This is a genomic window from Tepidimonas sp. (assembly GCF_036825565.1).
GTDB lineage: Bacteria > Pseudomonadota > Gammaproteobacteria > Burkholderiales > Burkholderiaceae_C > Tepidimonas.
In genome coordinates, this window is sequence record NZ_DAISXZ010000001.1 from 1 (window position 1) to 56,702 (window position 56,702).

Here is a 56,702-nt window from a genome sequence, read left to right on the forward strand (position 1 = left end):
CCACCCGGACGCCCCGCCCTTTTCGTTGTGTGTCTATTGCGGCTCCCGCCCCGGCGCCGACGGCCGCTTTCTGCCGTTGGCCGAAGCCGTGGGCACCTGGATCGGCCGCCACGGCGGGCGGCTGGTCTATGGGGGTGGCAACCAGGGACTGATGGGCCGCGTCGCGGATGCGACGCTGGCGGCCGGCGGCACCGTGGTCGGCATCATCCCCGCAAGCCTGGTGGAGCGCGAGTTTGCCAAACGCGACTGCACCGAACTGCATGTGGTGCAGACGATGCACCAGCGCAAGCAGATGATGGCCGAGCGGGCCGACGCCTTCTTGGCGCTGCCCGGCGGCATCGGCACGTTCGAGGAGCTGTTCGAGGTGTGGACGTGGCGCCAGCTTGGCTACCACGACAAACCGGTCGGCATCCTGAATGCGGACGGCTATTACGATGCGCTGCTGCGCTTTCTGGCCCAGACGGTGACCGACGGCTTCGTGAGCGACTGGCAGATGGACTTAGTGGCCGTGGGCGCCAACCCGGGGGTCTTGCTGCCCCGGCTCGTCGAAGCCGCGGGCTGCTCGGTGCAGGCCCAGTTTCAGCAGATCTGATTCCGCCCGCCGCGGGTGGGCCGGCCCACGAAATCAGACGGCGGCGTCGTCTTCTTCGCCGGTGCGGATGCGGATCACCTTTTCCACGGGCGTGACGAAAATCTTGCCGTCGCCGATCTTGCCGGTGCGCGCCGCGCGCACGATGGCATCGATGCAGCGGTCGACATCGTCGTCGCGCACCACCACGTCGATGCGCACTTTGGGCAAAAAGTCCACGACGTATTCGGCACCGCGGTACAGCTCGGTGTGCCCCTTTTGGCGGCCAAAGCCCTTGACCTCGGTCACCGTCAAGCCCGTTACGCCCTGCTCGGCCAGCGCCTCGCGCACTTCCTCCAGCTTGAACGGCTTGATGACGGCGGTGATCTGCTTCATGCGGGACGACTCCGAAACGGCAAAGGGTACTCGACGGGGAACGCTAGACGGGCCCTGGGCGGTCCGGCCGGGCACGGCCGACTGCCAATGGAATCTACCATACCGGGGCGGGGTTTCGGGTCGCCCCCGCCCGCTCAACCCCGCCAGCGGTTGGTGTTGGGGTAGCGCCAGTCCTTGCCAAAACTGCGGTGCGTGACGCGAATGCCCACTGGCGCCTGGCGACGCTTGTATTCGTTGACGCGAATCAGCCGCACCACCTGCTCCACCGCCGCGGCGGGGAAGCCCTCGGCCACGATCTCTGCCGGACTGCGGTCATTTTCCATGTAGCGCTCGACGATGGCGTCCAACACATCGTAGGGTGGCAGCGTGTCTTGGTCCTTTTGGTCCGGGCGCAGCTCCGCGCTGGGCGGTCGGGTGATGATGCGCTCGGGGATCGGATCCCGCCCGCGGCCGAAGGGATCGTTCGCATTGCGCCAGCGCGCCAGCCGCCAGACCCACGTCTTGGCGACGTCCTTGATGACGGCAAAGCCGCCCGCCATGTCGCCATACAAGGTGCAGTAACCGGTGGCCATCTCGCTCTTGTTGCCAGTGGCCAGCACGATGTGGCCAAACTTGTTGGACAGCCCCATAAGCAGCGTGCCGCGGATGCGCGCCTGCAGGTTTTCTTCGGCGGTGTCGGCTGGCCGCCCTTCGAACAATGGATCGAGCGCGGCCAGAAACCGCTCGAAGATGGGTCCGATCGCGATCTCGTCGTAGCGCACGCCCAGCCGGGCCGCCATCTCGCGCGCATCCAACCACGAGATTTCCGCCGTGTACGGCGACGGCATCATCACGGCTCGCACCGACTCGGGCCCGAGTGCGTCGACGGCGATCGCCAGCACCAGCGCCGAGTCGATGCCCCCCGACAGGCCGATGATGGCACCGGGAAAGCCGTTTTTGCGCACATAGTCGCGCGTGCCCAGGACCAGTGCGTGCCACAGATCCGACTCGGTCGATGGCTCCGGCGCGATGGGCCCGCTCACCGTCCGGCCGTCGGGGCCATCGTCCAACTCCACGACCAGCAGATCCTCGGCAAAGCTGGGCGAACGGGCCGAGACCGCGCCGTGCGCATCCAGCGCGAAGCTGCGGCCCTCGAAGACGATTTCGTCCTGGCCACCGACCAGATGGGCATACACCAGGGGCCGCCCCGTTTGCAGGACCCGCTCGCGCATGGCGCGCTCGCGTTCATCGCCCTTGCCGATATGAAACGGCGAGGCGTTGATGACACAGAGGACGTCGGCGCCCGCATCCGCCGTCTCTGCCGCCGGACGGGCGTGCCACGCATCCTCGCAGATCAACAACCCTATGCGGTGGGTATGCCCGGCATGGGCCACCTCGAAGACACAGGGCCGGTCGCCTGGCACGAAGTAGCGCCGCTCGTCGAACACCTGGTAGTTGGGCAGCTCGCGCTTGGCGTAGCGGTAGGTGACGCGGCCTTCGCACAGCACGCTCGCGGCATTGAGGCAGGGGGTGCGGGCAACGCTGCGGCCGGCCGACGGCCCGGGCACACCGGGCGCTGGCAGCGGTTGTCCCACCACGATGTGCAGGCCCTTCAAGCCCGCCGTCTGCGCGGCGACCGATTGCACGGCATCATCGCAGGCATCGACGAACGCGGGCCGCATAAACAGGTCTTCGGCGGCGTAGCCGCAAATGGCCAGTTCCGGCGTCAGCAGCACCTGCACGCCCTGGGCGTGGGCCGCGTGCGCGGCGTCGATGATGCGGCGGGCGTTGCCGGCCAGGTCACCCACCACGAAATTGCACTGCGCCACCCCGATCTTGATCGCCATGGATGCCCCGAGGTCCTCTGAAAGCGCGGATTATGTCACCCGGGTCGTGCACGATCCGCATGCGGTGCCGCCCGACGCCTGGAATGCGCTGTTGCATGCCCAGCCGGATGGCCAGGCCTGCGGGCCGTTCATGCGCCACGAGTATTTGGCGGCGTTGCACGACAGCGGCTGTGCAACGGCTACCACCGGATGGGCGCCGCATTGGGTGACGCTCTGGTCGCGCGCCGATGGCGCGCTGGTCGCTGCCGCACCGCTGTACGTCAAGACGAACTCCTACGGCGAATACGTGTTCGACTGGGCGTGGGCCGAAGCCCACCACCGGCATGGGGTGCGCTATTACCCCAAGGGGGTGGTGGCGGTACCCTTCACCCCAGTGGCGGGCCCGCGCCTGCTGGCCCGGGACGCCACCGCGCGCGCCGCGTTGGTGCGGGCGCTGCTGGCCCACGGCCGCGCGCAGGGTTTGTCCTCGCTGCATGTGCTTCTGGGGACGGCCGCCGATCAAGCCGCAGCGGATGCGTCCGACCTGTTGGCCCGCGAGACGGTGCAATTCCACTGGCACAACCGCCATCCGACACGCGGTGGGGCGTTTGTCGACTGGGAAGACTTTCTGGCCACCCTGAGCCACGACAAGCGCAAGAAAATCCGCCAGGAGCGGCGCAAGGTGGCCGACGCGGGGGTGACCTTCGAGGCGCGCCGGGGCGCGGACATCACAGCGGAGGACTGGGCCTTCTTTACCCGCTGCTATCGGCAGACTTACCAGGAGCACGGCAATCCACCGTACCTCAACGAAGCGTTTTTCCGTTCCGTTGGCGCGGCCATGCCGCGTGCGTGGCTGATGTTCACTGCTCGCGATGCCGCGGGCGCCCCCATCGCGGCCAGCCTGGTCGCCCTCAGTGACGACAGCGCGTCGCCCGCCGCGGCCTACGGCCGGTATTGGGGCGCGGTGGCACGCGTGGATTGCCTGCACTTCGAGGCGTGCTACTACCAACCGCTGGCTTGGTGTTTGGCGCATGGTGTCGGGCGCTTCGAGGGCGGTGCCCAGGGCGAGCACAAAATCGCCCGCGCCCTGCTCCCCGCGGTGGTGCACAGCCGCCACTGGCTGGCGCACCCAGCGTTTGCGGACGCCGTGGGGGACTACCTGGTCCGCGAGCGCGCCGCGACGCAGCACTACCGTGCGGCACTGCAGGCGCACTCGCCGTTTCGTCAGGCGCCCTGCGCGCCCGCCTGAGCCTGATAGGCCTGCACGCCGGAGAGCACCTCCTGGCGCGCTTCCTCGACCGAACCCCAGCCGATCACCTTGACCCACTTGCCGGGGTCCAGGTCCTTGTAGTGCTCGAAAAAGTGTTCGATCGTCTTCAGGCGCACGGGGTTGAGGTCCTCGTACGATTTCCAGCGCGAGTACAGCGGCAAAAGCTTTTCGGTCGGCACGGCCAGCACCTTCCAGTCTACACCGCCTTCGTCTTCCATTTTCAGCACGCCAAGCGGGCGACATTTCACCACCACGCCCGGGGGCAGCGGCACGGGGGTGATGACCAGCACGTCCACCGGATCACCGTCGCCCGACAGCGTTTTCGGCACGTACCCGTAGTTGGTCGGGTAGTGCATGGCGGTGTTCATGAAGCGGTCGACGAAGATGGCGCCGGAGGCCTTGTCAACCTCGTATTTGATCGGCTCGCCGTGCATCGAGATTTCGATGATGACGTTGAAGGAGTCGGGGATCTTTTCGCCAGCGGAGACTTGGTCGAGGGACATAGGTACGCAGCTCGGAAAAAAGTGATGGAGATGAGAGAGTTTGGGGGATTTTACTGGCACGAGCCTGACGGGCCGGCGCAACACGGGGGGTGCATCGCGGCGCGCCTTGCGCTACAGTGAATGCGTTGGCCAATCGCCGCCGACTGACGCGCCACGGTGCGCGCCGGCGGTGAGGAAGCAACGCAGCGGAAGCCGGCGGCTCGCTTGCGTTGGCTTCCTCCAAGTCGAACCTTTTGAGGAGACACTGGCATGGTTGGTCAATCCGCGCTGATATTTGCGGTGGTCTGCGCGCTGGTTGCCGTGGCGTACGGCATCTGGGCACGGACCTGGATCCTGGCGCAAGACCCCGGCAACCCCCGCATGCAGGCGATCGCCGCAGCGGTGCAAACGGGTGCCGCCGCCTACCTGGCACGGCAATACAAGGCGATCGCGGCGGTGGGCGTCGTGCTTGCGGCGCTGATCGCGGTGGCCATCGACGGGGTGACGGCGGTGGCCTTCGTCGTGGGGGCGGTGCTGTCAGGCGCCTGCGGCTTCATCGGCATGAACGTGTCGGTGCGCGCCAATGTGCGCACCGCTCAGGCGGCGGCGCGCGGCATCGGGCCGGCGCTGGAGGTGGCGTTTCGTGGCGGGGCCATCACGGGCATGTTGGTGGTGGGCCTGGGTCTGCTGGGCGTAACCGCGTTCTATGGCTTTCTGGTCGGCAACGGGCAACTGACGCCCGACCGTAAGCTGACCACACTGTTGCAGCCGCTCATCGGCCTGGCGTTTGGCGCCTCGCTGATTTCGATTTTTGCGCGCCTGGGCGGCGGCATCTTTACCAAGAGCGCCGACGTCGGGGCCGATTTGGTGGGCAAGGTGGAGGCAGGCATCCCCGAGGACGACCCGCGTAACCCCGCAGTCATCGCCGACAACGTCGGCGACAACGTAGGCGACTGCGCTGGCATGGCAGCCGACCTGTTCGAGACGTATGCGGTCACACTCATTGCCACTATCGTCCTGGGGGCTTTGCTGGTGACTGCGGCCCCGGTGCAAGCGAGCCTGTATCCGCTGGCGTTGGGCGGGGTGTCGATTCTGGCGTCCATCGTGGGCTGCTTCTTCGTCAAAGCGACGCCGGGCATGAAGAATGTGATGCCGGCGCTGTACAAGGGGCTGATCGTCGCGGGCGCCCTGTCGGCCGTGGCGTTTTATGGGGTAACGGTGTGGCTGATGCCCGATGACGCCATCACCGCCAGCGGCACGCAGTGGCGGCTTTGGGCAGCGGCGCTGGTCGGATTGGCGCTGACGGCGGCCATGGTCTGGATCACCGAGTACTACACTGGCACCGACTACGCCCCGGTGCGGCACGTCGCGCAGGCCTCCACCACCGGCCACGCCACCAACATCATCGCCGGCATCGGCGTGAGCATGAAGTCCACCGCTTGGCCGGTGCTGGCGGTGTGCGCGGCCATCGTCGCCTCGTACGCGCTGGCGGGCCTGTACGGGGTGGCCGTCGCGGCCACCTCGATGCTGAGCATGGCGGGCATCGTGGTCGCGCTGGACGCTTACGGCCCCATCACCGACAACGCCGGCGGGATCGCCGAGATGGCTGAACTGCCCTCTAGCGTGCGCGACGTCACCGATCCGCTGGATGCGGTGGGCAACACCACCAAGGCAGTCACCAAGGGCTATGCCATCGGCTCGGCCGGACTGGCTGCCCTGGTGCTGTTTGCCGACTACACGCACAAGCTGGAGGACGCCGGCCGAGCGCTGCGCTTCGATCTGTCCGACCCGATGGTCATCGTCGGCCTGTTCATCGGTGGCCTGATCCCCTACCTGTTCGGGGCGCTGGCCATGGAGGCGGTGGGCCGCGCCGCTGGCAGCGTGGTCGAGGAGGTGCGCCGCCAGTTCCGCGAGATCGCGGGCATCATGGACGGCACGGCCAAGCCGGATTACGGACGCGCGGTGGATATGCTGACGACGGCGGCTATCAAGGAAATGATGCTGCCCAGCCTGCTGCCGGTGGTCGTGCCGATCGTGGTCGGCTTGGCGCTGGGGCCGGTCGCTCTGGGGGGGCTGCTCATGGGCACCATCGTTACCGGGCTGTTCGTCGCCATCAGCATGTGCACGGGGGGCGGAGCCTGGGACAACGCCAAGAAGTACATCGAGGACGGCCACCACGGCGGCAAGGGGTCCGACGCGCACAAGGCCGCCGTCACCGGCGACACCGTGGGCGACCCCTACAAGGACACCGCCGGCCCAGCGGTCAACCCGCTGATCAAAATCATCAACATCGTGGCGCTGCTGATCGTGCCGCTGCTGGCGTGACCGCGCGCCTGCCCGGGCGAGGGGGGTGCCCGTCCCGCCCCCCGCGGCGCCCGACCTCAGGCAGCGGCGCAGCCTCACAGCCACTGCGCGATGACGTCGATGTCCTCGGCAAAGAGCTGGCCGCGCTCGGCCGTCAGGATGCGGCCGTCGCGCCCGCGCACCAGCGTGATCGGCAGGCCCTTGGGCTTGGGCATGGCGCGCTGGATGTCGGGTGTGACCCACGCGCACGGGAAGGCATAGCCGCGCTGTTGCAGATAGCGCAGCGCCGCCTCGCGCGTGCGGTCGATCGACAGGGTCAGCAATTGCCAGCCAGGACGCTGGCGGTGCCGCTGCCAGAAGGCGTTGAGATGCGGCGTCGTGGCCGCGCAGAACGGGCAAGTGCTGGCCCACCAGTACAACACCAGCACCTGGCCGTCGGCGCGCGCTGGCTCGAAGCGCGCGCCGTCCAGCAGCTCCATCGGCGGCACGGACCACAGGGTACCCAGCGCCGGCAGCGGGGGCGCCTTGGCTTCGGCCGCGGCGACATCGGCCGGCTGCGCGCTGCCGTGGCCGGCGACGGCGGCCAGCACCAGCGCGCCAGCGCCGGCCATCCAGTCACGTCGGTTCGAGCTCATCGTGTCTCCTCGTCGCCAGCCCTGTCGCCCATGGGAAACCCCATCCGCGTCTCAGGCGGCGGTTGGCGATAATCTAGCGCACCATGGCCGAGCGTGTCATTCCCCTTTATGACCAGCGCGTCGCGGCGCTGGCGGCGCCGCGTCCCTCCACACCCGTCAAGCCTCAGGGATGGCTGCTCGACCGCCTGCAGCGGCCGCTGCGCGACCTGCGCATCAGCGTCACCGACCGCTGTAACTTCCGCTGTAGCTACTGCATGCCCAAGGAGGTGTTCGGCAAGGACTACCCGTACTTGCCGCACGCGGACCTGCTGACGTTCGAGGAAATCACCCGGCTGGCACGCATCTTTCTCGCGCACGGCGTGCGCAAGATCCGCCTGACCGGCGGCGAGCCGCTGCTGCGCAAGCACATCGAACGCCTGGTCGAGATGCTGGCCGCGCTGCGCACGGTGGATGGCACGCCGCCGGAACTGACACTGACCACCAACGGCAGCCTGCTGGCCCGCAAGGCGCGTGCGCTGCGCGACGCCGGCCTGCAGCGCGTCACCGTCAGCCTGGACGGCTTGGACGACGCGGTGTTCCGGCGCATGAACGACGTCGGCTTTCCCGTGGCAGAGGTGCTGGACGGCATCGCCGCCGCGCAGGCGTCGGGGCTGGCGCCGATCAAGGTCAACATGGTGGTCAAGCGTGGCACCAACGACGACCAGATCGTGCCGATGGCGCGCCACTTCCGCGGCAGCGGCATCGTGCTGCGCTTCATCGAATACATGGACGTGGGCAGCTCCAACGGCTGGTGCATGGACGAGGTGCTGCCCAGCGCCGAGGTACTGGCGCGGCTGCGGCAGGCCTTCGCGCTGGTGCCATTGGAGCCCGGCAGCCCCGGCGAGACCGCCGAGCGCTGGGGCTACGCCGATGCCGACGGCCGCCACGACCCGGCGCTGGGTGAGGTCGGCTTCATCAGCAGCGTCACGCAGGCGTTCTGCCGCGACTGCAACCGCGCACGTCTATCGACTGAAGGGCGGCTGTACTTGTGCCTGTTCGCCGAGCGCGGCTACGATCTGCGCGCGCTGCTGCGCGGCGGTGCCAACGACGCCGAGATCGCCGCCTCGCTGGCGGCCATCTGGGGCCAGCGCGCCGACCACTATTCCGAGATCCGCGCCACGCTGCCGCCCGAGACGCGCCGCGCCGCACGACGCATCGAGATGAGCTACATCGGGGGCTGACCGCATGACGAGCACCCCGCCGACCTTGTTGCCCCCACCGCCCGCACCGCGAACGGTCACCGGTGTGGTTCTGGCCGGCGGGCAAGGCAGCCGCATGGGCGGGGTCGACAAAGGGCTGCAATCCTTTCACGGGGCGCCGCTGGCGCTGCACGCCTTGTGGCGGCTGCGCATGCAGCACGGAGACTGGATGGCCGACTGCATGATCAACGCCAACCGCAACCTGGCGGCGTACGAAGGTTTTGGCGTGCCGGTCTGGCCCGACGAGCTGGGCGGCTACGCCGGCCCCCTGGCGGGCATGCTGACGGCGCTGATGCACTGCGAGACGCCCTACTTGCTGACCGTGCCGTGCGACACCCCCCGGCTGCCGCTGGATCTGGCACAACGGCTGTGCCAGGCCCTGACCGAGCAGCAGGCCGACCTAGCGATGGCCGCCGCCCCCGAGGCCGACGGCCGCGTTCGCACCCAGCCCGTGTTCTGCCTGCTGGGGGCGCACCTGCTCGAGAGCCTGAGCGCGTTTTTGCAGGAGGGCGGTCGCAAAATCGACGCCTGGACCGCGCGCCACCGCTGTGCGGTCGTGTCCTTCGACCGCCCCGACGACGACCCCCTCGCCTTCACCAACATCAACACACGCGGGGAGCTGCACGCCTTGCAACAGGCCGCTGCCGCCCCCTGACCGCTGTGGCCGCCCAGTGCTCGCAGATCGGCCAGCCACCTCGCCCCCCAACCATGAAGACGCTCGATCAGATCGCCGCCGAACTCCAGGGCTATGACCCCGGGGCCCTTCCCGCCACGACCGTGGGTGATTTTCTGGCCCAACTGGTCGAGCCGCTGTCCGACACGGAGACGGTGGGGGTTTTCGAGGCGCTAGATCGGGTGCTGGCGCAAGACATCATCTCCCCCATCGACGTGCCGCCGCACGACAACGCCGCCATGGATGGTTTCGCCGTGCAGGGGGCCTGCCTGTCGGGGAACGGGGAGACGGTCTTGCGCGTGGTGGGCACCTGCTACGCGGGGGATACCCGCTGGTCCCACCCCATCCCGGCGGATGCCTGCGTGCGCATCATGACCGGGGCGGTGATGCCCGACGAGCTGGACACTGTGGTGCCGCTGGAGTTCGTGCGCACGGAGCGGGACGGCGCGCAGGAGCGCGTGCACATCCCCGCCCGGGTGGTCCAGCCCGGCGATCACCGACGCCGGCGTGGCGAAGACCTGACGGCCGGACGGGCGGCCGTGCGCGCGGGCCAACGCCTTGGACCGGCAGCGCTGGGCCTGATTGCCAGCCTGGGCATCGCGCGGGTTCCCGTGGTGCGGCGGCTGCGCGTGGCGTATTTTTCCACCGGCGACGAGATCGTCTCGCTGGGCGAGCCGCTGCGCGAGGGCACCATCTACGACAGCAACCGCTACACCGTCTACGGCCTGCTGCGACGGCTGGGCGTGGAGGTAATCGACCTGGGGGTAGTGCGCGACGATCCGGCTGCGCTGGAGGCGGCCTTCCGGCAGGCGGCCGCGCAAGCCGACGCCATCATCACCAGCGGGGGCGTGAGCATGGGCGAGGCCGACCACACCAAGGCCATGATGCGCCGCCTGGGGGATGTGGCGTTTTGGCGGATCGCCATGCGTCCGGGCCGTCCGATGGCGGTCGGCCGCCTGCTGGACCCCGCGGGCGGCGCGCCGACGGTGCTGTTCGGCCTGCCCGGCAACCCTGTCGCGGTGATGGTGACGTTTCTGGCCTTCGTGCGCCCGGCCCTGTTGCGCATGATGGGTGTGCGCAAGACGGCGCCCGTGCTGCTGCGTGCCCGCAGCGCCGAGGCGATGCGCAAAAAACCGGGGCGCACGGAGTATCAGCGAGGCATCGTGACGCGGGAGGCCGACGGCTCCCTGCGGGTGCGCACCACGGGCAACCAAGGCTCGGGCGTGCTGCGCTCGATGGTCGAGGCCAACGGGCTGATCGTGCTGGGGCACCAGCAGGGGCCCGTGGCCGTGGGCGACGAGGTGGATGTGATGATGTTCGACGGCGTGATCTGATCCGGCTGCGGCCGTGCCCCCGCCGCAACCGTACCGTAGCGTCAGCCCAGCAGCATCAAGCCCACCTGCAGCAACACCAGCAGCACCAGCACCGACAGATCCACGCCGCCCACGGTGGGGACGATGCGCCGCACCGGGGCCAGCACTGGATCCAGCAGCCGACCCAAGGTCCCGATCAAGGGCGAAAACGGCTGCACCCAGGTCAACACCGCATAGACCAGCAGCAACAGCATCAACCCCTGCAACACGGTGCGCAGCAACATCTGCAGCGCCAGCAAGGGCACGGTCACGGCAAAACCCAAAGCCTCCACGCCCGGCAGCGCGCCGCCCCACAGCAGGTGCACCAGCCCCGCGTAGGCCAGCGCCAGCAGTGCCGCGGCCAAAAAACTGCCCCAATCCTCATTGGCCTGGGCCCAGGCGCGGGGCAGCGAGCGGCGCAGCGGCTGCACGATCCAATCCGTCACCGCAATGACGAACGGCCCCGGCTGGGTGGCCATGCGCAGACGCCGCGTGTTCATCCAGCCTCGCAGCAAGGCCGCGCCGATCAAAAAGAAGGACAGCGTGTCGAGCAAAAACAGGACGATTCGCATGGACCGATGGGCGAAGGTGACGACGAGCGGCCGCGTCAACCGCGACCGGGGCGCGCACGACGTCCGCGCCCGGACAGCCGGGATTGTGCCGCAGACCCCGCCCCAGCCGCACGCGGGGCGGACCGTTGGCCCCTGCCTGCGCCCGACGACGCCCCCGGGCCACGGGACGACGCCGGTGCAGGCGCAGACGCCCCCCGGCCACCCTTGCCCGCGCGACGGCTGGGGGGCGTGTCCACCACCTCGCCGGCCTCCGCATTGGGCTCCCGTGGGGTGCGGCCGGTGGGGCGGCCGCTGCCCCGCTCGGACCGGCCTTGCGCGGCTGCATCCTCGCGCACCAGTCGGAAATCGATGCGCCGTCCGTCCAGATCGACACGGCTGACCTGAACTGCCACCTTGGAGCCCAGGGTGTAGCGCACGCCCGTACGCTCGCCGCGCAGTTCCTGCCGGCGCTCGTCGTAGCGGAAGTACTCGCCCCCCAGTTCGGTGATGTGCACCAAGCCCTCGACATACAGGCTGTCCAGGGTGACGAACAGGCCGAAGCTGGTGACGGCTGTGACGGTGCCGGCAAACTCCTCGCCCAGGCGCTCGCGCATGTATTTGCACTTGAGCCAGGCCTCGACATCGCGGCTGGCCTCGTCGGCGCGGCGTTCGTTGGCGCTACAGTGCAGCCCGGCTGCCTCCCAGCCCAGCACCTCGCTGGACGGGCGCCCGCGCGAGCGCTTCATGGCCTCCGACGCGCCGCGCTCCTCCAGCCGCTTGGCCAGCTTGGCCTGCGCCTCGCCGGGAATGGGCAAGACCGGCAGGTGATAGCGCTCGCCCTTGAGGATGGCCTTGATCACCCGGTGCACCAGCAGGTCCGGGTAGCGCCGGATGGGGCTGGTGAAGTGCGTGTAGGCGTCGAACGCCAGCCCGAAATGCCCCACGTTGTGCGGCGAGTACATGGCCTGCTGCATCGAGCGCAGCAGCATTTGGTGGATCTGCGGCGCATCGGGCCGGTCGGCCGTCGCCTTGGACAGGGCCTGAAAGTCGCGCGGCCCCGGCATGTCACCGATGGTCGCCGGCACCCCCAGCGCCTTGAGGTATTCGCGCAAAATCTCGACCTTGTCGGCCGACGGCCGCTCGTGCACGCGGTACAGCCCCGGGTGGTGGTGGGTGGCGATGAACTCGGCCGCGCAGACGTTGGCCGCCAGCATCGCCTCCTCGATCAGGCGGTGCGCATCGTTGCGCGTGCGCGGCTCGATGCGCTCGATGCGGCCGGCCTCGTCGCAGACGATGCGCGTCTCCACCGTTTCCAAGTCCACCGCGCCGCGGGCCTCGCGCGCGGCAAGCAAGGCGCGGTAGACGTCGTGCAGATTCAGCAGATGCGGCACCATGGCCGCGTAGCGCTGGGCCTCGGCCCCGCGCGTGTTCTGCAGGATCGCCGCCACCTCGGTATAGGTGAAGCGCTGGTGACTGTGCATCACCGCCGGATAGAACTGGTAGCCCTGCACCAGCCCCTTGGCGTCGATCAGCATGTCGCACACCATGCACAAGCGGTCCACACCGGGGTTGAGCGAGCACAGGCCGTTGGAGAGCTTCTCCGGCAGCATCGGGATGACGCGGCGCGGGAAGTAAACGCTGGTGGCGCGGTCGTAGGCGTCGATGTCCAGCGGCGAGCCGTTGCGCACGTAGTGGCTGACGTCGGCGATGGCCACCAGCAGCCGCCAGCCCTTGCCCCGGCCGACGCGCGCCGGCTCGCAATAGACGGCGTCGTCGAAGTCGCGCGCATCCTCGCCATCGATGGTCACCAGCGGCACGTCGGTCAGGTCTACCCGGCCGCGGCGGTCCACGGCCCGCACCTTATCCGGCAGCGCGCGCGCCTCGGCCAACGCCCCGTCCGAGAACTGGTGCGGCACACCGTACTTGCGCACCGCGATTTCGATTTCCATGCCGGGGTCGTCGATGTCGCCCAGCACCTCTTTGACGCGCCCGACCGGCTGGCCATAGAGCGCCGGCGGCTCAGTCAACTCCACCACCACCACCTGCCCGGGCTGGGCCGTCCCTGTGGCGCCTTTGGGAATCAGCACGTCCTGGCCGTAGCGCTTGTCTTCCGGCGCGACGAGCCACACACCGTTTTCGTGCAACAGACGGCCGATGATCGGCGAGCCGGATCGCGCCAGGATCTCGGTCACGCGGCCCTCGGGGCGCCCGCGCCGGTCGTAGCGCACGATGCACGCCTTGACACGGTCTTTGTGTAGCACGGCGCGCATCTCGTTGGGTGGCAGGTACAGATCGGGCTGGCCGTCGTCGCGCACGACGAAGCCGTGGCCATCGCGGTGGCCCAGGACCACCCCTTCGATTTCGGGGAGGGAGACGGTGGATTTTTCTTTCACGGACAAGGGATTTCCTGCGGGGGGATAGACCCGCTTGATGTGTATAATTCTGATGTCCTGAAGCGCCCAGGTGGCGGAATTGGTAGACGCACTAGTTTCAGGTACTAGCGCCGAGAGGCGTGGAGGTTCGAGTCCTCTCCTGGGCACCAGATGTGGGGTAGCCAGCTTGGCGGTCGCGCTCTCACTCGACGACGTAGTGCTCCGATCATACCGCGCCCCGTCCCGACCTGCAGAAAAACCCGCCCGGAAACCGTCCCGGCGGGTTTTTTTGTTGCGCAAACCCCTTCGACGACGGCCACCGCCCGCCTCGAAAACCCCTTCCGAATGCTGCTATAATTTTGCCATTCCTGAAGCGCCCAGGTGGCGGAATTGGTAGACGCACTAGTTTCAGGTACTAGCGCCGAGAGGCGTGGAGGTTCGAGTCCTCTCCTGGGCACCATGATCCGTTGATCTGCTCTCGGAGCAACGCTCGAACCGGCCTGCGCCGGCTTTTTTTTTGGGGCGCCGCTCAGACCGGCAGGCCGATCAGATCGTGGCCGTCTGCCGCCACGATGCGGGCCTTGATGAAGTCCCCCGTTCGGTAGGCCTTGCTCGCCTTCTCGGGCGGCAGCAGGCGCACGGTACCGTCGATCTCTGGCGCGTCGGCATAGGTCCGCCCCACCCCGCCCTTCTTGCCCAGGCCCAGTGACTGGTCCACCAGCACCTGCATGGTGGACCCGATGCGGCGCTGCAGGCGCTCCACGGCCACGGCCTCGGCCACCGCCATGAAGCGCGCGCGGCGCGCCTGGCGCACCGCGTCCGGCAGCGCACCGGACAGGGCATTGGCGGCCGCGCCCTCCACCGGCGAGTAGGCAAAGCAACCCGCGCGGTCGATCTGCGCCTCGCGCACGAAGTCGAGCAGGTGCGCGAATTCCTCTTCCGTTTCGCCGGGAAATCCGGCGATGAAGGTGCTGCGCACGACCAGTTCGGGGCAGACTTCGCGCCAGCGGCGTATGCGCTCCAGGTTGCGCTCGCCGCTGGCGGGGCGCTTCATGCGCCGCAGCACATCGGGATGGCTGTGCTGGAACGGCACGTCCAGATACGGCAACACCAAGCCTTCGGCCATGAGCGGCACGATGTCGTCCACGTGGGGATATGGGTAAACATAGTGCAGCCGCACCCAGGCGCCGTGCGCACGCGCCAGCGTACCCAACTCGCGCACCAGGTCGAGCATCCGCGTGCGCACGGGGCGCCCGTCCCAAAACCCGGTGCGGTACTGCACATCGACGCCGTAGGCGCTGGTGTCCTGGCTGATGACGAGCAACTCTTTGACCCCACCCTCGAACAGCCGGCGCGCCTCGGAAAGCACGTCGCCGATCGGGCGGCTGACGAGGTCGCCGCGCATCGACGGGATGATGCAGAAGGTGCAGCGGTGGTTGCAGCCCTCGCTGATCTTCAGGTACGCATAGTGGCGCGGGGTGAGCTTGACGCCGACGCCCTCGATGGCGTTGCTGGGTGGGGGCACCAGGTCCACGAAAGGGTCGTGCGGCTTCGGGGCGTGGGCGTGGACGGCATCGAGCACCTCGTCTGTGGCGTGCGGGCCCGTCACGGCCAACACTGCCGGATGCAGCGCCTTGACCAAATTGTCCCCGTGCGCATCCGCCCGTGCGCCCAGACAGCCGGTGACGATGACCTTGCCGTTGGCCGCCAACGCCTCGCCGATGGCGTCCAGGCTTTCCTTGACGGCATCGTCGATGAAGCCGCAGGTGTTGACAATGACCAAGTCCGCACCCTCGTACTGGCGAGTGGTACGGTAGCCCTCGGCGCTCAGGCGGGTGAGGATAAGCTCGGAATCGGTCAGGGCTTTGGGGCAGCCCAGGCTGACGAAGCCAACGGTCGGCGCCTGGGCGCCGGGGCGATCGGGGGTCGGGATGGACATCCCTATATTGTCTCTGGTCGCGCTGGCACGCGCCTGGCGGGGCCGGCCATCAGTGGGGGCGCTTGACCCCAAAGGCGCCGAGCATCTGCTCCTGCATCTGCGCCAACGCCTTTTGCGATTGGGCAAAGAAGTTGCCCATCATCAGCGGCGTCTGCGCGGCCATGAACTGCTGCCACACTTCGGGGGTCAGCTCCTTGGCTTGCTCGGCCACCTTCTGCTGCAGCTCCATGAAAATCTGCAGGTTGCGCTCCAGGTACGAGCCCATGAAGTCCTGCATGGCGTGACCATAGAATCGGATGATGTTCGCCAGCATCTTTTCCGAAAAGAGTGGCACGCCCGCAGTTTCCTCTTCCAGAATGATCTGCAACAGGATCGAGCGCGTGAGATCCTCCCCCGTCTTGGCGTCGCGCACGACGAACGGCTCGGCACGCATGACCAGCGCCTTGACATCACTGAGCGTGATGTAGGACGACGAATCGGTGTCGTACAGGCGACGGTTGGGGTATTTTTTGATGACACGGACCGCGGGGCCGGCCGATTCGGGCTGCTGCGTGGCTTCGGTTGCGTCGGCCTTGGCCTTCGTTGACTGCACGAAACGGACTCCTGAGACGATGAATGCAAAGATTGCCGCACGAGCGCACGACACCCCTCGGGGCATTGTAGAACGGTCGGGACGCCTTGCCGGACGGGGATTTCCCGGCGTCGAACGTAATGGTGGATCGACGCCATGAGCGCCCCGCCCGCCTCCGCCGCACCGGCCGCGCCGCGCTCCCCGACGGCGCTTTTTTGGGCCTGCACCTGGCTGGCGCTGCAGGGTTTTGGGGGCGTACTGGCCGTGGTGCAGCAGGAGCTGGTGGAGCGGCGCCGCTGGCTGACGCGCGAGCAGTTTTTGGAGGACTGGGCGGCCGCCCAATTGCTGCCCGGCCCCAACGTGGTCAATCTGTCGCTGATGATCGGCGGGCGCCACTTTGGCTGGCGGGGGGCCGTGGCCGCGCTGGCGGGGATGCTGCTGGCGCCGCTGGTACTGCTGCTGGTGATCGCGATTGCCTTCACCCACGTGGCGGCCCACCCCATGGCACAGGGGGCGCTGCGCGGCATGGGGGCGGTGGCGGCGGGGTTGATCCTGGGGACGGCGCTGCGGCTGCTCGCCCCGCTGCGGGAGAATGTGCTCGGGACGAAGGCCTGCGCCGCGCTGGCGGTATCGACCTTCGTTGCCGTGGCCTGGGTGCGGCTGCCACTGGCCCTGGTGCTGGCGGTGATCGGCGGCCTGGGCTGGGGCCTTGCCGCCCGGCGGTTGCATCGCCCGGACGAGGAGCGTTCATGATGGCGACGACGGACGCGGCCCTGGCCGCGAGCGGACTGGCGGCGGCGGACTGGCTGGCGATCTTCACGCACTTTCTGTCGCTGTCGTTGCTCGCGATCGGGGGCGCCATCACCACGGCGCCGGACATGCACCGCTATCTGGTTACACAGAACGGCTGGTTGAGCGAGTCGCAGTTTTCGGCGGCCATCGCGCTGGCGCAGGCCGCCCCGGGGCCCAACATTCTGTTCGTGGCGCTGATGGGCTGGACGGTCGGCCTCAACAGCGCCGGGGGGCCGGCGGCCGGCCCGAGCGCCTGGGGGCCGGGGCTGTTGGGGGTCGTCGTGTGCCTGGGGGCGATGCTGCTGCCCTCGTCGCTGCTCACCTACGGCGTCGCGCGCTGGCTGCACCCGCGGCGTGGCTGGTAGCCGGTGCAGGCGTTCAGGCACGGACTGCTCCCGGCGGTCGTGGCGCTGCTATTCGCCTCGGGCTGGTTGATGGCGCGCGGATCCGGCGATTGGCGCCAGGACGGAGCGCAGTGGCTGCTGGCCGCTGCCAGTGCGCTGATCGTCTGGCGCACGCGGCTGCACCTGTTGTGGTTGTTGGCCGCCGGCGCACTCCTGGGCGCTCTGGGCTGGGTTTGATGCCGCCCGCGCCGAGGGCGCGCAACTAACCCAGATGAGCGTCAAGCGGGCGCGGTGGACGACGCGGCCAGCCGCTGCCGGACCGCCTCGTACAGGCAGACCGCGCTGGCGACCGACACGTTCAAACTCTCGACCACCCCGCGCATGGGGATGGACACCAGTTCGTCGCACGTGCGGCGCACCAGCGGGCGTATCCCCTTGCCCTCCGACCCCAGAACCACGGCCACGGGACCGCGCCAGTCGTGCTGATGTAGGCTGCGCGGGGCGTCGTCGCTTGTGCCGATGATCCACAACCCGCGCTGTTTGAGTGCCTCCAGCGTGCGGGCCAGGTTGGTGACCATGAAGTACGGGACCGTCTCGGCCGCTCCGCTGGCCACCTTGGCCACCGTGGCGGTGAGTCCGCAAGACTGATCCTTGGGGGCGATAACGGCATGCGCCCCGGCCCCGTCGGCCACGCGCAGGCAGGCCCCCAGGTTGTGCGGGTCGGTAACGCCGTCGAGCACCAACAGCAGCGGCGGATCGGACCGGCGCTCGGGCTCACTGCGGGCGTCCAATTGGTCCAGCAAATCGTCCAAGGTGCGGGCCTGCGCCACGGGCTGCACCCGGGCCACCACGCCCTGGTGGTTGGCGCCTCCCGCCAACTTGGCCAGCCGGGGGCCGTCGGCCTCGATGACGCGCACCCCCGCCTCCCGCGCACGCTGCAAAAACTGGCGCATGCGGACATCGCGGCGGGTGGGGTCGGCGTAGACCTCTAGAATGGTGGACGGCGCGGTCTTCAGGCGCACGCCGACGGCGTGAAACCCGAACAGGATTTTGGTTTCGGACGACATGGGGCGCGATTATGCGTCTCGGGCGCGGCCAGCTTCGATGGCGATGCGGCGCTCGCAGCGCGCGGCAATCGCCGGATCGTGCGTGACCAGCACCAGGGTGGTGCCGTGTTCGCGGTTCAAATCGAACATCAGCTGCATGACGCGCTCGCCGGTGGCGTGGTCGAGGCTGCCGGTCGGCTCGTCGGCCAGGAGCACCGCCGGCTCGACCACAAAAGCGCGCGCCAGGGCGACGCGCTGCTGCTCGCCACCGGACAGCACCCGCGGGTAGTGCCCCAGCCGCTCCCCCAGACCCACGCGCTCCAGCATGCGCAGGGCGGCCGCGCGGGCGTCGCGCCGGCCGGCCAGCTCCAGCGGCAGCATGACGTTTTCCAGCGCGGTGAGGTTGCCCAGCAACTGAAAGCTCTGGAACACGAAGCCCACTTTGCGCGCCCGCAGCGCGGCGCGCGCGTCTTCGTCCAGCGCGAAAATGTCGACACCGTCCAGGTGAACCGTGCCGGCGGTCGGGGTATCCAACCCGGCGATCAGGGACAGCAGGGTGCTCTTGCCCGAGCCGGATGCGCCGACAATGGCCAGGGTCTCGCCCGGGGCGACGGCAAATTCGACGTCGTGCAGGATGCCGAGCGTGCCCGTCGCATCGGTGACCGATTTGGACAGGCGGTGCACGGTAATGATGGATGTGGACATGAAAGGCCTTTGACTTGAACCGCAGAGACTGTAACGCCACCGTGCTGGCCGCCGCCGCACTCGCGTACCTGCCCTTCAGAGCGGGGGCCGCCGAGCCGGGTTCCGCGCCGGTGATTCTGGTGGTGGGTGACTCGTTGAGCGCCGAATACGGACTGGCGCGCGGCACCGGGTGGGTGGCACTCTTGGAACGACGGCTGCAGGAAGCCCGGCGCACGGCGCGGGTGGTCAACGCCAGCGTCAGCGGCGACACGACGGCCGGGGGCCGCTCGCGGCTGGCCCCCCTGCTCGAGCGCCATCGTCCCGCCCTCGTCGTGCTGGAGCTGGGCGGCAACGACGCCTTGCGCGGCCTGCCGCTGAAGACGACGCGCGACAACCTGCGCGCCATGATCCGCGCCAGCCGCGACGCCGGCGCGCGCGTGCTGCTCCTGGGCATGGACATGCCGCCCAACTATGGCGAGCGCTACCGCGCCCAGTTCCGCGCCGTCTATGCGGACCTGGCCCGGGAAGAAAAAGTGGCCCTGGTGCCGTTTTTCCTGACCGGTGTCGCCGATGGGCCGCAAGCCGCCGCCCTGTTCCAGGACGACCGCATCCACCCCAACGAGCGGGCGCAGCCGATCCTGCTGGACAACGTGTGGCCGGTCATGCGACCGCTGCTGCCGAAAGGATAATTGGGCTACCTCAGCCCGATGCAGTTCGAGCCGCGCTGGTACGAGGCACAGCGCAAAAATGCCGCGTGCCCCCGGGGGTTAAGAACTCCACGAAACAGGGGCAAGGTCACCGGCGCGGGCCTGAGCCGCCGTCAGCCCAGCACCGCCCACGCCTGCGCGAGGTCGGCGCGCAGGTCCTCGGCGTCCTCCAGCCCCACCGCCAGCCGCACCACGCGCGGCGCGTACGGCCACGGGCGCGGGCGCATGGCAGGGATGTCGTACGGCATACACAGGCTGACCGGCCCGGCCCAGCTGTAGCCGAGCCGGAACAGCCGCAGCGCGTCGCAGAAAGCGTCGATGCGCCCCGGCGCCACGTCCGGCTCGAAGACCACCGTCAGCAGCGCCGCCGCACCGCGCGCCAGGCGCCGCCAGTGGTCATGGCCGGGCGAGCCGGGCAGTGCCGGATGCAGCACGCGCACCACGCGCGGCTGCCGCGCCAGCCAGTGGGCCAACTCGCGGCAGCGCTCGTCTTGCGCGCGGTAGCGCAGCCCCAAGGTCGGCAGCCCGCGCAGCACGGCCTCGACGTCGTTGGCCCCCACACCCAGGCCCAGCCGCATGTGCGTCATCAGCAGCGCGTGATGCAGCGCCTCGTCGCGCGTGCACACCGCCCCCATCAGCACGTCGGCACCACCGCTGGCATATTTGGTCAGCGCCTGCATCGCCACGTCCACGCTCCAGTCGAACGGCGCGTAGGCCACGCCGGCCCCCCAGGTGTCGTCCAGCGCCGTAACGATCGGCCGCGCGCGCCCCGCGTTGGCGCGGCGCACCACCTCCACCAGTGCCGGCACGTCCGGAAATTCCAGCGTCACCGAGCCAGCCGCTTCCAGCCACACCAGGCGCGTGCGTTCGCCAATCCCCGCGGCCAGGTCGGCCGGGTCCATCGGGTCGTAGACGCGGTGGGTGATGCCCCAGGCGGCCAGCTCGTTCTGCGCCAGCGCCAGATTCGGGCCGTAGGCATGGTCGGGGATCAGCACCTCATCCCCGGCGCGCAGCAGCGCCAGGTCCACCAGCGCGATCGCCGCCAGGCCGCTGGGCGTCAGCACGCAGTGGCGTGCACCCTCCAGCGTCGCCAGCCGCTCCTCCAGCGTGAAGGTGGTGGGCGTGCCGTGCAGGCCATAGGTGTAGCCGCTCTTGTCCTGCCAGCGGCGCGTACGCAGCGCCGCCACGTTCGGAAAGAAGACGGTGGAGGCCTTGTGCACCGCCACCGGCGCGGCGTCGAAGCCGTCCGGCGCGCGGTACGGGTGGTGGATCAGGCGGGTGCTCAGATCTTCCATTTGGCCAGCAGCTGCTCGGGCCGCAGGTTGTCGTAGCACTCGAACGGCTGGTGGATCCACGGGTTGGTGGGCAGAAACTCCACCGAATAGTCCGGCGTGAAAATGGACACGCCCTTGGTCCAGATGACGGCGCTGCGCAACTCGGTGATCGGCGCGTAGTTGGTGCGCAGCATGTCGATCACCGCCTTGAGCGTGTGGCCCGAGTCGGCCAGGTCATCGACCAGCAGTACACGGCCCGCGATCTCGCCCTTGGGTGTGGTGATGTAGCGCGCGATATCCAACTGCCCGCGCACCGTACCACCTTCGGCGCGGTAGGAACTGGTGGACATGATGGCCAACGGCTTGTCGAAGATGCGGCTGAGGATATCGCCGGGGCGCATGCCACCACGGGCCAGACACAGGATGGTGTCGAAGTCCCAGCCCGACTGGTGGATCTTGATCGCGAGCTTTTCGATCAGGTTGTGGTACTCGTCGTACGAGACGTACAGATGCTTGCCGTCCTCGGTGAGCATATCGGGGTCTTTCGCGTGGCTCTGCGGGAGCCTCAAGCGGCGAAGGGATACCGCACCAGGATGGTATGGTCGCGGTCCGGGCTTGTCGAGATGACGTGGATCGGCACGCCGGTGGTGGCCTCGATGCGCTCGAGGTAGCGGCGCGCGTTGGCTGGCAGATCCTCGTAGCGTGTGATGCCGGCGGTGGGCTCGCTCCAGCCGGGCAGGGTCTCGTAGATCGGTTCGCAGCGCGCGATCTCATCCGCCCCGAGCGGCAGCACGTCGATCTCGCGCCCGTCCAGGCGGTAGCCGACGCAGAGCTTGAGTTCCGGCAGGCCGTCGAGCACGTCCAGCTTGGTGATGCACAGGCCCGACAGGCCGTTGACCTGCGCCGAGCGCTTCAGCAGCGCGGCGTCGAACCAGCCGCAGCGGCGCGCGCGGCCGGTGGTGGTGCCCTTCTCGGCGCCGACGGTGGCCATGTGCCAGCCGGGCGTGCCCTCGGTCTGCCAGTCCAGTTCGGTCGGGAAGGGACCGCCGCCGACACGGGTGCAGTAGGCCTTGGTGATGCCAAGCACGTAGTGCAGCAGCCCCGGGCCGACGCCGGAGCCGGCGGCGGCGTTGCCGGCCACGCAGTTGCTGGAGGTCACGAACGGATAGGTGCCGTGGTCGATGTCCAGCAGCGTGCCCTGCGCGCCCTCGAACAGCAGGTTGGCACCAGCGCGGTGCGCGTCGTTGAGCTCGCGCGAGACGTCGGCCACCATCGGCCGCAGCTGCTCGGCCTGGCGCATGGCTTCCTCGTACACCGGCTCGAAGCGCACGCGGCCGCGCTCGATGTAGGGCGCCAGCGCCGGGCCCCACTGCAGCGTCTCGGAGCCGAGCAGCGTCACCAGCACGTGGTTGTGCAGCTCCAGCAGCTCGCGCAGCTTGGCGGCGAAGCGCTCGGGGTACTGGAGGTCCTGCACGCGCAGCGCGCGGCGCGCCACCTTATCCTCGTAGGCCGGGCCGATGCCGCGGCCGGTGGTGCCGATCTTGGCCGCGCCGGCCTTTTCCTTGGCAGCCTCGCGCGCCACGTCCAGCGCCGCGTGAAACGGCAGGATCAGCGGGCACGCCTCGCTGATGCGCAGGCGGCTGCGCACTTCGACGCCGGCGCGCTCCAGGCCCTCGATCTCCTCCAGCAGCTTGGCCGGCGACAGCACCACGCCGTTGCCGATGTAGCATTTGACGCCGGCGCGCATGATGCCGCTCGGGATCAGATGCAGCGCGGTCTTGACGCCGCCGATGACCAGCGTGTGGCCGGCGTTGTGCCCGCCCTGGAAGCGCACCACGCCGTGCGCGGTCTCGGTCAGCCAGTCGACCAGCTTGCCCTTGCCCTCGTCACCCCACTGGGTGCCGACCACCACCACGTTGCGCCCCGGCTGGGGCTGGAAAACCTTGTCGTTCATGGGAAAAATCGCTCGATCGGTATCGCTTGGAGAGCGGTTGGGGGAAGGGCCGCGATGGTGCGGTGGGCATCAGTGCGCCTGCGCCGCGAGCGGCTGCACCACCCACGCGCCGTCGCGTTCGACCAGCGTACGGTCGCAGGCAAATTCGTCGACCTCGTGCTCGTGCCCGGGCAGCACGCAGACCACGGTTTCGCCGGCCGCGCGCAGTTGGGCAATGGCCGCGCGCAGGGCCCCATCGTCGCGCCACGGCGCCCGGATCGCCGGACGCAGCGCGGGGGCCGGGGCCAACCGAACCAGTTGCTTGAGATCCAGACTGAAGCCGGCAGCGGGACGGCGGCGTCCAAAGACCGCGCCCACCTCGTCATAACGGCCGCCACGGGCGATTTCCTGCCGCTCGGCCGCACCGGCGCCGAACAGCGAAAACCGCACGCCGGTGTAGTAGGCGTAACCACGCAGATCCGCCAGATCGAAGGTGACGGAAACCAAGGGGTCGCGCTCGTGCAGCCGGTCGGCCAGCCAGGCCAGATCGTCCAGGGCCCGCTGCAGCCGTTCGCCGCCCGGCAGGCGCCGACGGGCCTCGGCCAGGACGCCTGCATCGCCATACAGCTCGGGCAGGGCCAGCAGACCATCGCGCACCGCGGGGGGCAATTCCCCGGCCAGTGCCGCCAGCGCCGCCGCATCCTTGGCCGCCAGCGCCGCATGCAGCCGCGCGACGCGCGCCGGCGGCAGCGAACAGCCGTCCAGCACCGCATCGACGATGCGCACATCGCCCAGGTCCACCCCCAAGCGGGACAGCCCCGCGGCCCGCAGGGCGTCCAGGGCCAGCTCAAGGACTTCCAGGTCGGCCTCCAGGTCGGCGTGGCCATAGATTTCGGCGCCGAACTGCAGCGGCTCGCGCGAGCCGTGCGCGGCACCCGCCCGGGTATGCACCACGGGGCCGCAATAACACAGCCGCGTGATGCCGTGCCGGTTGAGCAAATGGGCATCGATGCGTGCAACCTGCGGCGTGGTGTCGGCCCGCAGCCCTAGCATGCGCCCCGAGAGTTGATCGACCAGCTTGAAGGTCTGCAGATCCAGCGCCTCGCCGGTGCCCGTCAGCAGCGATTCCAGGTGCTCGAGCAGCGGCGGAATCACTAGCTCGTAGCCGTAGCGGCGAGCGGCTTCGAGCAGGGAGCGGCGCAAATCCTCGATGTGGCGTGCCTCGGAGGGCAGCACATCGGCGATGTGATCCGGCAACAGCCAGGCAGACATGGGTGGTTAGATGGCAGGCAAAGGCCGGATTCTACCCCGGCCCCGATCCGGATCCGGGCCGGCCGCCGATCGCGGCCGTCAGCGCGTGCCCGCCGCCGGCGCCGCGCCCTTGAATACCTTGAAAAACTCGGACGAGGGATCGACCACCAGCACATCGCCCTTGCCGGCAAAGCTGGCCTTGTAGGCCTCCAGGCTGCGGTAGAACTGGGCAAACGCCGGGTCTTTGCCGAACGCCTGGCTGTAGACGCGGGCCGCTTCGGCGTCACCTTCGCCTTTGATCTTTTGCGCCTGACGGAAGGCATCGGCCAGGATGACCTCGCGCTGGCGGTCGGCTTCGGCGCGGATCTTCTCGCCCTCGGCAAAGCCGGTGGAGCGCAGCTCGTTGGCGACGCGCTTGCGCTCGGCCTCCATGCGGTCGTAGACCGAGCGCGTGATCGACTCGGCGTAGTCGATGCGCGAGATGCGCACGTCCACCACGTCCATGCCCCAGGGCTTTTCGGCGCCGCGCACTGCGGCCAGCACCTCGCGCTGCACGGCGGCCATCAGCTCCTCGCGCTTGGCGGAGAGCAGCTCGCGCAAGGTGCGCTTGTTGACCTCTTGCTGGAAGGCGTTGCGCACCACGCGGTTGAGCTGCGCGGCACCGGCGCGCTCGTCCAGCCCGACGTTACGGATGTAGGCTGACGGATCGGAGATGCGCCAGCGCACATACCAGTCGATGACGACGCGCTGCTTCTCGGCGGTCAGCGTCGGCTCGGTGTCGGTGCTCTCCAGCGTCAGCAGCCGCTTGTCGATGTAGGACACGTTCTGGAACGGCGGCGGCAGCTTGAAGTTCAGGCCCGGCTCGGTGACCACGTTGCGGATCTGGCCGAACTGGAACACCACGCCAAACTGGCGCTGATCGACGACGAACAGGGTGGAGCTGACTATAGCCAGCAGGATCAACAGGGAAGAGGCAATGAATCCGATTCGGTGCATCATGGCGTCGGCTCCGTTCAGCGCCCTTCGCGGTCGCGGCTGCGCAGGTCGTCACGCCCGCGCGCATCGGCGCCGGCCGGCGCGCTCGATGCGGCGGCCGACGCGCCGGGCGACGGGACCGATCCCCCCGCCCCCTGCCCGGCGCTGACCTGTTGCATGATTTTGTCGAGCGGCAAATAGAGCAGGCTGGACTGCTGGCGGGTATCCACCATGATCTTCGTGACGTTGGTGTAGATCTGCTGCATGGCCTCCAGATACAGGCGCTCGCGAGTGACCTGCGGCGCCTTCGCATACTCGGCCTGCACGAGCGAGAAGCGCTGTGCATCACCCTGGGCCTGCGCCACGATGCGCGCCTTGTAGCCCTCGGCCTCCTCGATCAGGCGCGACGCCGCGCCGCGCGCGCGCGGCACGACATCGTTGGCATAGGCCTCGGCCTCGTTCTTGGCGCGCTCGCGCTCCTGCCCGGCCTTGAGCACGTCGTCAAACGCGGCCTGCACCTGCTCGGGCGGGCGCACGCCGCCGGCCTGTAGGTTGATGCCGACAATCTCAATGCCGACGTTGTAGCGGTCCAGGATGTTTTGCATCAAGGTCCGCACACGGGGGGCGATCTGCTCGCGCTCCTCGGCCAGGGCGGCGTCCATCTTCATCTTGCCGACCACCTCGCGCACGGCGGTCTCGGCGGCCTTGACCACCGCCGCGTCGGGGTCGCGGCTGCTGAACAGGTAGGCGCGCGCATCGCTCAGGCGGTACTGAACGGCAAACTTGATCTCGACGATGTTCTCGTCCTCGGTCAGCATCGCCGACTCGCGCAGGCCCGTGGCGCGCACGATCGCATCTCGCCCGATGTCCACCGAGCGGATCTGAGTGACGAACACCGATTCGTGGCGCTGGATGGGATACGGCAGCCGCCAGTTGAAGCCCGCGCCCACCGTGCTGTGGTAGCGGCCGAACTGGGTGATGACGGCCTGCTGGCCTTCCTGCACGATGAAAAAGCCCGTGCCCAGCCAGATCAGCACACCCACACCTACGATCAGGCCGGCGCCGATGCCCGCGCCTTTGGGATCGGGGCGCATCGGCGCACCGCCCTCCCCCCGACCCCAGCCGGGTCCACCCGGCGGGCGAGAACCCCCACGACCGCCAAACAGGCCGCCGAGCTTGCGATTGAAGTCGCGCCACAGTTCGTCCAGGTCGGGGGGCGTCTGCCCGCCCGATGGCCGGCGCTGCCCGCCACCGTCGCGGGCATCGTCGTCTTCCCCACGCCCCCAGCGCGGGTCGTTGAGGTTGAACACCGCGCGCAGACGGCGTGCCCAGCCTGCCCGAGACCACAGGCCCAGGCGGTCAGGCCCGCGTCCAGAAGGTCGTGCGCCCAAGGGGAAGTCGCTCATGGATGAAAACGTGGATCGTTGGATGGTATGCGAATTGTGCCGAATTGCGGCACGCCCCCGTCACCGTTGGGCATGAAGAGGTGCTCGCGCACGGCGTCGGCCAGCACCGCCCGCAACGCGTCAAGTCCCTCGCCGGTCTGCGCGCTCACGAAAACCCGAGTCACGCTGCGCCCTTCGAGTTCCGTGACATCCCGGTGCTGGAGCGGGCGCCGCTCGGGTGGCAGGGCGTCGATCTTGTTGAACACCAGGACCTGCGGCACGTCGGCCGCGTCGATCTCGTGCAGCACGCGCTGCACGTTGTCGATCTGTTCCGGGTGTTGCGGATTGGCCGCATCGACCACGTGCAGCAGCAAGTCGGCGTCGCGCGCCTCCTGCAAGGTGGCTGCGAACGCCTCGACCAGCGTGTGGGGCAGGTCGCGGATGAAGCCGACCGTATCCGACAAAGACACATTGCAGCCGACCTCGCCCAGATACATTTGGCGCGTCGTGGTGTCGAGCGTCGCAAACAACTGGTCGGCCGCATACGCCCGGGCCTTGACCAGCGCATTGAACAGCGTGGACTTGCCGGCGTTGGTGTAGCCGACCAGCGACACGGTGAAGGTGCCGCGGCGCTCGCGCTGCCGGCGCTGGGTGCGCCGCTGGCGCTTGACCCGCTCGAGCCGTTCGCGGGTACGCTGGATCGCCTCGGCGATCATGCGGCGGTCCAGCTCGATCTGCGTCTCGCCGGGGCCGCCGCGCAAGCCGATGCCGCCGGTCTGGCGCTCCAGGTGCGACCAGCGCCGCACCAGCCGCGTCGACAGGTAGCGCAGCCGCGCCAGCTCCACCTGCAGCTTGCCCTCGTGGCTGCGGGCCCGCTGGGCAAAGATGTCCAAAATCAACAACACCCGGTCGTTGACCGGCATCTTGAGGTGCCGTTCGAGGTTGCGCTGCTGCGCCGGGCTCAGGGACTGGTCGAACAGCACCTCGCTGGCGCCATGCGCCGCGGCAAGGGCTGCAATTTCGTCTGCCTTGCCGCTGCCAACGTACAGCGCCGCATCCGGCGCGCGGCGGCGACAGACGACCTTGTCGCACACCCGGTACCCCGCCGACTGGGCCAGTTGGGCCAGTTCGTCCAGGGTGGCGTCGAAGTTCGGCTGGCCGATGTCGACGCCGACGAGAATGACACCCGGCGCCGGCTCACCGGCCGTGGATGCCGGGGCGAATCCGGTCACGGTGCCGACGCCGCGTCGGCCGTCTGGCCTGCCGTGAACTGCACCGGACGACCCGGCACAATGGTGGAGATGGCGTGCTTGTACACCATCTGGGTGACGGTGTTTCGCAGCAAGACCACGTACTGGTCGAACGATTCGATCTGGCCTTGCAGCTTGATGCCGTTGACGAGGTAGATCGACACCGGCACGTGCTCGCGGCGGAGTTGGTTCAGAAACGGGTCCTGGAGGAGTTGGCCTTTATTGTTGCTCACGATATCGTCCGTGTTCGATATAAAAACGGGACGACGACCTTACCACAAACGGCGGCGGCGTGCGTGGGCGCAAAGCCCCGCACAAAGGGTGCGTCAGTCGTAGGGGTTTTCCTGCGTCTTGAACTCGATGCGCAACGGCGTGCCGACCAGATCGAACGCCTTGCGAAACCGCGCCTCCAGATAGCGTCGGTAGGCGTCGCCTACGTGCTCAAGCGAGTTGCCGTGGATGACGATGACGGGCGGATTCTGCCCGCCCTGGTGCGCGTAGCGCAACTTGGGGCGGAACATGCCGCTCTTGCGCGGTGCCTGGAAGGCAACGGCCTCCTGCAGCAGGCGGGTGAGCACTGGCGTGGGCATCTTGACCATCGCCGACGCATAGGCCCGGGCGATGGACTTCCACAGCGCCTGGATGCCCTGGCGCTTGCGCGCGGAAATGAAGTGCAGCGGCGCAAACTTCAGGAAGGCCAGCCGCACCTCGAGGGAGCGCTGCAGTTGCTCGCGCTGGTAGTCGTCCACCGCGTCCCACTTGTTGACGGCCACGACCACCGAGCGGCCGCTGTCCAGGATATAGCCGGAGATGTGCGCATCCTGGTCGGTGATGCCCTGCGTGGCGTCCAGCAGCAAGAGCACGACGTGCGCACTCTCGATGGCCTGCAGCGTCTTGACGACGGAAAACTTTTCCACCGCCTCGAACACCCGACCCTTACGGCGCAGGCCGGCGGTGTCGATCAGCTCGAAGCGGCGCCCCTCACGCTCGAAGGGCACGCGGATGGCGTCGCGCGTAGTGCCCGGCAAATCGAAGGCCACCAGCCGCTCTTCGCCCAGCCAGGCGTTGATCAGCGTGGACTTGCCGACGTTGGGGCGGCCAGCGACGGCAAGCCGGATCGCCTCCTCGGTGGCCTCGTCGGCCTCGGGGGTGTCGTCGGGCCAGATGAGCTGGTCGAGCGCAGCCTCGACCATCGAGCGCACGCCCTGTCCGTGCGCGGCCGAAACCGGGATCACGTTCCCCAGGCCCAGTTCATAAAACTCGGCCAATCGTGCACCCTCGCGCATGCCCTCGGCCTTGTTGGCCACCAGCAGGCAGGGCTTGGCCAAGCGGCGCAGGTAATCGGCGATTTCGTGGTCCTGCGCGCTCAGCCCGGCCCGCGCGTCCACGACAAAGATCACCACATTCGCCTCGGCCACGGCCTGGCGGGTCTGTTTGGCCATCTCCCGATAGATGCCGCTGGAGGCGTCGGGCTCGAATCCGCCCGTGTCGATGACGATGAACTCGCGCCGCCCCAGCCGGGCATTGCCGTAATGGCGGTCGCGGGTGAGGCCGGGCATGTCAGCGACGATGGCGTCCCGGCTCTTGGTGAGCCGGTTGAACAGCGTGGACTTGCCGACGTTGGGGCGGCCGACCAGCGCGACGACGGGCTTGAACGCGGTCATTCGGGACGCCAGGCGAACACGCCGCCGTTGCGGGTCACGGCCAGCAGGGTGTTGCCAACCAGCAGCGGCCCGTCGACGATGGGCGAGCCATCCGTCGGCAGCCGGTTCAGGAATGACCCATCGGCGCGCGACAGCAGGTGCACATGGCCCTGCGCATCCCCCACGGCCAGGGAGCGGCCCACCGCCAACGGTGCCGATAGGCCCCGGTACAGCAGCCGCTCGTTGGCCCACGCGCGCACTCCGTCCTCACGCCGCAGGGCGATGACCCGGCCGTTCGACTCCACGCCGTACACACGCTCGGCATCGGCCTGCACGCCGGTCGTGCCGTCGGCCGGTTGCGTCCAGAGCACCCGGCCGCGCTGGGCATCCACACAGCCGATCGCGGACTGGAAAGCACGCGCGCACAGCACGTCGCGGTCGCGCCCTACACGGCCCACCAAATCGACGAGGCGCTCGATTTCGTTGGCGCTGCGCGAGCGGCCGATGGTGGCGTCCCACTGGATGCGCCCGGTGTCGGGGTCCAAGCCGACCAAACGGCCGCCGATCCCGACGACCAGTGTGTTGCCGACCGCACCCAGCACGCCGGCCTGGCGCAGCACCAACGGCTCGGTGCCGCGGCTGGTTTGCGACCACAGGCGCGCGCCCGTCGCGGCATCGAACGCGACCACGCTGCGATCGCCCCCCAAGACGAACACGCGTTCACCGGCCACGAACGGCGGCGTAAAGGTGCGCGCGGGCAGCCGCTGGCGCCAGCGCTCGCCGCCTTCGGTCAGCACCACCAAATCGTTGTCGCGCGTAACGACGGCCGCGCGCCGCCCATCGAAACCGACCCCGGCGGCCATGGGGGCGCCGGACTCGGCCCGCCAGCGCACGCGACCGCTCTCGCCATCCAGCACGGTCACCGTGCCCGCGGCGTTGACCAGCGCCACCGACGCGCCGTGGACGGCCGGCACCATCAACGCATCGACCGGCCCTAGCGCCTGCGTCCACACCTGCCGTGCGGGCACGAGCGCGGCCACCGGCTCCAGCGGCATGGGCGCCGGTTTGCGGCCGCTGGACGAGCAACCGGCCAGCGCCAGCGCCAGGGCGGCACCGGCCAGCCACGTGCCCGCACGCCGGACGAGCGAGGAGGGGTGAACGGGGGGGTGGATGAGGTTCACGGCTTGGCCTCCGGACGAGCGGTGGGATCGACACCCAGTGCGTTGAGCTTGGCCTCGACGATGGCACGGTAGCCGGCCGCGGGCTCCAGCCCCTTCCAGGCGTCCAGGTAGGCCGCGCGGGCGGCTTCGTCCTGGCCCTGGCGGTGCAGCACGTCACCGCGCCGGTCGGCGCGCCACGGGCGCAGGGCCTCGGGCACATCGGCATCGAGCAGGCGCAGAGCCGCGTCGAGGTTGCCGGCGTCCAGCTCCAGCCCCGCGAGGCGCACGCGGGCCACGGCCACCAGGGCCTCGTCACGCCCACGGTCGATCACGAACTGCAGGGCCGCGCGCGCGTCGGCGGTCTGGTCGGCTTCGGCCAACACCCGGGCGGCCAGCAGCGCGCCGTGCTGCGCCTGCGCCGTGCGGGCCGCCTGGGCCTGCATATCGCCCCAGGTGCGCCGCACCCGCTCGACGTCGGCCGCGCGGGCCGCCTGATCCAACTCATCGTACAGGGCGGCCGCCTGCGCGGCCTGCCGCCGCTCCCAATACTGCCAGCCGTTGTAGGCGGCATAAGCCCCCAGCACCCCGATCAACAGCCAGGTGATGAGGTTGCCGTACTTTGCCCAAAATGCCTTGAGCTGGGCGATTTGTTCCTGCTCTTCGAGGTCGTAATGCGAGGCCATGCGGTGCCCGGTGGGTGTCGATGTGGCGGGATTGTAGAGGGGGGCGTGCCCCGGTCGCGATCGGCCGCGTCAGGTCGCGCCAGCGGGGCGCAACCGGGTGGCCCACTCGGCGGCCTCGGCCACGGGCAGCAGGGTCTGAGCCGTGACGGGGCCGCTCAGCCCTTCGCGCAGGGGCTTGACCGCCACCTGCCCGGCGGCCAGCTCGGCCTCGCCAAAAATCAGCGCGTAGCGCGCCCCGCTCGCATCGGCCTTTTTGAATTGCGACTTCATGCTGCCCAGCCCGTCCGGCCCAGCGGCGTGCATCAGCACCTGCAGACCCGCGGCACGCAAGGTCCGCAGCACGGGCATCACCCGCGGCCAGGCCTGGGGGTCCGGCACGATGGCATAAGCATCCGGCACCGGGGCGGCCGGCAGGCGCTGCTGGGCCTTGAGCAGTTCCAGTATGCGCTCCACCCCCATGGCCCAGCCGACGCCGGGGGCGGGTTTGCCGCCCACCTCGGCCATCAAGCCGTCATAGCGCCCGCCGGCACAGACCGTGCCTTGCGCCCCGAGCGAGGTGGTGACGAATTCGAACACCGTGTGGTGGTAGTAGTCCAGTCCACGCACCAGACGCGGATTGACGCCGTAGGCGATGCCCTGGGCGTCGAGCAAGCGACGCACCGCCTCGAAGTGCGCCAGCGACGCCGGCCCCAGATGGTCGAGCAGCTTGGGCGTTGCTTCCACCAGAGCCTGCATCGCCGGGTTTTTGGTGTCCAGAATGCGCAGCGGGTTGGTGTAGAGGCGACGGCGCGCGTCCTCGTCGAGCTGATCGCGGTGCTGCTCGAAGTACGCAATGAGCGCCTGGCGGTGCGCCTGGCGTTCGGCGGGCTGCCCCAGGCTGTTGAGTTCCAGCGCGATGCCCTGCAGGCCCAGTTCGCGCCACAGGTCGGCGGCCATCGCGATCAATTCGGCATCGGCCTCGGGCCCGGCCAGGCCCAGCGCCTCCACCCCCACTTGGTGAAACTGCCGGTAGCGTCCGCGCTGCGGCCGCTCGTGGCGGAACATCGGGCCCATGTAGTAGTAGCGCTTGGGGCCGTCGTAGAGCAGCGAATGCTCCACCACCGCGCGCACCACGCCGGCCGTACCCTCCGGACGCAGCGCGAGTTGCTCGCCGTTGAGCCGGTCTTCGAACGCATACATCTCCTTCTCGACGATGTCGGTGACCTCGCCCAGCCCGCGCACGAACAGGGCCAGCGGCTCGACGATGGGGGTGCGGATGTTGCGGTAGCCGTAGCGTGCGAACAGATCGCGCACGTGTGCCTCCAGCCACTCCCAGTGGGCGGAATCGGGCGAGAGGATGTCGTTCATGCCTTTGACGGCGGTGATCTTGTCTGTCATCTCGGTCTCGGGTGGGGGCGCCGCAGCGTTAGTGCGGCGGCGCCCGTGTGCCAACAGAAAGGGGGATGGGGAGGACGCGGCGGGCTGCCCGTCAGGTCGCCCCAGCACCAAAGCGCCGAGCGACGTAGTCCTCGACGATGTGGCGAAATTCCTCGGCGATGCGCTCGCCGCGCAGGGTGGCGACCTTTTCGCCGTCCAGATAGACGGGAGCGGCCGGAGCCTCGCCGGTGCCGGGCAGGCTGATGCCGATGTCGGCGTGCTTGCTCTCGCCCGGTCCGTTGACGATGCAGCCCATGACGGCGACTTTGAGGTTCTCCACCCCGGGATAGCGGCTGCGCCAGACCGGCATGGCCGCGCGCAGGTGGTCGTCGATCTGTTTGGCCAGCTCCTGGAACACGGTGCTGGTGGTGCGCCCACAGCCCGGGCATGCCGTGACCTGGGGCACGAAGGCGCGCAGCCCCAGCGCCTGCAGAATCTCCAGCGCCACCACCACTTCCTGGGTGCGGCGCTCGCCGGGCTGCGGGGTCAGGCTCACGCGGATGGTGTCGCCAATGCCCTGCTGCAACAGCACGGCCAGAGCCGCCGCCGACGCCACGGTGCCCTTGGTGCCCATGCCCGCCTCGGTCAGCCCCAGGTGCAGCGGATGGTCGCAGCGGCGCGCCAGCTCCTGATACACGGCGATCAGGTCCTGCGCGTTGCTGACCTTGCACGACAGCACCACATCCTCGGGCGCCAAGCCGAGTTCGACCGCGCGCTCGGCCGACGCGAGCGCGGAGGTGATCAGCGCCTCGTACATGACCTGCCGCGCGTCCCAGGGCTGGGGGCGGCGGCCGTTTTCGTCCATCATCTGCCCGAGCAAATCGGCGTCCAGACTGCCCCAGTTGACGCCGATGCGGATGGGCTTGCCCCAGCGTAACGCCGCCTCGATCATCTGGGCGAACTGGCGATCTTTCTTCTCGCCGCGGCCCACGTTGCCCGGGTTGATACGATACTTGGACAGCGTCTGCGCCATCGCCGGGTGGTCGGCCAGCAGCCGGTGGCCGTTGAAGTGGAAGTCGCCGATCAACGGAACCGACACCCCCATGCGGTCGAGCTGCTCGCGGATGTGCGGCACGGCCCGGGCAGCCTCGTCGTTGTTGACCGTGATGCGTACCAGCTCGGAGCCAGCCTGGGCCAGCTCCTTGACCTGGATGGCGGTCGCGATGGCGTCGGCCGTGTCGGTGTTGGTCATCGACTGCACGCGGATCGGCGCATCGCCGCCAACGGTGACGCGGTTCTCACCCCAGGCGACGACACCTTGGCGGGAGCGGCGCGGGGCCGCAGCGCCCAGCGGGATCGGTCGGTCGGCATTCGGCGCTGCGCCCAACGCGGCGGCCGGGGGGTCGATGGCGCTCATGACAATCAGCGGATTTCGAAACGGGCAACGTTGTTGCGGGTCATCGGCCCCAGATCGAAGGGCTGGCCGCGCACCACGACCTCGGTGGCATCGGCGCGCCCGACGGTGACCGCCAGCGGCAAGTCCTCGTCGAAGCGGACGTCCTCACCCGGCTGCAGGCTGCGCTGCAACCAGACGCGCCCCGATGCGCCGATGACCTGGATCCAACTCGCGGCCTGCACGCGCAATTGCAGCGCTGCCGGGGCGGCAGGTGCCGCGGGTTCGGCACCGCCGGCGGCGGACGCCGACGCGGACGCCTGCGGTGCCGCAGCCGGTACCACCGGCACTGCCGGTGCCGTCGGGGACGCCGGCGCGGCGGCCGCGGCCGGCGGCGGCGACATCGGCGCCGAACCGGTCGCGCCCGGGCTGGCATCGGCCGTGGAGGGCACGGTCGCCGCTGAAGGGCCGGCGCCGCGCTCCGCCCCACCCGCCACCGGGACCTCGGGCGAGCGCCCTGCGGTCGGCAGCACGAACCACAGCACCCCGGCCAGCACGACCAGCGCCAGCGCGATCCACAGCGGCGTGCGCCAGCCGCCCCCTTCGCTACTGCCGAAATCGGGCGAGGCGCTCTCGCGCGGCATCGGAGCATCGATCGAGCCGTAGGCCAGCCCGAGTTGCGGGGCCTGCCCAGCCGGCAGGGCCGCGAGAATGGGTGCAGCGTCGATCTTGAGCACGCGACAGACGCTCAGCGCCAGCGCGCGCACGAAGGTGGCATCGGGCAGCGCCTCATAGCGACCGGCCTCCAGCGCCTCCAGACGCTGGACTGGCACCTTCAGCGTCGCGGCGACGGCAGCGATGTGCAGCCCCGCGCGCTCGCGCGCCTGCCGCAGCGCCTCGCCGGCCGACTGGGGCACCGCCGCGGGTGGGGTGACGACCGTCTCACTCATGGAATGCCCCCCGCTCGTAGGAGCCGGCCTCGCGCGAGGCCGGGAAACGGCGTTTGAGTTGCTCGCCCAGTTGGAGCGCCGCTTCACGGTTCTGCAGCCGGTTTTCGATCTTGATGCCCAGCCAAAGGGACTCGGCGTTGGCCAGTTCGGAATTGTTGAGGCGGCGGACGTAGAAACGCGCCCGTTCGCTGTCGCCGCGCTGGTGCAGCAGCAGCGCCAGGTTGTACAGCACCACCGGGTTGCCCGGATCGAGCTCGAAGGCGCGCTGCAGGCTGCGCTCGCCGGGCTCGGGCTGCCCCGCGCGGACTTGGCACACGCCCAGCGCCATCCAGGTCCGCGCCGCCGATCGGTATCCCGGGGCCTCCAGCGCGCGGCGGAAGGCATCGAACGCGGAGGGATAGCGCCCGTCCTGGCAATACATCCACCCCAGGTTGTGCCAAGTGTCCCCGTCGCGTGCGTCCAGCCGCAGGGCCTGCTGGAAACTCTCCTCCGCCAGCCGCAGATCCCGCAGCTGGGTATAGATCAGCCCGCGCAGGTTGAACGCGGCGGCGTAGGTTGGATCGATCTGGATGGCCTGTTTGACCTCGTCCAGGGCGACCGTCGTCTGCCCCTGCTCGAAGTAACCGGCGGCCAACTCCAGCCGGGTGCGGGCCCGCTTGCGGGCCTGGGGTTCGTCCGATTCGGTGATCCAGTCGCGGCCCGTGCCAGCCCCCGCTGCCGCCCCTGCGCCCGCACAGCCCCCCAAGGCCGCAAGCCACAGCGGCACGGCCAGCGCCACCGCCGCGCGCGCACCCACCGCCAACGCCCGCCGTCGACTCATGCCAAACCCTCCGTGGCGCGGACTGGCCTTTGCAAACGCACCACGGCCAGATCGTCCCCGCGCAGTGCCAGACGCTCGCCCACGCGGGTGCGGTCGAGCACATCGCCCGCGAGCTGGCCGCAGGCTGCATCGATATCGTCCCCCCGCGTCTTGCGGATCGTGGTAACGAGTCCCGCCGCATTGAGCCGATCGGCAAACGCCTTGACCGCCGCACGCGGCGAGCGCTGCAGGCCCGACTCGGGGAAGGGGTTGAACGGAATCAGGTTGACCTTGCACGGCACCCCCCGCCCCGCATGGCTGCGCAGCAGGGCGATCAGTTCCTGCGCATGCTGCGGGGTGTCGTTGATGCCGTCGAGCATGCAGTACTCGAAGGTGATGAAGTCGCGCGGCGCGGCCGGCAGGTAACGCAGGCAGGCATCCAGCAGCTCGTGCAGCGGGTACTTGCGGTTCAGCGGCACCAGGCGATCGCGCAACGAATCGATGGGGGCATGCAGCGACACCGCCAATGCCACGGGGCAATCCTGCGCCAGCCGGTCCATCATCGGCACCACGCCCGAGGTGGACACCGTCACGCGACGGCGCGACAGGCCGTAGCCGTGGTCGTCCAGCATCACCCGCAAGGCGGGGACGAGCGCGCCGTAGTTCTGCAGCGGCTCGCCCATACCCATCATCACCACGTTGGAAATGACGCGCTCGCTCGCTCCCAGGCGGCGCCGCAGCTCATGCTCGGCATACCAGAGCTGGGCGATGATCTCGCCCGTGGTCAGGTTGCGGCTAAAGCCCTGGTGGCCCGTGGAGCAAAAGCGGCAACCGACCGCGCAGCCGGCTTGGCTGGACACGCACAGCGTACCCCGGTCGTCCTCAGGGATGTAGACCGCCTCCACCGCATTGCCGTCGCCGACATCGAACAGCCACTTGATGGTGCCGTCGACCGACGCCTGCTCGGTGAGCACCGGCAAGCCCTGGATGCGCGCAACCGCGGGCAGCCGCTCGCGCAGGTCGCGCGCGAGGTCCGTCATCTCCTCGAAGCGCGCGACGCCCTTGTGGTGGATCCAGCGAAAGAGCTGGACAGCCCGGAAGCGCTTGTGTCCGAGCCGCTCGCAGAAGGCGGCCAACCCCTCGAGGTCGTAGTCGAGCAAATTGGCCGTCATGACATGATCAGCGCGAGTAGATGTTCATGCCCGGAAAGAAGAACGTCACTTCGACGGCAGCGGTTTCCGGGGCGTCGGAGCCGTGCACCGCGTTGGCGTCGATGCTGTCGGCGAAGTCGGCGCGGATGGTGCCGGGGGCGGCCTTCTTCGGGTCGGTGGCGCCCATCAGCTCGCGGTTCTTGGCGATGGCGTTTTCGCCCTCCAGCACCTGCACCATCACCGGGCCGGAGACCATGAAGTCCACCAAGTCCCTGAAGAACGAGCGCTCTTTGTGCACAGCGTAGAACTGCTCCGCCTCACCGCGCGAGAGGTGCACCATCTTGGCCGCGATGATCTTGAGGCCGGCGGCCTCGAAGCGGCTGTAGATCTGGCCGATGACGTTCTTGGCGACAGCGTCGGGTTTGATGATGGAGAGAGTGCGTTCGAGGGCCATGATGATCGAAATGATTGGGGATGATAGACAAAACCTGCGATTTTAACCGGCGCGGCGGCGCGGTGCACGTGCACCCTGTCCCGCGCCACGCCCGTTGCGCTCCGGTGCAGGGGGACGGCTCGGCCGCGGGCCGGCCCCGCGGGGCGGGACGGCCCGGCGCCGGGGCGCCACCGGCCGAGCAGGCAGCGGCGCGCCCGCCGCCTCCATGAGCTGCGCGACGACGCGCGGGTCCAGCTCGATGTAGGCACCACGGCGCAGGCCACGCGGCAGTTCGACAGCCCCGTAGCGCACCCGGATCAGGCGGCTGACCGCATGGCCGACCGCCTCGAATAGACGGCGCACCTCGCGGTTGCGGCCTTCGGCGATGGTCACCCGATACCAGCGGTTGGCGCCATCGCCGCCGCCGTCCTCCACGGAGCGAAACTGGGCCGGACCATCGTCCAGCTCGATGCCCTCCAACAGCCGCTGCCGCTCATCCTGCGACAGCGCACCCAGCACGCGCACGGCGTATTCGCGCTCCAGCCCAAAACGCGGATGCATCAGGCGGTTGGCCAACTCGCCGGAGTCGGTAAACAGCAGCAACCCTTCCGTGTTGATGTCCAGCCGCCCCACCGCCATCCACTTGCCCGAGCGCAGACGCGGCAGGCTGCGAAACACGGTGGGCCGGTTGTCGGGGTCGTCCAACGTCACGACTTCGCCGGTCGGCTTGTGGTAAGCCAGCACGCGCGGCAGGCGCGTCGGCGTGGCGCGCCAGCGCACCAGGCGGCCGTCCAGCTTGACCACATCGCCGCTGGCGATGCGCTGCCCCACATGCGCCGCCTCGCCGTTGACCGTGACCCGGCCCAGGGCGATCGCCTGCTCCATGTCGGCCCGCGAGCCCAGTCCCACCTGCGCCAGCACCTTGTGCAGCTTGAGGGTGTCCCCCGCCTGCGGCGCGGTGGGTCGGGCGGCCGGGGTGGGACGGGGCGCAGCCGCCACGGAGCGGGCACGAGGGGCGCTCGATCGGGCGCGAGGGGGCGATTTCTTCATGACTGCCTTTCGTTCGTCGCGGCCACCAGGGCCACGTCGTGGGTGGGGCCGTCCGCGGGTCGTTCGGCTGCCGCGTGTTCGGCACCATCGAGCCGGGCGAGCTCCGGCCCCACGTCGTCGCGGGCGGGCACGTCCGCACCCTCCAACAGCGGCAACTGGTCCAGCGATGTCAGGCCCAGATCGTCTAGAAACTGCCGCGTCGTCGCGTACAGAGCGGGGCGCCCCACCGTTTCGCGGTGGCCGATCACCTCGATCCAGCCCCGGTCCTCGAGCTGTTTAAGGATCTGGCTGCCAATGGTCACGCCGCGAATGGCCTCCATGTCGCCACGGGTGACGGGCTGTCGGTAAGCGATGATCGCCAAGGTCTCCAGCACCGCGCGGCTGTAGCGCGGCGGTTTTTCCGGGTACAACCGGTCCAGAAACGGCCGCAACGGCGGCCGACTCTGAAACCGCCAGCCACTCGCCACGCACACCAGCTCCAGCCCCCGATCCGCCCAGGCGAGTTGCAAATCCGCCAGCAGGCGGCGCAGCGTATCGGGGGCCAGGGCGCCGTCGAACAGCGCACCCAGCTCCCGCAGGGACAGGGGTTGGGCCGCGCACAGCAGCGCGGTTTCCAGAATGCGGCGGGCGTCGGTCGTGTTCATGCGTTGCCGATGATACGGTCGTGCCCAGGGCCGTCGTGCTCGCCATCGGGCCGAACGGCCCACAGGAGGGCGGGATTGTAGTGCAGGCCGGCCACCGCGACGGCGGCGGCCAGATCGGGTGGCAGTGGGCTCTCGAAGGCCAGCCAATCCCCGCCGATCGGATGCCGCAGCCCCAGCCGAACGGCGTGCAGGGCCTGGCGCGCCATGCCCAGGGCCAGCCGGCCGCCGTAGAGCGCGTCCCCAACCAGCGGATGCCCCAGCCATGCCAGATGAACGCGAATCTGGTGGGTGCGCCCGGTGTGCAGCTTGCAGCCGACCAACACCCACTCGGCGCGCCCCGGCGAGCCGCCGTCGAGCCGCCGGATATCCGTGCGTGCCGGCTTGGCCGCGCCGCTGTCCGGCGGATGCACCGCCATGCGCAGGCGCTGGCGCGGGTCGCGTCCGATCGGTTGATCCACCCCCACGCGATCCGGGTGTCGCCATGGCCCGCCCGCCAGTGACACATAGATGCGCTGCACCTCCCGCGCGGCGATCATCGCCACCAGGGCGTCGAACGCCCTCGGCGTCTTGGCCACGACCATCAGGCCGCTCGTGTCCTTGTCGAGCCGATGCACGATACCCGCCCGCGGCAGGCGCGCAGCGCCCGCGTGGTGCGCGAGCAGGCCATTGAGCAAGGTCCCCGACCAATGGCCGGCGGCGGGGTGCACCACCCAGCCCGCCGGCTTGTCGATGACGAGCAGATGGTCGTCCTCGAAAACGATGGGCAAGGCCATCGGCTGCGGCACGAAAGCCTGCGCCTGCGCGGTCGGGCGCAGCTCGATGGCCAGGGTTTCGCCCACGCGCAAGCGCCGCGCCGACTTGGACTGCACCGCCCCGTCCAGGCACACGGCCCCCTCGGCGATCAGCTGCTGCAGGTAACTGCGCGACACTTCGGGCACGTGCGCCGCCAGCCAGCGGTCCAGTCGCTCGCCATGCGCGTCGGCATCCACCACAAAGCGGCGCCACTCCGACTCGGCGCCGGGGTCTGCCGCACCACCGTCCGCCGCGTCGGCCTGCGCCGCGACGTCGGTCTCGACCTCTATAATTTTCGACACCATGTTTGCTGCTGCGGCAGCGCGCCTGAGGGGCGCCCAATGAAGACCCACCGATTATCCGCCGATCGCCTGCGCGCGCCCACCCTGTCCGCCATCGCTCTGGGCGTCGCCTTGCTGGCCGGTTGCGCCAGCGGCCCCGAAAAGGACGTCACCGCCGGCTGGAGCCCCAACAAGCTCTACGCCGAGGCCATGGACGAGCGCGCCGCCCGCAACTACGACAAGGCCATCCAGTACTTCGAAAAACTCGAAGGCCGGGCCGCGGGCACGCCCCTGGCGCAACAAGCGCAACTCGAGAAGGCCTACGCCCATTACAAGAACGGCGAGCAAGCCCAGGCCATTGCCACGCTAGACCGCTTCATCAAGCTGCACCCAGCCAGCCCCGCCCTGGACTATGCCCTCTACCTCAAGGGGCTGGTCAATTTCAACGACAACCTTGGGCTGTTCGGCTTCATCTCGCAGCAGGACCTCTCCGAGCGGGATCAGAAGGCGGCCAAAGACTCGTTCGAGGCCTTCAAAGAGCTGACCGAGCGCTTCCCCGACTCGCGCTATGCCCCGGACGCGCGCCAGCGGATGACATACATCGTCAACTCCCTAGCGCAGTCCGAGGTGCACGTCGCCCGCTACTACTACCGGCGCGGGGCCTACGTGGCCGCGATCAACCGTGCCCAAGTGGCTTTGAAGGATTACCAAAACGTCCCGGCCATTGAAGAGGCGCTCTATGTCCTGATGAAATCGTACGAGGCGCTGGACATGCCCGATCAAGCGCGCGATGCCCGCCGCGTGCTGGAAGCCAACTTCCCCGCCAGCCCATTCCTCACCCAGGGCTTTCGCCGCGACAGCGGCCCGTGGTGGAAACTCTGGTGACCGTCTTGCCCCGGCGGACTCGCCGGGCGGGCCGCCAGCGGGCCTATGCCCCGCGCGCCACGACAGTGACCACAGAAAAGGCCGCCTGCGAGGCGGCCTTTTGGTGTGCGGACGGAGCGACGGGTCAGACGGTTTCGCCCAGCACCTGGACGTTGACGTCCACCACCACGTCGGTGTGCAGCGCCACCGACACCGTGTAGTCGCCCACCATCTTGAGCACGCCGTTGGGCATGCGGACCTGGGCCTTGGCAACCGGGTAGCCAGCCTTGGTCAGCTCCGCAGCAATGTCATGGTTGGTGACCGAGCCAAATAGACGACCGTCCACGCCCGCCTTTTGCGACAGTTTGATGGTCATGCCATTGAGCTTTTCGCCCAGGGCCTGGGCCTCGGCCAACTTGGCGGCAGCCACTTTCTCGAGCTCGGCGCGGCGCGCGTTGAACTCGTCGATGGCCGACTGCGTCGCCCGGCGGGCCCGGCCGGTCGGGATCAGAAAGTTGCGGGCATAGCCGTCTTTGACCTTGACGATGTCGCCCAGGTTGCCCAGGTTGACGACCTTGTCGAGCAGGATGACTTGCATGTTCTCGGGCTCCTTCAGACGCGGTGCTGGTCGCTGTACGGCAGCAGCGCCAGGAAGCGCGCACGCTTGATGGCGATGGCGACCTGGCGCTGGTAGATGGCGCGGGTGCCGGTCAGGCGGGCGGGGATGATCTTGCCGTTTTCGGCAATGAAATCCTTCAGCGTGTCGACGTCCTTGTAGTCGACTTCCTCGACGCCGGCGACGGTGAAGCGGCAGAACTTCTTGCGCTTGAACAGCAGGTTGTTGCTGGCGCGCTTGGGGCGGTTGCCCTGATTGCGTTGCGGTGCAGCCATGATGGTTTCCTAAATCGGCTTGAAATCCTGGATGTGAAACACGACCCCGTGACCGCGGCGCGCAGAGGTCAGAAACCCTGCACACCACAGCGTGGTGCCCAGCGGCTGGGTTGCGAGTCGTTCGGCATCCGTACCGAACACCACCGCTTTCAGACGCAGGGCCACTCGCCTAGGTTGGCCGGCTTCCACTTGCTCGGATGCGTGCTCCAGCAGCACGTCCAGCGCGGGGATGCCGGCCGGGGTGTAGCGCATGGCCGCGCACTGGACCAGCGTGGCCACGAGCACCAGGCGATTGACGGGTGACGCGGTCGCCCCTGCTGGGGTCAAGCAGCGGCTTCCTGTTGCGCCTTGCGGGCTTCCTCGCGCTCGACGGCTCTCATCATCGCCGACGGGCCGGTCTCGGCCTTCTTCTTTTGGACCACCAGGTGACGCAGCACGGCGTCGTTGAAGCGGAAGGCGTGCTCGAGCTCGTTCATGACCTCTTGCCCGGCCTCGATGTTGAGGCACAGGTAGTGGGCCTTGGACAGCTTGTTGATCTGGTAGGCCAGTTGGCGACGACCCCAGTCCTCGACGCGGTGGATGACCCCGCCGCCGGCCGTGATCATGCCCTTGTAGCGCTCCAGCATGGCGGGCACCTGCTCGCTCTGATCCGGGTGGATCAGCATGACGATTTCGTAGTGACGCATGAACTCTCCTTGTGGAACAACTGCCACCCCCGCGTCAACTGGGGTGTGGCAAGGAAGCTCACCATTATAGCTTGCCCGCGAATGGCGAGCGCAAGCGCCGCACCCAGGCTCGCCGCTGCGCTGACGGCGCCGGGGTGATGAGACTGACGACGACCGTGACCGCCAGCCCCACCGGCACGCCGAACACGCCCGCGGCGATCGGTTGGATCTCCCACCACAGGCGCGGCTCACCGCTCAGACCCAACACCGAGCGCAGCCACGGCTGCGTCGTGGCCATGTAATACACAGTGACGGCCAGCCCCGCCACCATACCCGCCACGGCCCCCGGCCCGTTGGCCCGGGACCAAAAGATGCCCAGCACCAAGGCCGGAAAGAAGGCCGCCGCCGCCAAGGAAAACGCCGCCGAGACGAGGAACAGAATGTCCGCCGGCTTCTGTGCCGCGATGTAGGCCGCGAGCAAGGCCACCACCAGCAGCAGCACCTTGGACAGGGTGACGCGGCGCGCCGTCTCGGCGGTCGGATCGAGGGTTTTGTAGTACAGGTCGTGGCTAAGCGCGCTGGTGATGGCCAGCAACAGCCCATCGGCCGTCGACAGCGCCGCGGCCAGACCCCCGGCCGCCACGAGGCCGGCCACGACATAGGGCAAGCCGGCGATTTCAGCGGCGGCCAGCGCGATGATGTCGGGCCCGATGGTGATTTCGCCCAACTGGAGCACCCCGTCGCGGTTGACGTCGCGCACCGACAACAGGCCGGGATCGACGCGGCTCCAGGCGCTCACCCAGTGGGGCAAGGCATCGAACGAGGTGCCGACCAGGCCATTGAGCACCTCGAACTTGACCATCACGGCCAGCGCCGGGGCCGTCAGGTACAGCAGCGCAATAAAGCCCGCCCCCCAGGCCACCGACTGCCGGGCCTGACGCACATTCGGGACGGTGTAGAAGCGCACCAGTAAATGGGGCAAGGCCGCGGTCCCCACCACCAGACAGAACACCAGCGCCAGGAAATTGCGGCGCGATGGTTCCACCCCCGCCTGCGGCCCTGCCTCGGCGGTGTCCTGCGCATAGGGTCGCGCCTGCGGCGGCGTGCCGCCGAGCGCGGTGGTCTTGGTCTGCGCCTGCTCGAGCTGGCGCGTCCAAAGCGCGCGGGCGGCGGCCTCGTCGCGCGGCAGGCGCGACAGGAGCCGCTCGGCCTCGGCGATGTCCGCCGGATCGCCGTCGTAGCGCCGCAGCGCCTCGATGTGGCGCTCGGCCAGGGTGCGCTCGCGCTCCAGGGCGGCGGCCGGATCCCGCAGGCGCTCGCGCAGCACATAGGCCTGATGGGCCCAGATGCGCTGCACATGGACCTCTTGCGGACTCTCGGCCAGGGCCTGCTCGCGCTCGGTCACCTTCTGCAGCTGGATGCCGTAGGTGAGCTGAGGCACGGGCCAGCCGGTCTGCTTGACGGACAGCCAGACCACCGGGGTGACATAAGCCAGGATCAAGACGATGTATTGGGCGACCTGCGTCCACGTCACGGCCCGCATCCCCCCCAAAAACGAGCAGACCAAAATCCCCCCCAGGCCAAGGAACACGCCCACCTCGAAGGCCAGCCCCGTCAGGCGCGAGGTGATCAGGCCCACCCCATAAATCTGCGCCACCACATAGATGAATGAACACAACAGCAGCGCAAACACCCCAAGCAGCCGCGGCACCGGGCCGCCATAGCGCTCCGCCAGAAAATCGGGAATGGTGAACTGCCCGAACCGCCGCAGGTACGGTGCCAAGAACAGGGCCACCAGCACGAAGCCGCCCGTCCAGCCGAGCAGGAAGGCCAGCCCGCCAAAGCCCTGCATGTACAGCGTGCCCGCCAGCCCCAGAAACGAGGCCGCCGACAGCCAGTCTGCCGCCAGCGCCATACCGTTGTAGAACGCCGGCACGCGCCGCCCAGCCACGTAGTACTCGACCGGGTCGATGGTGCGGGTGAGGATGCCGATCGTCGCGTAGACGGCCAGTGTCCCAAGCAGGAAGGTCAGGCCGATGGCGCTCTTGGACCAGCCCAAGCGCTCCAGCACCCCCAGCAGCAGCACGAAGCCGATGAACCCCCAGGCAAAACGCCAGTACAGACGGTCGAGAACGGGGCGAAGGTGGGAATCGGGCGACGCAGGCATGGCGCGAAGACGGCAACGGCTTGACGCAACGCAAAGCCGTGGCGGGCGTTGGTCTTGGCAGCGGACGCTGAGGGTGTAGCATGGCATCGTAGCGGTTTTTGGCCCCGCCTGGGCCGCCCTTGCCATGCACATGCCCCCCAACGATCGACCTGTCGACGACTCCACCCCACTGGCCACCCTACCAGTGCGGGCCTTGCTGCGGCGCCCTCCGGTGACGGTGCCCCCCGATCTGCCCATCCAAGCGACCGCGCGAATCATGCGCGAGCACCGGATTTCGTCGGTGCTGGTGGCTCACGACGGCGCCCTGGTCGGTCTGGTGACGGACCGCGATTTGCGCAACCGCGTGCTGGCCGAGGGACTGGACCCAGCACGTCCCGTGATCGAGATCGCCACCACCGCGCTGCAAACGGTGGAGATCGGGGACCATGCCTTCGATGCGCTGCTGCTCATGGCCCGCCTGAACATCCACCATGTGCCAGTGATGGACGGGCGCACGGTGGTTGGCGTCATCTCCAGCACCGACCTGCAGCAGCAACAGAGCAACTCCGCCGTCAACCTGGCCGGCGCGATTTACCGGCAAGAATCGGTGAAAGAACTGGTGGCGACGGCCGGCCGCATCGGCCAGCTCCAGCGGCAACTGGCCGCCGCCAGCACCAGCGCGCACGCCATGGGGCGCATCGTTTCGGCCATGACAGACGCCCTCACCTCGCGCCTGCTGCAACTGGCCGAGGCCCAGTACGGCCCGCCCCCCGTCCCCTACGCGTGGGTCGCCGCCGGATCGCAGGGGCGCAACGAACAGACCGCCAAATCCGACCAGGACAACTGCCTGGTTCTGGACGACCGCTACGACCCCGCGGCGCACGGCGCCTATTTCGCGGCGCTGGCGCGTTTTGTTTGCGACGGGCTCAACGCCTGCGGCTACGTCTATTGCCCCGGCGAGATGATGGCGGTCACCGACACCTGGCGGCAGCCGCTGGCCCGCTGGCGCGACTATTTCCGGACCTGGATCGAGCGCCCGGAGCCGAAGGCCCTGATGCTGACCTGCGTCTTTTTCGACCAGCGCTTCGTGCATGGCGAGCGGGCGCTGCTCGACACCCTGCGCATCGAGGTGCTGCAACGCACCCCGGGGCAGCGGATCTTTCTGGCGCACATGGTGGGCAACGCGCTGACCCATCAACCGCCGTTGGGATGGCTGGGGGGGATCAGCACCATCCGCCACGGGAAGCACGAAGGCACGGTGGACCTCAAGCACACCGGCATCGTCCCCATCATCGACCTGGCGCGCATTTACGCCCTGGCCGGCGGCATCCCGGCGGTCAGCACGCGCGAGCGCCTGCAGGCGGCGGCCAGCAGCGGCGAGATCAGCGCCGAGCGCACGCGCGACCTGATCGACGCGCTGGAGTTCTTGAGCGGGCTGCGCATCCAGCACCAGGCCCGTCTAATGGCCGACGGCCAGGCGGCGGACAATTACCTGCGGCTGGACGAGCTCTCCGAACTCGAACGGCGCCACCTGAAGGATGCCTTCGGCGTCGTGAAAGACCTGCAGAGCGTGCTGGAAAAACGCTACCTCGCAGGGCGCTTCTGAGAGCCGGGGCAGCGTCCGCCCCGGCATCGACGCCCGGCATCAATACGTCAGACGGGCGTAGTAGGTGCGCTCGGCCGCGCGGCGCGCGTCGCCCAAGGTGTGGATGCCCTGCTCGGCCAGCAGTGGGATGAGGCGCAGCAACACCTCGGCCGTCACGAAGGCGTCGCCCAGCGCCGTGTGGCGCCCGATCACCGGGATGCCGAAGCGGGCCGCAATCTCCTCCAGCCGGTGCGACGTTTGAGCGGGGTGGACCACGGCCGACAGCAGCAAGGTATCAAGCACCGGATGGTCGAACACCAGCCCGGTCGCCCGCTCCTTGAGCTGCAAAAACCGCATGTCGAATGCCGCGTTGTGCGCCACCAGCACCGTATCGCGGGCGAAGGCGTGGAAGGCGGGCAGCACCTGCGTGATGTCGGGCTGACCGGCGACCATGTCCGGGGTGATGCCGTGGATGGGGATGGACTCGCGCGGGATGGAACGGCGCGGGTTGACGAGTTGCTCGAAGCTCTCGTGCCGCAGCAGCTTGCCATTGACGATGCGCGTGGCGCCGATTTGGATGATCTCGTCGCCCTCGGACGGATTGAGGCCCGTGGTCTCGGTGTCGAAGACGGTGTAGGCCAGCGCCGTGAGCGGCACATCGTCCAACGCCTGCGCCGCGGGGGACTGGCGGAACAGGTCGAAGTCGTAATACTCGGGCCGGCTTTCGGTGCGCACGAGGGGGGGCGAGTCGGCGGGCTCCGCCGGATCTATGGCCGGCAACAGCAGCCGGAAGAAGGCCAGGCCCGCCTGAGCGTCGGCCTCCACCCACAAGGCGCCGCCGTGGCGCTCCACCACGTCGCGCACACTCGCGGCCAAACCCCCGTCGCCCACGCGCATCGGGTCCAGCTCCCAGCCCATCAGACCGGCGATCGACGCCTCGCCGGCCGGGGCGGCCCAGGCCAGATCCACGTGCGCCTGGGCGCCGGCCCGCCTTTGCGCCGCCGGGGCCGGCTGTAGCCGCAGGGTGACGGCGGCAACGCCACCCTCCTCGTGCAGCCGGCGCGCCAGATAGACCACGGCCTGGATCAGGGAAAAGCTCTCAATGCGCAGCCAGACCTCGCCATCGACGGGCCCCACCCCCACCTGCAGCCCTTTGACGTCGGCCAGTCGGCGCTCGATCGCCGCGATCAGGTCGGCGCCCAGCATGTCCTCCATCGGCCACTGGCTGCCCCATTGCGTGGCGCCATCGGCAACCAGGCGCTGCACCCGGTCGCCCAGGGCCTGGACCTCGCCGCGCACCACGCCGAGCAGCCGCTCGCGCAGCGTGGGATCGGCGTCGGGCAACTCCAGCACCTCGAGCGCTGCGCGCACATTGGCCAGGGAGCGGCGGCTGCCTTCGGTCAAGTCGAGCCAGAGCCGCTCCCGCGCCGCCGCCTGCTCATGGTCGCGGGTGATGTTGTCGAGCACGAGGACGAAGCCGGCCAGCTCCTGCTCAGCGCCCTCGGCACCCTCCGCCTGCCGCACCGGGGCCACCTGCACGCGCAGCAACTGCCCGCCGCGCGTGGCCGTGACGAACTGCGCGCTGGGGTGCGCCGCCCCCCGGCGCAAGCGCTGGCGAATACTCTCCAGCGCATGCGCAATGACCGCCCGATCGAACACCGTGTAGATGGAGCGTCCCAAGCCGATCAGCTCCGCCCCGCCGGCCAGCGTGGGTGCCTGGGACAGGGCGCGAAATTGCCAGCGCGCCCGGTTGTTGTAGAGCAGAACGCGCCCGTCCAGATTGCACACAACGACGCTTTGCGTCAGTTCCGACATCAGGGCGGCCAGGCGCGACTTCTCCTGCTCGATGCCGCGCGCCGCCTCGCGCACGCGCTCGTCCACCTGGGCGCGCCACGCCTCGCGCTGCTGCACGAGCTGATTGAACAACTGGGCGACCCGGCGCACTTCCGCCGGGCCACGCTCGCGCAGGGCGGGCGCTCCCTGCGCGGTCAACAGCACCTGGGCCTCCTCGGCCAGCCGCCGCCAGGGGTGCACGCCCACGTCGAAGGCGCGCTGCAGCCCCCACGCGATGGCCGCCATGCCCGCCAGCCACATCAGCAGCACGAAGCCCCAGCGATCGCCCAGCAAATCGAGCATGCGCGTGCGGGCCTCGACCTCCAGCGTGACCGCGATCAGCCCCACCGTGACCGCCAGCCATGCGAGGGACACGGCCGCGGCACCGGCCAGCAGCCACCACAGGCGTGGGTCGATGCGCCGCCTCACCCCTGTGCTCCCAGCAGTTCGCGCACGCGGCGCACCAACTCCTGCGTGGAAAAGGGTTTGGTCAGATAGGCATCCGCGCCGAGCGCCAGCCCCTTGGCAACGTCGGTGTCTCGCCCCTTGGCGGTGAGCATGACGATGCACATGCCCGCCAGCGCGGTATCGGCCCGGATGGCCTGGCACACGTCGAAGCCGCTCTTGCGCGGCATCATGACGTCGAGCAGCACCACATGTGGGCACCAACTGCCGGCAAGGGCCAAGCCTTCCTCCCCGTCGCGGGCCACCTGCACCTCGTAGCCCTCGCGCTTCATCAGAAACTCGAGCGAGATCAGGATGTTGGGTTCATCGTCCACGATCAGTACGCGCTTACCCATGGGGGCGTCTCCTCGATGGTTCTCAGGGGCCGGCCCGCGGCGCCGGGGGCGGCAGCGGCAGGTCGAAGCCGAAGCAGGCACCCTCGCCGGGCGTCGATCGCAGCCACAGGCGCCCGCCCAAATGTTCCACGATCCGACGGCTGATCGGCAAGCCCAGGCCGGTGCCCGCCGGCCGGTCCAGCGCATCGCCGCCCTGGCGAAACTTCTCGAAAATCACCGCCTGCTCGGCCGCGGGCACCCCCGGTCCATTGTCGTGCACTTCGACGGTGACCTGGGGTGTGCCATCGCCGGCCAGGGTCGGAAAGACGCGCACCCGCACTTGCCCCGTCTCGGCCGAGACGAACTTCGCCGCGTTCGACAGCAGGTTCATGAGCACCTGCTGTAGCCGGTCGGCGTCGGCGCGCACCGGCAGCAGACCGGGCGGCAGCTCCAGCGCCAGCCGCGCCCCGCGATCGCGCAGCAAGGGCTCGGCCGCTTGTGCGGCCCGCTGCACCACCGCCACCAGGTCTACGTCGGCCACGTCCCAGACGGCATGCCCGGATTCGATTTTGGCCAGATCCAGCACCTGGTTGACCAGCCGGGTCAGGCGCTCGGTCTCGGCCACAACGATGCCCAGGAACTGCTCGCGCTGCGCCACATCCATGCCGGGATCGTCGCGCATGATTTCCGACAAGGTCCTGATCGAGGTCAAGGGTGTACGCAGTTCATGCGTCACCGACGACATGAAGTCGTCCTTCAGGCGGTCGAGCTCTTGCAGCCGCTCGTTGGCCGCGCGCAACTCCGCCGTGGCGCGCTCCAGCGATCGAGATTTCTCCTCCAGCGCGCGCGACAGGGCCCGCAGCCGCCCGGTCTCGCGCAGAATGCCGAGCACGTCCTCGACGCGCAAGGGCTGCTCCTCCACCACCGAGGCCACCAGTCGCCGCGCCGTTGCGCTGCCCACGGCCCCCGCCAATTGCGTCTCCACCCAGTGAACCAAAGCCGCATCCGCCGGCAGGGCTGCCACCGGCACCCCACGCGCGCGGGCCTGCTCGTCCAGCAGCTCGCGCGCGCGCTCCGCACCCAGCACCCGCGCCAGCACCGCCTCCAGCGCCGGCAGGGAGGCTTCGCCGCGCCAGAACACAGGGCAGTCCTCCCCGCCGGTGCGTTCGAACACATCGACGAACAGCAGCGCCTGGCTGGTTTCGACTGCTTCGGGCCGGCGCGCGAGTGACACGCCGACATACAGCCCGACGTTGACCAGCAGGCTCCAGAACAGCGCGTGGGTAAGCGGATCGAACCCCTGCAGCCCCAGCAGGGCTTCGGGCCGCAGCCAGTCCACACCGAGCAGCCCCTCGGTCACGAAAGTGGCGGGCAGCCACCCCGATTTGGCGAGGGACGGCAGCATCAAGGTGTAGGCCCAGACCACGAAGCCGCCGAGCAGCCCGGCCATGGCCCCGTCGCGGCAGGCACCTTTCCAATACATGCCACCCAGCAGGGCGGGGGCAAACTGGGCCACAGCGGCAAAGCTGATCAGGCCAATGCTCACGAGCGCGTAGGCATCGCCCGCCACCCGGTAGTACCCGTAGCCCAACAACAGCAGCACCAAGATCGCCCCGCGGCGGATACGCAGAATGGGGCGCGTCAGATCGACCGGAGCGCGGCCCCGCACGGCGTGCCGCAGCCACCACGGCAACACCAGGTCGTTGCACACCATGGTCGCCACCGCGATGGTCTCCACGATCACCATGCCGGTGGCCGCCGACAACCCCCCGATGAATGCCAGCAGCAACAGCGCCTCGGCCCCGGCGGCCTGCGGCAGCCGCAACACGAAAATCTCCGCCTCGGAGGCACTGCCAAACCACAACAACCCGGCCAGCGCGATCGGCAGCACGAACAGGTTGATCAACCACAGATAGAGCGGAAACACCCAGGCCGCGCGGCGGATGTGCCGCTCATCCACCGCCTCGACCACCATGACTTGGAATTGGCGCGGCAGCAGCAACACGGACAGGCCGGCCAGCACCGTCAAGGCCAGCCAGCTCGACCAGGCGAAGGTGCCGGCGTCACCGAGTGTGAGCAGCCGCGCCAGCTCCGGCACCTGGCGGGCCCGCGCGACGATATCCCCCCACCCGTCGAACAGCCCCCAGGTGACATAGACGCCCACGGCCAGAAACGCCACCAGCTTGACCAGCGACTCGAGGGCAATGGCGGCTACCATACCCTCGTGCCGCTCGGTGCTGTCCCAATGGCGCACGCCAAAGGCAATGGTGAACGCTGCCAACCCCAGTGCCAGATAGAAGGTGCTCTCGCGCCACCAGGGGGGGGCACCGATGCCGTGCGCCACTCCGTCGGTCACCACCGCGTAGGCGACGGCGATGCCCTTGAGCTGCAGGGCGATGTAGGGGACGATGCCGACCACGGTGATCAGCGTGACCAGCCCGGCCAGTGCGGGGCTTTTGCCGTAGCGGCTGGCGATGAAATCCGCGATGGTGGTGACGCGGTAGGTGCGCGCGATGCGTACCATCCTGCGCAGGACGGCCCAGCCCAGCACCATGGCCAGTGTCGGTCCCAGGTAAATCGGCAAGAACCACAGACCGCCGCTGGCCGCACGCCCCACGCTGCCAAAGTACGTCCAGGCGGTGCAATAGACCGCCATCGACAACGCATAAACCCACGGGCTGCCAATGGCCGAGCGCCTTTGGCGTGCCCGCCCGTCGGCCCAGTGGGCCACGCCGAACAACACCCCGAGGTAGGCAAACGCTGCGGCGATGACGAGCGCGGGCGACATCGACTGTCTGCGCCACCGGGCGTCAATCCGGCACGCGCTCCATGAACCAGGCGAGCACAGCGATCAACGCGGCCCACGCGGTGAACAGGGCCACCACGAACGGGGCGGCGCCCCCCGCTCGCTCACCCCAGAAGGCCCAAACCGCCAGCAGCGGAAAGTTGAACGCCAGCACGCCCAGCACAAACAGGGCCCACAGCCGCGGCTCCTCGGGGGACGGGTCGGGCGATGGCATGGCGGGGCGTGGTCAGGAACGCGGTGAATCAGTCCCCGGACGCCAGCCGGTGCCAGGTGTCGATCACCGTGTCCGGGTTCAGCGAGATCGAGCTGATGCCGCGCTCCATCAGCCAGCGCGCAAAGTCCGGATGGTCGCTGGGCCCCTGGCCGCAGATGCCGATGTACTTGCCCTGGGCGCGGCAGGCTTCGATCGCGCGCTCGATCAGCGCCAGCACCGCCGGGTCGCGCTCGTCGAAGTCGTGCGCCAGCAGCTCCAGCCCGGAGTCGCGGTCCAGCCCGAGCGTCAGCTGGGTGAGGTCGTTGGAGCCGATCGAAAAGCCGTCGAAGAACTCGAGGAACTGCTCGGCGAGCACGGCGTTGCTCGGGATCTCGCACATCATGATGAGCTTGAGGTCCTGCTCGCCGCGCTTGAGCCCCATCGAGGCCAGCAGCTCGGTGACGCGCCGGGCCTGCGCCAGCGTGCGCACGAACGGCACCATCACCTGCACGTTGGTCAGACCCATCTCGCCGCGCACACGCTTGATCGCCTCCACCTCCATCGCGAAGGCCTCGGCGAACTCGTCGCTGATGTAGCGCGCCGCACCGCGGAAGCCCAGCATCGGGTTTTCCTCGTCGGGCTCGTAGCGGCTGCCACCGATCAGCTTGCGGTACTCGTTACTCTTGAAGTCCGACAGCCGCACGATGACCGGCTTGGGCCAGAACGCCGCGGCGATGGTGGCCACGCCCTCGGCCACCTTGTCGACGTAGAAGGCGCGCGGGCTGGCGTGGCCGCGCGCGGCCGACTCCACCGCGCGCTTGAGGTCCACATCGACATTGGGGTAGTCGAGGATGGCCTTCGGGTGCACGCCGATGTTGTTGTTGATGATGAATTCCAGCCGCGCCAAGCCGACGCCGCCGTTGGGGATTTGCGCGAAGTCGAACGCCAGCTGCGGGTTGCCGACGTTCATCATGATCTTGACCAGCAGCTGCGGCATCTCGCCGCGCTTGACCTCGGTGACCTCGGTCTCCAGCAGCCCCTCGTAGATGTGGCCGGTGTCGCCCTCGGCGCAGCTGACGGTGACGAGCTGGCCGTCCTTTAGCGTCTCGGTGGCGTGGCCGCAGCCGACCACTGCCGGAATGCCGAGCTCGCGCGCGATGATCGCGGCGTGGCAGGTGCGCCCGCCGCGGTTGGTGACGATGGCGCTAGCGCGCTTCATGATCGGCTCCCAGTTGGGGTCGGTCATGTCGGTGACCAGCACGTCGCCAGGCTGCACCTTGTCCATCTCGGCGATCGAGTGCACGATGCGCACCTTGCCGGTACCGATCTTTTGGCCGATGGCGCGGCCGCTGGCCAGCACCGAGCCCTTGGCCTTGAGCTTGTAGCGCAGCTCGACCTGGCCGGCAGCCTGGCTCTTGACCGTCTCCGGCCGCGCCTGCAGGATGTAGATTTGGCCGTCGACGCCGTCCTTGCCCCACTCGATGTCCATCGGACGGCCGTAGTGCTGTTCGATGACCAGGGCATAGCGCGCCAGCTCCAGCACCTCGGCGTCGGTCAGGCTGTAGCGGTTGCGTTGCTCCACCGGCACGTCCACCGTCTTGACCAGCTTGCCGCCGGCGGCCTTCTCCTCGGGCGTGGCAAACACCATCTGAATCAGCTTGCTGCCGAGGTTGCGGCGGATGATGGCGTGCTTGCCGGCTTTGAGCATCGGCTTGTGGACGTAGAACTCGTCCGGGTTGACGGCGCCCTGCACCACCGTCTCGCCCAGGCCGTAGCTGGCGGTGATGAAGACGACGTCCTGAAAGCCGCTTTCGGTGTCGATGGTGAACATGACACCGGAGGCGCCCAGGTCCGAGCGCACCATGCGCTGCACGCCGGCGGAGAGCGCCACCTCGCTGTGCGCAAAGCCCTTGTGCACGCGGTAGCTGATCGCGCGGTCGTTGTAGAGGCTGGCGAAGACCTCCTTGATCTTGTGCAGGATTGGCTCGATGCCGACGACGTTGAGGAAGGTCTCCTGCTGGCCGGCAAACGACGCATCGGGCAAGTCTTCGGCGGTGGCAGAGGAGCGCACCGCGTAGCTGGCGTTCAGGCCCCCGTCCAGGCGGTCGTAGGCGTCGCGGATTGCGGCCTCCAGCTCCGGCGGGAACGGCTGCGCCTGCACCAGCGCGCGGATCTCGGCGCCGGTGGCCGCCAGCGCCTTGACGTCGTCTGCGTCGAGGCTCGACAGCATCGCGTCGATGCGCGCATCCAGCCCACCGTGCTTGAGGAACAGCCGGAACGCATGCGCCGTGGTGGCAAAGCCCGTCGGCACGCGCACGCCTTGCGGCAGCTGCGAGATCATCTCGCCGAGACTGGCGTTCTTGCCGCCGACGATCTCGACGTCGGCCATGCGCAGCTGCTCGAACGGCACGACGAGCGCATCGGGGGGAAAGCGATTGGACATGGTTGAAGACTCCACGATGTTGAAAAACCGGTCCCGCAGCCGGTGGGCGCTTGCTTGTCGTTGTTCGCGGCCCCCGAAGCCCCCGGTGCGCACGGCCGACACCGACCATCGCACCGAGTCGCGATAATGTGTCGATTGTAAGTTCCCGCCCCCGCGCCGGCACAGCCCGGCCCGCCAATCGACCATGCCCAACCGCACTGCTTTCTTCGTCTCCGACGGCACCGGCATCACGGCCGAAACCTTTGCCCGCGCCATCCTGACGCAATTCGAAATCGACCCCAAGTGCGTGCGGCTGCCGTTCATCGACGACGCCGACAAGGCCCACCAGGCGGTGCGTCAGATCAACCACGCCGCGGCGGTGGATGGCAGTCGCCCGCTGGTCTTTACCACCGTGGTCAACATGGAGGTGCTCGAGGTGCTGCAACAGCACTGCCAAGGCATGCTGATCGACATGTTCGGCACCTTCATCGCGCCGCTGGAGCACGAGCTGGGCATGAAGTCCAACCACCGCGTCGGGCGCTTTTCGGACGTGGCCAAGAGCCGCGAGTACCACGACCGCATCGAGGCGATCAATTTCACCCTGGAGCACGACGACGGCCAGACGAACGACAACCTGGAAAAGTCCGACGTGATCCTGGTCGGCGTCAGCCGCAGCGGCAAGACACCCACGTCGCTCTACCTGGCCATGCAGTTCGGGCTCAAGGCGTCCAACTACCCCTTGATCCCCGAGGACTTTGAGCGCCGACAGTTGCCCCCAGCACTGCTGCCCCACAAAAAAAAGCTGTTCGGCCTGACCATCGATCCCCAGCGCCTGAGCGAAATCCGGCACGAGCGACGCCCCAATTCGCGCTACGCGAGCTTGGAAAACTGCCGCTACGAGGTACGCGAGGCCGAATCGCTGATGCGCCGCGCGGGCATCCGCATCCTCTCGACCACGCACAAGTCGATCGAGGAGATCGCCACCATCATCCGGCAGGATTTGGAAGAGCCCGCCGCGCGCTAAACCCCTCGGCCGCTGCACGGCTGGTCACAGGGCACCGGGGCGGGGATGGCGCGTGGCCCGGTAAAAGTGCAGGATGCGCTGCACGTAGGCCCGCGTCTCGGGGTACGGCGGCACGCCCCCGTAGCGGTCCACCACCCCTTCGCCCGCGTTGTAGGCGGCGCACACCAGGGCCACGTCGCCATCGAAGCGATCGAGCAGCCAGCGCAGGTAGGACAGGCCCCCGCGCACGTTCTGCTCGGGGTCGAACGGATTGCGCACGCCAAAGCGCTCGGCCGTGTCGGGGATCAACTGCATCAGCCCCTGGGCGTTGCGCGGCGAGACGGCACGCGCCTCGAAATTGGATTCGGCCCGCGCGATGGCCAGCGCCAACCGCCCGTCGACGGCAAAACGCGGCGCCAGCCGCTGGATGAGCTGGGCATGGCGGCGCTTGTCAGGGGGCAGCGCCGCCACGAAGCGCTCCACCACCTCGTGCGGCACGGCCTGCTCGGGCGGTGGCCGATCGAAGCGCGGCGGCTCGCCCCCAGTCAGGCAGGCGGGCAGATCGTCGGGGCGCCCTGCGCCAACGGGGACGGCCGGAGTATCCGCTGCGCTCGACGGTCCATCTCGTGCCCGTGACTGCTGCTCCAGAAGCCCCTGGGACTCGCGATGGCCGATCTGCGCGGCCTGACGCAGCAGCGCCCAACCCTCGGCCTCGCCGGCGGGATCGCGGCGCTCGCGCAGGAAAAGCGCTCCCAGCCGGTAATAGGCTTCGCCGCTGCCGAAGCGGGCGGCGTCGCAGTAGCGCGCCGCCGCCGTCGCGGGATCGCTCGCCCGCTCGGTCGCCCAGCCCTCTTCGATCCAGCGCGAAAGTTGGGGGGGCTCATCGGTCCACGCTGGCGGGGCGACGTCCGGCCACGCCTCGGCCCTCGCCCAGGCCGTCGCGCCCAACGCCAGGGCAGCGACCCCCAGCGCCGTCAGGAACGCCGGGCGCGCGACTTGGGCTGGCCAATGCCGTGCGCGTGGCGGGCCAGGGCAAAGGACAGAAAAATCTTCATCCACAACGTCGTTCCGGCAACCGCCACCCAGGCCTGGTACTCCAGCCAACCCATCAGGACCGCCACGATGACGCCCGCCAGCACGCCGCCGCCTACCAGGTTGATCGTCATCTCGTACGGGGCCCACCGCTCGGCGTCGGCCGGGGGTTCGCCCTTCTTCAGGGCCACCTCGGAAAAATCGCGGCGCACCAGAATGCGCCACGCGCGCCGCAGCCAAAAGAATGCCACGGGAAACAGCGCCAGGAAAAACAGAATCTTGATCGGATAGATGCTGACCATTGCGTCCTCATCAAAAAAGCCCCGCCGGCCGAGCCGGCGGGGCTATTGT

Annotated in this window: 53 protein-coding genes, 2 tRNA genes and 1 pseudogene; 14 read left to right on the forward strand and 42 right to left on the reverse strand. The window is 68.9% G+C overall.

The features are described 5' to 3' along the window. The first annotated feature begins 25 nt into the window (after positions 1–25). On the forward strand, positions 26–592 hold the full coding sequence (locus V7026_RS00005) for a TIGR00730 family Rossman fold protein (RefSeq protein ID WP_334153291.1): 567 nt from the start codon (positions 26–28) through the stop codon (positions 590–592). Between the two features lie 33 nt (positions 593–625). Here the strand turns inward: V7026_RS00005 and V7026_RS00010 are convergent, their stop codons facing one another. Next, positions 626–964, reverse strand: coding sequence for a P-II family nitrogen regulator (locus tag V7026_RS00010; RefSeq protein ID WP_068609418.1), 339 nt, complete (start codon positions 962–964; stop codon positions 626–628). A 134-nt stretch (positions 965–1,098) separates the two neighbouring features. Then, complete coding sequence (locus tag V7026_RS00015; protein ID WP_334153199.1) at positions 1,099–2,790, reverse strand: NAD+ synthase; 1,692 nt, start codon at positions 2,788–2,790, stop codon at positions 1,099–1,101. On the opposite strand from V7026_RS00015, the gene V7026_RS00020 reads away from it, so the two are divergent. Then, positions 2,789–4,018, forward strand: coding sequence for a GNAT family N-acetyltransferase (locus V7026_RS00020; RefSeq protein WP_334153200.1), 1,230 nt, complete (start codon positions 2,789–2,791; stop codon positions 4,016–4,018). The genes V7026_RS00015 and V7026_RS00020 overlap by 2 nt on opposite strands. Here V7026_RS00020 and ppa read toward each other — a convergent pair. Continuing rightward, entirely contained in the window at positions 3,994–4,542 is a 549-nt protein-coding gene (ppa, locus tag V7026_RS00025; RefSeq protein ID WP_334153201.1) for an inorganic diphosphatase, read from the reverse strand. The two genes, V7026_RS00020 and ppa, sit on opposite strands and share 25 nt — an antisense overlap. Positions 4,543–4,791: 249 nt before the next feature. On the opposite strand from ppa, the gene V7026_RS00030 reads away from it, so the two are divergent. Beyond that, positions 4,792–6,846 (forward strand): sodium-translocating pyrophosphatase, encoded by a 2,055-nt coding sequence (locus V7026_RS00030; protein WP_334153202.1) that lies wholly within the window; start codon positions 4,792–4,794, stop codon positions 6,844–6,846. A gap of 74 nt (positions 6,847–6,920) precedes the next feature. Here V7026_RS00030 and V7026_RS00035 read toward each other — a convergent pair whose 3' ends face one another. After that, positions 6,921–7,460 (reverse strand): TlpA family protein disulfide reductase, encoded by a 540-nt coding sequence (locus V7026_RS00035; protein ID WP_334153203.1) that lies wholly within the window; start codon positions 7,458–7,460, stop codon positions 6,921–6,923. Between the two features lie 83 nt (positions 7,461–7,543). On the opposite strand from V7026_RS00035, the gene moaA reads away from it, so the two are divergent. The 3 genes from moaA to moeA are packed head-to-tail and all read left to right on the forward strand — an operon-like array spanning position 7,544 to position 10,705. Beyond that, complete coding sequence (gene moaA, locus V7026_RS00040) at positions 7,544–8,680, forward strand: GTP 3',8-cyclase MoaA (protein ID WP_334153204.1); 1,137 nt, start codon at positions 7,544–7,546, stop codon at positions 8,678–8,680. A gap of 4 nt (positions 8,681–8,684) precedes the next feature. Beyond that, entirely contained in the window at positions 8,685–9,353 is a 669-nt protein-coding gene (gene mobA / locus V7026_RS00045) for a molybdenum cofactor guanylyltransferase MobA (RefSeq protein ID WP_334153205.1), read from the forward strand. A gap of 53 nt (positions 9,354–9,406) precedes the next feature. Next, the gene (gene moeA / locus V7026_RS00050; RefSeq protein ID WP_334153206.1) at positions 9,407–10,705 is read left to right on the forward strand and encodes a molybdopterin molybdotransferase MoeA; all 1,299 of its coding nucleotides are present in this window, start codon (positions 9,407–9,409) and stop codon (positions 10,703–10,705) included. Positions 10,706–10,746: 41 nt separating this feature from the next. On the opposite strand, the gene V7026_RS00055 is transcribed toward moeA, so the two are convergent. Beyond that, positions 10,747–11,295 (reverse strand): YggT family protein, encoded by a 549-nt coding sequence (locus tag V7026_RS00055; protein WP_334153207.1) that lies wholly within the window; start codon positions 11,293–11,295, stop codon positions 10,747–10,749. Between the two features lie 35 nt (positions 11,296–11,330). Further along, the gene (rnr, locus tag V7026_RS00060; protein ID WP_334153208.1) at positions 11,331–13,667 is read right to left on the reverse strand and encodes a ribonuclease R; all 2,337 of its coding nucleotides are present in this window, start codon (positions 13,665–13,667) and stop codon (positions 11,331–11,333) included. A gap of 64 nt (positions 13,668–13,731) precedes the next feature. On the opposite strand from rnr, the gene V7026_RS00065 reads away from it, so the two are divergent. Together V7026_RS00065 and V7026_RS00070 are read left to right on the forward strand one after the other, a co-directional pair. After that, positions 13,732–13,816: transfer RNA gene (locus tag V7026_RS00065), tRNA-Leu, on the forward strand. Between the two features lie 205 nt (positions 13,817–14,021). Continuing rightward, positions 14,022–14,106: transfer RNA gene (locus V7026_RS00070), tRNA-Leu, on the forward strand. A 69-nt stretch (positions 14,107–14,175) separates the two neighbouring features. Here the strand turns inward: V7026_RS00070 and rimO are convergent. Together rimO and phaR are read right to left on the reverse strand one after the other, a co-directional pair. Further along, positions 14,176–15,585 carry a 30S ribosomal protein S12 methylthiotransferase RimO gene (gene rimO, locus V7026_RS00075; RefSeq protein WP_334153209.1) on the reverse strand — a complete coding sequence of 470 codons (1,410 nt, stop codon included), beginning with the start codon at positions 15,583–15,585 and terminating at the stop codon, positions 14,176–14,178. Between the two features lie 49 nt (positions 15,586–15,634). Beyond that, positions 15,635–16,177, reverse strand: coding sequence for a polyhydroxyalkanoate synthesis repressor PhaR (phaR, locus tag V7026_RS00080; RefSeq protein WP_443082288.1), 543 nt, complete (start codon positions 16,175–16,177; stop codon positions 15,635–15,637). Positions 16,178–16,312: 135 nt separating this feature from the next. On the opposite strand from phaR, the gene V7026_RS00085 reads away from it, so the two are divergent. Beyond that, positions 16,313–16,909 (forward strand): chromate transporter, encoded by a 597-nt coding sequence (locus V7026_RS00085; protein WP_334153210.1) that lies wholly within the window; start codon positions 16,313–16,315, stop codon positions 16,907–16,909. Next, positions 16,906–17,529 (forward strand): annotated as a pseudogene (locus V7026_RS00090) (chromate transporter). Before V7026_RS00085 ends, V7026_RS00090 begins: the two are co-directional and overlap by 4 nt. A gap of 41 nt (positions 17,530–17,570) precedes the next feature. Here the strand turns inward: V7026_RS00090 and rlmB are convergent. Both rlmB and V7026_RS00100 read right to left on the reverse strand, forming a co-directional pair. Next, the gene (rlmB, locus tag V7026_RS00095; RefSeq protein ID WP_334153211.1) at positions 17,571–18,359 is read right to left on the reverse strand and encodes a 23S rRNA (guanosine(2251)-2'-O)-methyltransferase RlmB; all 789 of its coding nucleotides are present in this window, start codon (positions 18,357–18,359) and stop codon (positions 17,571–17,573) included. Positions 18,360–18,368: 9 nt separating this feature from the next. Next, positions 18,369–19,043, reverse strand: a complete 675-nt coding sequence (locus tag V7026_RS00100; protein WP_334153212.1) for an ABC transporter ATP-binding protein — start codon at positions 19,041–19,043, stop codon at positions 18,369–18,371. Between the two features lie 14 nt (positions 19,044–19,057). Here V7026_RS00100 and V7026_RS00105 point away from each other — a divergent pair, with 14 nt between their 5' ends. Further along, on the forward strand, positions 19,058–19,711 hold the full coding sequence (locus tag V7026_RS00105; protein ID WP_443082289.1) for an arylesterase: 654 nt from the start codon (positions 19,058–19,060) through the stop codon (positions 19,709–19,711). A 131-nt stretch (positions 19,712–19,842) separates the two neighbouring features. Here V7026_RS00105 and V7026_RS00110 read toward each other — a convergent pair whose 3' ends face one another. The 20 genes from V7026_RS00110 to V7026_RS00205 all read right to left on the reverse strand — a co-directional run bounded on the left by V7026_RS00110 (position 19,843) and on the right by V7026_RS00205 (position 40,156). Further along, on the reverse strand, positions 19,843–21,024 hold the full coding sequence (locus V7026_RS00110; RefSeq protein ID WP_334153213.1) for a PLP-dependent transferase: 1,182 nt from the start codon (positions 21,022–21,024) through the stop codon (positions 19,843–19,845). Then, entirely contained in the window at positions 21,012–21,536 is a 525-nt protein-coding gene (locus V7026_RS00115; RefSeq protein ID WP_068609383.1) for a phosphoribosyltransferase, read from the reverse strand. The genes V7026_RS00110 and V7026_RS00115 overlap by 13 nt, the downstream gene beginning before the upstream one ends. Positions 21,537–21,568: 32 nt before the next feature. Beyond that, positions 21,569–22,957, reverse strand: a complete 1,389-nt coding sequence (locus V7026_RS00120) for an adenylosuccinate synthase (protein ID WP_334153214.1) — start codon at positions 22,955–22,957, stop codon at positions 21,569–21,571. Between the two features lie 69 nt (positions 22,958–23,026). After that, positions 23,027–24,208: an ATP phosphoribosyltransferase regulatory subunit gene (locus tag V7026_RS00125; RefSeq protein ID WP_334153215.1), complete on the reverse strand. Its 1,182-nt coding sequence runs from the start codon at positions 24,206–24,208 to the stop codon at positions 23,027–23,029. Between the two features lie 78 nt (positions 24,209–24,286). Next, on the reverse strand, positions 24,287–25,183 hold the full coding sequence (hflC, locus tag V7026_RS00130; protein WP_334153294.1) for a protease modulator HflC: 897 nt from the start codon (positions 25,181–25,183) through the stop codon (positions 24,287–24,289). 17 nt (positions 25,184–25,200) lie between these two features. Further along, a complete protein-coding gene (gene hflK / locus V7026_RS00135; protein WP_334153216.1) occupies positions 25,201–26,568 on the reverse strand; it encodes an FtsH protease activity modulator HflK in 1,368 nt (455 codons plus the stop codon). Beyond that, complete coding sequence (gene hflX, locus V7026_RS00140; protein ID WP_334153217.1) at positions 26,565–27,779, reverse strand: GTPase HflX; 1,215 nt, start codon at positions 27,777–27,779, stop codon at positions 26,565–26,567. The genes hflK and hflX overlap by 4 nt, the downstream gene beginning before the upstream one ends. Further along, entirely contained in the window at positions 27,776–28,030 is a 255-nt protein-coding gene (hfq, locus tag V7026_RS00145; protein WP_334153218.1) for an RNA chaperone Hfq, read from the reverse strand. The genes hflX and hfq overlap by 4 nt, the downstream gene beginning before the upstream one ends. A gap of 93 nt (positions 28,031–28,123) precedes the next feature. Then, complete coding sequence (gene der / locus V7026_RS00150; protein WP_334153219.1) at positions 28,124–29,461, reverse strand: ribosome biogenesis GTPase Der; 1,338 nt, start codon at positions 29,459–29,461, stop codon at positions 28,124–28,126. Beyond that, positions 29,458–30,612: an outer membrane protein assembly factor BamB gene (bamB, locus tag V7026_RS00155; RefSeq protein ID WP_443082291.1), complete on the reverse strand. Its 1,155-nt coding sequence runs from the start codon at positions 30,610–30,612 to the stop codon at positions 29,458–29,460. The genes der and bamB overlap by 4 nt, the downstream gene beginning before the upstream one ends. A 5-nt stretch (positions 30,613–30,617) precedes the next feature. After that, a complete protein-coding gene (locus V7026_RS00160; RefSeq protein WP_068609374.1) occupies positions 30,618–31,283 on the reverse strand; it encodes a YfgM family protein in 666 nt (221 codons plus the stop codon). Between the two features lie 69 nt (positions 31,284–31,352). Then, positions 31,353–32,660 (reverse strand): histidine--tRNA ligase, encoded by a 1,308-nt coding sequence (gene hisS, locus V7026_RS00165; protein WP_334153221.1) that lies wholly within the window; start codon positions 32,658–32,660, stop codon positions 31,353–31,355. A gap of 91 nt (positions 32,661–32,751) precedes the next feature. Continuing rightward, a complete protein-coding gene (ispG, locus tag V7026_RS00170; RefSeq protein ID WP_334153222.1) occupies positions 32,752–34,056 on the reverse strand; it encodes a flavodoxin-dependent (E)-4-hydroxy-3-methylbut-2-enyl-diphosphate synthase in 1,305 nt (434 codons plus the stop codon). Positions 34,057–34,061: 5 nt separating this feature from the next. After that, a complete protein-coding gene (locus tag V7026_RS00175; RefSeq protein WP_334153223.1) occupies positions 34,062–34,982 on the reverse strand; it encodes a helix-turn-helix domain-containing protein in 921 nt (306 codons plus the stop codon). Beyond that, positions 34,975–35,802: a type IV pilus biogenesis/stability protein PilW gene (gene pilW / locus V7026_RS00180; RefSeq protein ID WP_334153224.1), complete on the reverse strand. Its 828-nt coding sequence runs from the start codon at positions 35,800–35,802 to the stop codon at positions 34,975–34,977. Before pilW ends, V7026_RS00175 begins: the two co-directional genes overlap by 8 nt. Continuing rightward, complete coding sequence (rlmN, locus tag V7026_RS00185; RefSeq protein ID WP_334153225.1) at positions 35,799–36,953, reverse strand: 23S rRNA (adenine(2503)-C(2))-methyltransferase RlmN; 1,155 nt, start codon at positions 36,951–36,953, stop codon at positions 35,799–35,801. Before rlmN ends, pilW begins: the two co-directional genes overlap by 4 nt. Positions 36,954–36,960: 7 nt before the next feature. Next, positions 36,961–37,386, reverse strand: coding sequence for a nucleoside-diphosphate kinase (gene ndk / locus V7026_RS00190; protein WP_334153226.1), 426 nt, complete (start codon positions 37,384–37,386; stop codon positions 36,961–36,963). A gap of 42 nt (positions 37,387–37,428) precedes the next feature. Continuing rightward, positions 37,429–38,364, reverse strand: a complete 936-nt coding sequence (rluB, locus tag V7026_RS00195; protein WP_443082290.1) for a 23S rRNA pseudouridine(2605) synthase RluB — start codon at positions 38,362–38,364, stop codon at positions 37,429–37,431. Positions 38,365–38,411: 47 nt separating this feature from the next. Next, entirely contained in the window at positions 38,412–39,059 is a 648-nt protein-coding gene (scpB, locus tag V7026_RS00200) for an SMC-Scp complex subunit ScpB (protein WP_334153227.1), read from the reverse strand. Next, the gene (locus V7026_RS00205) at positions 39,056–40,156 is read right to left on the reverse strand and encodes an RluA family pseudouridine synthase (protein ID WP_334153228.1); all 1,101 of its coding nucleotides are present in this window, start codon (positions 40,154–40,156) and stop codon (positions 39,056–39,058) included. The genes scpB and V7026_RS00205 overlap by 4 nt, the downstream gene beginning before the upstream one ends. 36 nt (positions 40,157–40,192) lie before the next feature. Here V7026_RS00205 and V7026_RS00210 point away from each other — a divergent pair, with 36 nt between their 5' ends. Continuing rightward, positions 40,193–41,017: an outer membrane protein assembly factor BamD gene (locus V7026_RS00210; protein ID WP_334153229.1), complete on the forward strand. Its 825-nt coding sequence runs from the start codon at positions 40,193–40,195 to the stop codon at positions 41,015–41,017. A 124-nt stretch (positions 41,018–41,141) separates the two neighbouring features. Here V7026_RS00210 and rplI read toward each other — a convergent pair whose 3' ends face one another. From rplI to V7026_RS00235, 5 genes are all read right to left on the reverse strand, one after another. After that, positions 41,142–41,594: a 50S ribosomal protein L9 gene (rplI, locus tag V7026_RS00215; protein ID WP_334153230.1), complete on the reverse strand. Its 453-nt coding sequence runs from the start codon at positions 41,592–41,594 to the stop codon at positions 41,142–41,144. Between the two features lie 14 nt (positions 41,595–41,608). Beyond that, positions 41,609–41,887: a 30S ribosomal protein S18 gene (rpsR, locus tag V7026_RS00220; protein ID WP_334153231.1), complete on the reverse strand. Its 279-nt coding sequence runs from the start codon at positions 41,885–41,887 to the stop codon at positions 41,609–41,611. Positions 41,888–41,896: 9 nt separating this feature from the next. Then, positions 41,897–42,214 carry a primosomal replication protein N gene (gene priB, locus V7026_RS00225; protein WP_334153232.1) on the reverse strand — a complete coding sequence of 106 codons (318 nt, stop codon included), beginning with the start codon at positions 42,212–42,214 and terminating at the stop codon, positions 41,897–41,899. Further along, positions 42,211–42,573 (reverse strand): 30S ribosomal protein S6, encoded by a 363-nt coding sequence (gene rpsF, locus V7026_RS00230; RefSeq protein ID WP_334153233.1) that lies wholly within the window; start codon positions 42,571–42,573, stop codon positions 42,211–42,213. Before rpsF ends, priB begins: the two co-directional genes overlap by 4 nt. A 64-nt stretch (positions 42,574–42,637) precedes the next feature. Then, positions 42,638–44,719: a sodium:solute symporter family protein gene (locus tag V7026_RS00235; protein WP_334153234.1), complete on the reverse strand. Its 2,082-nt coding sequence runs from the start codon at positions 44,717–44,719 to the stop codon at positions 42,638–42,640. A gap of 124 nt (positions 44,720–44,843) precedes the next feature. Here V7026_RS00235 and V7026_RS00240 point away from each other — a divergent pair, with 124 nt between their 5' ends. After that, a complete protein-coding gene (locus V7026_RS00240) occupies positions 44,844–46,304 on the forward strand; it encodes a putative nucleotidyltransferase substrate binding domain-containing protein (RefSeq protein WP_334153235.1) in 1,461 nt (486 codons plus the stop codon). Between the two features lie 39 nt (positions 46,305–46,343). Here V7026_RS00240 and V7026_RS00245 read toward each other — a convergent pair whose 3' ends face one another. Genes V7026_RS00245 through ppsA form a run of 5 tightly spaced genes read right to left on the reverse strand, consistent with a single transcriptional unit; the run spans position 46,344 to position 54,337 of the window. Beyond that, the gene (locus V7026_RS00245; protein WP_334153236.1) at positions 46,344–48,545 is read right to left on the reverse strand and encodes a 3'-5' exonuclease; all 2,202 of its coding nucleotides are present in this window, start codon (positions 48,543–48,545) and stop codon (positions 46,344–46,346) included. Next, on the reverse strand, positions 48,542–48,916 hold the full coding sequence (locus tag V7026_RS00250; protein ID WP_334153237.1) for a response regulator transcription factor: 375 nt from the start codon (positions 48,914–48,916) through the stop codon (positions 48,542–48,544). The genes V7026_RS00245 and V7026_RS00250 overlap by 4 nt, the downstream gene beginning before the upstream one ends. 22 nt (positions 48,917–48,938) lie before the next feature. Then, positions 48,939–51,683: a sensor histidine kinase gene (locus V7026_RS00255; protein ID WP_334153238.1), complete on the reverse strand. Its 2,745-nt coding sequence runs from the start codon at positions 51,681–51,683 to the stop codon at positions 48,939–48,941. Positions 51,684–51,705: 22 nt separating this feature from the next. Continuing rightward, a complete protein-coding gene (locus V7026_RS00260) occupies positions 51,706–51,915 on the reverse strand; it encodes a hypothetical protein (RefSeq protein WP_334153239.1) in 210 nt (69 codons plus the stop codon). Positions 51,916–51,943: 28 nt separating this feature from the next. Continuing rightward, positions 51,944–54,337, reverse strand: a complete 2,394-nt coding sequence (ppsA, locus tag V7026_RS00265) for a phosphoenolpyruvate synthase (protein WP_334153240.1) — start codon at positions 54,335–54,337, stop codon at positions 51,944–51,946. 184 nt (positions 54,338–54,521) lie between these two features. On the opposite strand from ppsA, the gene ppsR reads away from it, so the two are divergent. Then, on the forward strand, positions 54,522–55,340 hold the full coding sequence (gene ppsR / locus V7026_RS00270; protein ID WP_334153241.1) for a posphoenolpyruvate synthetase regulatory kinase/phosphorylase PpsR: 819 nt from the start codon (positions 54,522–54,524) through the stop codon (positions 55,338–55,340). A gap of 24 nt (positions 55,341–55,364) precedes the next feature. Here ppsR and V7026_RS00275 read toward each other — a convergent pair whose 3' ends face one another. Next, on the reverse strand, positions 55,365–56,267 hold the full coding sequence (locus V7026_RS00275; protein ID WP_334153242.1) for a lytic transglycosylase domain-containing protein: 903 nt from the start codon (positions 56,265–56,267) through the stop codon (positions 55,365–55,367). A 26-nt stretch (positions 56,268–56,293) separates the two neighbouring features. Next, on the reverse strand, positions 56,294–56,653 hold the full coding sequence (locus V7026_RS00280; protein WP_334153243.1) for a hypothetical protein: 360 nt from the start codon (positions 56,651–56,653) through the stop codon (positions 56,294–56,296). Positions 56,654–56,702 lie beyond the last annotated feature (49 nt).

Coding starts and splice junctions, on each gene's coding strand:
- V7026_RS00010 (WP_068609418.1), bottom strand. CDS start 964: ATGAAGCAGATCACCGCCGTCATCAAGCCGTTCAAGCTGGAGGAAGTG.
- pilW (WP_334153224.1), bottom strand. CDS start 35,802: ATGAGTCGACGGCGGGCGTTGGCGGTGGGTGCGCGCGCGGCGGTGGCG.
- V7026_RS00020 (WP_334153200.1), top strand. CDS start 2,789: ATGGATGCCCCGAGGTCCTCTGAAAGCGCGGATTATGTCACCCGGGTC.
- V7026_RS00210 (WP_334153229.1), top strand. CDS start 40,193: ATGAAGACCCACCGATTATCCGCCGATCGCCTGCGCGCGCCCACCCTG.
- mobA (WP_334153205.1), top strand. CDS start 8,685: ATGACGAGCACCCCGCCGACCTTGTTGCCCCCACCGCCCGCACCGCGA.
- V7026_RS00235 (WP_334153234.1), bottom strand. CDS start 44,719: ATGCCTGCGTCGCCCGATTCCCACCTTCGCCCCGTTCTCGACCGTCTG.
- moaA (WP_334153204.1), top strand. CDS start 7,544: ATGGCCGAGCGTGTCATTCCCCTTTATGACCAGCGCGTCGCGGCGCTG.
- rlmN (WP_334153225.1), bottom strand. CDS start 36,953: ATGACGGCCAATTTGCTCGACTACGACCTCGAGGGGTTGGCCGCCTTC.
- V7026_RS00240 (WP_334153235.1), top strand. CDS start 44,844: ATGCACATGCCCCCCAACGATCGACCTGTCGACGACTCCACCCCACTG.
- rplI (WP_334153230.1), bottom strand. CDS start 41,594: ATGCAAGTCATCCTGCTCGACAAGGTCGTCAACCTGGGCAACCTGGGC.
- V7026_RS00115 (WP_068609383.1), bottom strand. CDS start 21,536: ATGCTCACCGAGGACGGCAAGCATCTGTACGTCTCGTACGACGAGTAC.
- V7026_RS00110 (WP_334153213.1), bottom strand. CDS start 21,024: ATGGAAGATCTGAGCACCCGCCTGATCCACCACCCGTACCGCGCGCCG.
- hflK (WP_334153216.1), bottom strand. CDS start 26,568: ATGAGCGACTTCCCCTTGGGCGCACGACCTTCTGGACGCGGGCCTGAC.
- rlmB (WP_334153211.1), bottom strand. CDS start 18,359: ATGTCGTCCGAAACCAAAATCCTGTTCGGGTTTCACGCCGTCGGCGTG.
- V7026_RS00255 (WP_334153238.1), bottom strand. CDS start 51,683: ATGTCGCCCGCGCTCGTCATCGCCGCAGCGTTTGCCTACCTCGGGGTG.
- ppa (WP_334153201.1), bottom strand. CDS start 4,542: ATGTCCCTCGACCAAGTCTCCGCTGGCGAAAAGATCCCCGACTCCTTC.
- V7026_RS00175 (WP_334153223.1), bottom strand. CDS start 34,982: ATGAGTGAGACGGTCGTCACCCCACCCGCGGCGGTGCCCCAGTCGGCC.
- V7026_RS00250 (WP_334153237.1), bottom strand. CDS start 48,916: ATGGGTAAGCGCGTACTGATCGTGGACGATGAACCCAACATCCTGATC.
- V7026_RS00085 (WP_334153210.1), top strand. CDS start 16,313: ATGAGCGCCCCGCCCGCCTCCGCCGCACCGGCCGCGCCGCGCTCCCCG.
- ispG (WP_334153222.1), bottom strand. CDS start 34,056: ATGAGCGCCATCGACCCCCCGGCCGCCGCGTTGGGCGCAGCGCCGAAT.
- hflC (WP_334153294.1), bottom strand. CDS start 25,183: ATGCACCGAATCGGATTCATTGCCTCTTCCCTGTTGATCCTGCTGGCT.
- V7026_RS00280 (WP_334153243.1), bottom strand. CDS start 56,653: ATGGTCAGCATCTATCCGATCAAGATTCTGTTTTTCCTGGCGCTGTTT.
- V7026_RS00125 (WP_334153215.1), bottom strand. CDS start 24,208: ATGTCTGCCTGGCTGTTGCCGGATCACATCGCCGATGTGCTGCCCTCC.
- rpsR (WP_334153231.1), bottom strand. CDS start 41,887: ATGGCTGCACCGCAACGCAATCAGGGCAACCGCCCCAAGCGCGCCAGC.
- V7026_RS00100 (WP_334153212.1), bottom strand. CDS start 19,043: ATGTCCACATCCATCATTACCGTGCACCGCCTGTCCAAATCGGTCACC.
- V7026_RS00120 (WP_334153214.1), bottom strand. CDS start 22,957: ATGAACGACAAGGTTTTCCAGCCCCAGCCGGGGCGCAACGTGGTGGTG.
- ndk (WP_334153226.1), bottom strand. CDS start 37,386: ATGGCCCTCGAACGCACTCTCTCCATCATCAAACCCGACGCTGTCGCC.
- rimO (WP_334153209.1), bottom strand. CDS start 15,585: ATGTCCATCCCGACCCCCGATCGCCCCGGCGCCCAGGCGCCGACCGTT.
- scpB (WP_334153227.1), bottom strand. CDS start 39,059: ATGAACACGACCGACGCCCGCCGCATTCTGGAAACCGCGCTGCTGTGC.
- V7026_RS00035 (WP_334153203.1), bottom strand. CDS start 7,460: ATGAGCTCGAACCGACGTGACTGGATGGCCGGCGCTGGCGCGCTGGTG.
- ppsA (WP_334153240.1), bottom strand. CDS start 54,337: ATGTCCAATCGCTTTCCCCCCGATGCGCTCGTCGTGCCGTTCGAGCAG.
- V7026_RS00260 (WP_334153239.1), bottom strand. CDS start 51,915: ATGCCATCGCCCGACCCGTCCCCCGAGGAGCCGCGGCTGTGGGCCCTG.
- hisS (WP_334153221.1), bottom strand. CDS start 32,660: ATGACAGACAAGATCACCGCCGTCAAAGGCATGAACGACATCCTCTCG.
- moeA (WP_334153206.1), top strand. CDS start 9,407: ATGAAGACGCTCGATCAGATCGCCGCCGAACTCCAGGGCTATGACCCC.
- V7026_RS00055 (WP_334153207.1), bottom strand. CDS start 11,295: ATGCGAATCGTCCTGTTTTTGCTCGACACGCTGTCCTTCTTTTTGATC.
- V7026_RS00160 (WP_068609374.1), bottom strand. CDS start 31,283: ATGGCCTCGCATTACGACCTCGAAGAGCAGGAACAAATCGCCCAGCTC.
- V7026_RS00205 (WP_334153228.1), bottom strand. CDS start 40,156: ATGGTGTCGAAAATTATAGAGGTCGAGACCGACGTCGCGGCGCAGGCC.
- V7026_RS00030 (WP_334153202.1), top strand. CDS start 4,792: ATGGTTGGTCAATCCGCGCTGATATTTGCGGTGGTCTGCGCGCTGGTT.
- rpsF (WP_334153233.1), bottom strand. CDS start 42,573: ATGCGTCACTACGAAATCGTCATGCTGATCCACCCGGATCAGAGCGAG.
- V7026_RS00015 (WP_334153199.1), bottom strand. CDS start 2,790: ATGGCGATCAAGATCGGGGTGGCGCAGTGCAATTTCGTGGTGGGTGAC.
- der (WP_334153219.1), bottom strand. CDS start 29,461: ATGACCGCGTTCAAGCCCGTCGTCGCGCTGGTCGGCCGCCCCAACGTC.
- ppsR (WP_334153241.1), top strand. CDS start 54,522: ATGCCCAACCGCACTGCTTTCTTCGTCTCCGACGGCACCGGCATCACG.